Source organism: Stackebrandtia sp., from assembly GCF_035643755.1.
GTDB lineage: Bacteria > Actinomycetota > Actinomycetes > Mycobacteriales > Micromonosporaceae > Stackebrandtia.
Genome location: NZ_DASQPW010000053.1, coordinates 1 through 44,044, shown reverse-complemented (window position 1 = coordinate 44,044; position 44,044 = coordinate 1). Strand labels below are relative to the sequence as shown.

Genomic DNA, 44,044 nt, shown 5'->3' with positions numbered 1-44,044 from the left:
GTCGGGATCGGGTCGGATGTCGGAGTCGGGTCGGACGCCGGGATCGGGTCGCTGACCGGGGTTCCGGGGTGCGACGGGGACGTGGGGCTCGGGTTCGTCGCGGTGCCGGGGTGCGACGGGGTCCGGGGCTCCAGGGGGGTCGAGGGCGTGGAACGCGGCGTGCCGTACTGATGCGTCCAGTCGTCGCCGCCGGCGTCCGCGGGGTCCTTCTTGCGCATCCCCTTGTAGAACTGCGGCTCCGCCAGGCCGTTCGCGGTATCCAGGTAGGTGGTCGCCGCGTCGCTCATGATGCGCCGCGCCTCGGTGTCCTTCGTGGACGTGCTGCCGCTCCCCGTGGTCAGCTTGTCCAGCGCGATGTTGGTGTCCTGCACCTTGGTGGTCAGCTTGTCCAGGGTGTCGCCGTTGGACTTCAGCTTGTCGGGAGCGTCGCTGAAGGTGCCGTACAACCGTCGCAACTCGACGGTCATCATGCCCGCGGAGTGACCCGACCAGTGGCTGTCGGGGGCGGGCGCCTCCTTGGAGGTCAGGATTCCCTTGCCGAACAGGCCCTCGGAGTGGCCGCGCACCTTGTCGACGGCGTCGCGCAGGTCGCCGGCCATGTCGCGCAGCACCCGCGCCTGCTCGGCCATGTCGCCGGAGTGCTCGGCGTCCTTGACCGCCATGACGCGGATCTGTTCGGAGCTCAGGTCGTCATAGTTGGTGTTCACTTCTGCCCCAATCCAAACCAGTCGATGGATTCCGGCGACGCGCCGGGCGCCAGCACCTGGACGCTGAACAGGCCGTCGACCACGTGGTTCAGATCGTCGGCGGACAGGTTGTCCTGGTTTCCCAGTTCGTCGGCCATCTTGGACATCACCGCGCTCATCGCGCGGATGCCCTCCTCGGCGGCCAGATAGGAGTCTCCACAGCTCTTGATCTTGTCGACCAGCACCTCACCCGCGTGCCCCAGGGAGTGAGTGTGGTCGTTCACCCCCACGGTGACCATGATGTTGTCCTTGGTCTTCTCGATCGGACGCTCGCCGGCGCCATTGGCCAGGCGGGTCAACAGATTCTTGCGCTTGTCGTGCAGATCGTCGGCGGTGCGGCGCAACGCGTCGGCGGCTCGACGCACCGCGTGGATGTCGATATTGGTGTTGTGGGACATGTACTGTCTCACTCCGTCCTTGGTGGACGTCACCGGCGAGTCGGGGTTGGCGAAACCGGGACGTCCGTTTGTTTTTGTTTGTGCCCGAACCTTCGTGGCTTCTCGGCTGATTTAAGCCCAAAATCCGAGCTTTGGCAAGGGTTTGGCGCAAATAAGTCTAAGGATTCTTTGCTTCAGCGCCAACGCTTCTCATGGCCTCCTAGGAAAGGTCCTGGTCACGTACTTTCCATTGCTACATCGATATCTCTTATTGACTTCGATGTCAAACGGGCGTACTTTCGTCCAAAACAAAACGAAACGGTGGTGAAACCACATCATGTACGCCGAGGAACGCCAGCAGGAGATAGTACGCCTGGCCCGTACCGAGGGACGCGTGGAGGTCACACAGCTGGCCGAGACGCTCAACGTCACCGCCGAGACCGTGCGCCGCGACCTCACCACGTTGGAGCGCGCCGGCGTGATCCGCCGGGTCCACGGCGGCGCCATACCCATCGAGCGGATCGGCTTCGAGCGCGCCGTCACCGACCGCGACACCGTTCTCACCGAGGAGAAGGAGCGCATCGCCAAGTCGGCGCTGGCCGAGATCCCCGAGGACGGCGCGGTCATCCTGGACGCCGGCACCACCACCGCCCGCATGGCCCAGCTGATGCCCACCGACCGCGAACTCACCGTCGTGGTCAACTCCCCCGTCCTGGCCACCGTGTTGAGCGTCAAGGAGAACCTCACCGTGCTGCTGCTGGGCGGCAGGGTGCGCGGCAAGACACTGGCCACCGTGGACGAATGGGCGCTGCGCTGCCTGTCCGAGCTGTACGTGGACGTGGCGTTCATGGGCACCAACGGCATCACCGTCGAGCACGGGCTCACCACCCCGCACCAGGCCGAGGCCACGGTGAAGCGGGCCATGATCCGCTCCGCCCGCCGGGTGGTGCTGTTGGCCGACCACACCAAGGTGGGCCACGACCACATGGCGCGCTTCGGCGAACTGTCCGATGTCGACCTCATGATCACCGACGCCGAGGTCGACGCCGACCTGGCCGCCGAGCTCGAGGTCGCCGGGGTCAGGTTGTCGCGCGCATGATCCTCACCGTCACCCTCAACCCGAGCCTGGACCGCGCTTTGGACATCGGCACGCTGCGCCACGGCAAGGTGAACCGCGCCGGGCAGGCCCGCCTCGACCCGGGTGGCAAGGGCGTCAACGTGTCCCGGGCCCTGGTCGCGCACGGCATCGCCACCCGCGCGGTGCTGCCGTACGGCGGGCACTCCGGTGCCCAACTGGTGGAGATGCTGGACGCCGAGGGAGTCGGCGTGGTCGCGGTGCCCATCGGCGGGCGCACCCGCTCCAACCTCACCCTGGTCGAGCCCAGCGGCCTGGTCACCAAGATCAACGAGCCCGGACCCGAGCTGACCGCCGAGGAGTTCGAGGCGGTGTGCGCGGCGATCACCCGGGCCGCCGAGGGCGCCGAATGGGTGGTGCTCAGCGGCGCCGCCCCGCCCGGGGTGTCCATCGACGAGTTCACCGCGCTGTGCCGCCGCCTGGCCGGCACCGCCCGGCTGGCCGTCGACGCCGGCGGCCCGTGGCTGCTGGCCGCGGCCCGAGCGGGCGCCCACCTGGTCAAGCCCAACCGCCGCGAGCTGTCCGAGACCACCCGGACCGCACTGGAGTCCACCGAGGACGTCGCCCGCGCCGCGATCGCCCTGCGCGCCAAGGGTGTCGGCGCCGTGCTGGCCAGCCTGGCCGCCGACGGCGCGGTCCTGGTGGACGACGACGGCGTGCTGGTGGGAACCTCCCCGCAGGTGGAGGCCCGCAGCAACGTCGGCGCCGGCGACGCCATGCTCGCCGGATTCCTCGCCGCCGGCGCCCACGGCGACGACGCCCTCATCGAGGCGCTGTCGTGGGGCGCCGCCGCGGTGTCCCTGCCCGGCAGCCGGATGCCCGCGCCCGGCGACGTCAACCGCACCGGGGTGCGGATCCGCCCCGTTCCCACCCCACAATTGTCTACTCTGGAGTAAACCCATGTCGGAATACACCCCTCCGGTCACCGGGACCGGCGTCAAGGCAGGCATTCAACGCGTCGGCGGCTACCTGGCCGCCATGGTGATGCCCAACATCGGCGCGTTCATCGCCTGGGGCCTCATCACCGCGCTGTTCATCCCCACCGGATGGATCCCCAACAAGCACCTGGCCGAGCTGGTCGACCCCACCGTCACGTTCCTGCTGCCCGTCCTGATCGGTTACACCGGCGGACGCCTGGTGCACGGACAGCGCGGCGCCGTGGTCGGCGCCGTGGCCACCATGGGCATCGTGGTGGGCGCCGACATCCCGATGTTCCTGGGCGCCATGGCGATCGGGCCGCTGGCGGCGTGGGTCATCAAGCTCGTCGACAAGATCTTCGAGGACCGGGTGAAGCCCGGCTTCGAGATGCTCGTGGACAACATGACAGCCGGGATCATCGGCGCGGGCATGGCCCTGGTGGGGATGTGGGTGATCGGGCCGGTCGTCCACGTCATCACGAGCGGCGCCGGCGAGGGGGTGCACTGGCTGATCGCCCACGACCTGCTGCCCGCCGCGTCGCTGCTGGTGGAGCCCGCCAAGGTGCTGTTCCTCAACAATGCCGTCAACCACGGAGTGCTGGGCCCGCTGGGAATCGCCGAGGCCAAGGAAACCGGCAAGTCCATCCTGTTCATGGTGGAGTCCAACCCCGGGCCCGGATTTGGGCTTCTGTTGGCTTATCTGTGTTTCGGCCCGAGGCGGCTGCGGCCGTCGGTCCCCGCCGCGATGGTCATCCAGTTCCTGGGCGGCATCCACGAGATCTACTTCCCGTACGTCCTGATGAAGCCGCGCCTCATCCTGGCCACCATGGCCGGCGGCGCCGCCGGGGTCGGGACCTTCATGATCACCGGCGCCGGACTGGCCGCCACGCCCTCGCCGGGCAGCATCTTCGCCTACGTCGCGGTGATGCCCCCCGGCAGCTGGTTCGGGGTGCTGGCCGGGATCACCATCGCCGCGGTCGTGTCCTTCGTGGTGGCGTCGGCCCTTCTGGGTTTCGGGCGCGCCAAGGAGACACCGCCGGAATCGACACCAACCACCGAGGAAGAACCCGAACCCGCTCTGGCCGAGGAGAACTGAGAAACCATGGGAATCAAGGCATCAGACATTCACAAGGTCGTCGTGGCCTGTGACGCCGGGATGGGCTCCAGCGTCATGCTGGCCAGCCAACTGAAGCGCCAACTGTCCAAACACAACGTCACTGTCGAGCACGCCCCCGTCAACACGATCCCCGACGACGCCGACGTCATCGTGTGCCACGTGGGATTGGCGGCGCGGGCGCGCGGCAGCGCCCCGGGCAAGCCGATCGTGTCGGTGGAGGTGTTCATCGGGGACGTCGCCGTGACCAACCTGGTGAAGACGATCAAGAGCGGCGGGGAGCTCGATGTCTGACCTGTTGACGGCCGAGGCGATCCGGCTGGAGGAGTCGGCCGCCGACCGCGACGCCGCCATCGACCGCTGCGGCGAGGTGCTCGTCGAGATCGGCGCTGTGGAGCCCGGATACGTCGACGCCATGCGGCAACGCGAACGGTCCATTTCGACCTATGTCGGCGAGGGCGTGGCGATCCCGCACGGCACCGCGAACTCCAAGGCCCTGGTGCGCTCCGACGCGCTGGCCGTGCTGCGCTTTCCGTCCGGAGTGGACTGGGGCGGCGAGGAGGTGTCGGTGTGCGTCGCGATCGCCGCGGCCGGCGACGGACACGTGGCTCTGCTGGCGCAGCTGGCCGAGATCCTGCTCGACCCCGACGCGGCCCGCGCCCTGCGCGAGGCCACCGACACCGACACGATGCTCCAACTGTTGGCACCGATAAGAAAGGACACCGTCTCATGAAGGTGGTGCGATTCCACGCCCCCGGCGACGTGCGCATCGAGGACGCCGCCCAACCCGGCCCCGGACCCGGCGAGGTGCTGCTGCGGGTTCGGGCCTGCTCCACGTGCGGCACGGACGTGAAGATCTCCCGCTTCGGGCACCACCACATCGTGCCGCCGCGGGTGATGGGCCACGAGATCGCCGGCGAGATCACCGAGGTGGGAGGGGAGGTCTCCGGTTGGGACGTCGGAGACCGAGTCCAGGTGATCGCCGCCGTTCCCTGTGGACAGTGCGACGAGTGTCGGCGCGGGCGCATGACCGTGTGCCCGAACCAGACGTCCATGGGCTACCACTACGACGGCGGGTTCGCCAGCCACGTCGTGGTTCCCGCACAGGTGCTGGCCGTGGACGGCCTGCACGCCATCCCCGACGGCATCGGGTTCGCCGAGGCGTCGGTGGCCGAGCCGCTGGCGTGTGTCCTCAACGGACAGGAGCTGGCCGGGGTCGGCGAGGGCGACGACGTCCTGGTGATCGGCGCGGGCCCGATCGGGTGCCTGCATGTGCGGCTGGCCCGCTCGCGCGGGGCGGCGCGGGTGTTCCTGGCCGAGCTGAGCGCGCGGCGCCTGGAGATGGCCGCGAACCTGGTCAAGCCCGACGCGGCGATCTGCAGCGGCGACGCCGACCTCGTCGACGAGATCTCCAAGCTCACCAACGGGCGCGGCACCGACGTGACCATCGTGGCCGCCGCCTCGGGCGCGGCCCAGGAGCAGGCGCTGCGGCTGGCGGCGCGCGGCGGTCGCATCAGCATGTTCGGGGGGCTCCCCAAGGACGACCCGACCATCACCTGCGACTCGAACCTGGTCCACTACCGCGAGCTGACCATCGTGGGCGCCAATGGATCCAGCCCCGCCCACAACGCCGAGGCGCTGCGGCTCATCGCCTCGGGCGCGGTCGAGGTCGCCGACCTCATCACCCACCGCCTGCCGCTGGAGCGCGCCCTCGACGCCTTCGGGATCGTGGCGCGCGGCGAGGCCATCAAGGTCACCATCGAACCCTGAGGAGTAGTCATGGCCACCAAGACCGTCGTGATCGGGTCGGCCAGCGGGCTGCACGCCCGCCCCGCCAAGCTGTTCGTCCAGGCCGCCACCGCGGCCGACGCCGAGGTGCGGGTGTCGACGGGCGGCAAGCCGTTCGTGCCCGCCCGCAGCCTGCTGGCGGTGATGGCGCTGGGCGCCAAGCAGGGCGCGGAGGTGACGCTGGAGGCCGACGGACCACACGCCGCGGAGGTCCTGGAGTCCTTGGGGGCGTTGCTGGAGCGGGATTTGGACGCGGAGGAAGCCGATGCCTGAGCGGTTGCGCGGCATCGGGGTGAGCCCCGGCGTCGCGGCGGGCCCGCTGATCAAGCTGGCGCCCGTGCCGCCGCTGCCCGCGCCGCGGGCGGTCGGCGACGTCGAGGCCGAGGGGCGGCGGGCACGCGAGGCGCTGGAAAACGTTGCGGCGCAGGTGAACGCGCGCGCTGCGGCGGCCACGGGTCCCGCGGTGGAGGTGCTGGAGGCCCAGGCCATGATGGCCACCGACCCGATGCTCGTCGACGCGGTCGCCGAGCACGTCGGGTCGGGAATGGACGCCGCTCACGCGATCCACGCGGCCTTCGCCGCGCACCGCGAGGCGTTCGCCGCCGCGGGCGGCCTGCTGGCCGAGCGGGTCACCGACCTGGACGACCTGCGCGACCGCGCCACCGCGGTGTGCCTGGATCGCCCCGCCCCCGGGGTTCCCGATCCCGGGCGCCCCTTCGTGTTGGCGGCCGAGGACCTGGCGCCCGCCGACACCGCGACCCTGAACCTGGATCAGGTGCTCGCCCTCGTGGTGTCCTCGGGCGGGCCCACCAGCCACACCGCGATCCTGGCACGCGCGGTCGGGCTGCCCGCCATCGTCGGGTGCAAGGGCATCACGGCGGTCGACGACGAGACCCTGGTGAGTGTGGACGGAGCCACGGGCGATGTCGCCGTGGGGGTCGACGCCGCGGAGGTCGACCGCCTGGCCGCACAGGCGGCGGCGTCGCGCGACTCCCTCGGCCGCGGCCGGACGGGGGCGGAAGCGTCGACGCGCCTGGACGACCAGGGCACGATGTCATCGCGCCCGGGCCAGACGGCCGACGGGCATCGGGTGGCGCTGCTGAGCAACATCGGCGGCGCGTCCGAGATCCCCGACGACTGCGAGGGGGTGGGGCTGTTTCGCACCGAGCTGCTGTATCTGAACCGCACCACCGCGCCCACCGTGGCCGAACAGACCCGCGCGTACCGCGAGGTGTTCGCCGCGGCGGGCGACCGCCCCGTCGTGGTGCGCACCCTGGACGCGGGCGCCGACAAGCCGCTGCCGTTCGCCAACCTCACCGACGAGCCCAACCCCGCGCTCGGGGTGCGGGGGCTGCGCCTGGTGCGGCGCGACGCCACGTTGATGGACACCCAGCTGGCGGCGATCGCCGCCGCGGCGTCCGACACCGACGCCGAGGTGCGGGTCATGGCGCCCATGGTGTCGACCGTGACGGAGGCGGCCGACTTCGCCGAGCGCGCCCGCGCCGCGGGGATATCCACGGTGGGCGTCATGGTGGAGGTTCCCGCCGCGGCGCTGGCCGCCATCGAGCTGGTCAAGGTGGTGGACTTCCTCAGCATCGGCACCAACGACTTGAGCCAGTACCTGTTCGCCGCCGACCGCCAATCCAGCGACCTGGCCGACCTGCTGGACCCGTGGCAACCCGCGCTGCTGTCGCTCATCGCCTGCTGCGCCGACGCGGGCGCCGCGGCGGGCGTGTCGGTCGGGGTGTGCGGGGAGGCGGCGTCCGACCCCGCGCTGGCCGTGGTGCTGGCGGGGCTCGGGGTGACCAGCCTGTCCATGTCCGCCCGCGCCCTGCCGCGGGTGCGCCGCTCCCTGTCCGAACACACCATGGACGACTGCCGCCGCGCCGCCGACCAGGCGACGCGGGGCTGAGGGGGCCCGATCACCGCTCCACCTGCTCGTCGTCGGCGCCACCGACGAGAAGCGCGAGCACGCGCTCGGCGTCGCGACGACGGCGTGTCTTGCGGGAGAAGAGGATCACCAGGACAAGCACGAACACGGTGGCGCGCGGAATCCGCGATCCACCGCTGAGCATCCGAAGAAGCGACACGGTCCCTCCAGCACATGTCCGCACGGGCCCTCGGTAATCAGCCATCGTGGACACGACGGCCTAGAGGGTGTGCGGGCAGTTATGTCGTGCTAAGAGAAGGTGCCTCGGGATTGGTGACCGCACATTCGACGGGCCGCGCGGCGCGTCGCCGCTCGGGAGGCGAATCGCCCCCCTGCCCGTCCGTGGTGTGTGCTGATAGTCACGTTGACCATTGTGCCCCACGGTTTCCGCCGATACAAGTCATCGGGCGGAGTCGATCGAGCTGGCGGGCCATGAGCGACGGCTTTTCGACTAGCATCCTTACCGACGAGTAACGACGAGTCGGGCTTGGAGACGCTATGGCGCGGTCGGACGGCCCCCGGGGCCTGGACCTCGATCGATTGCGGTCGCACGTGGATGCCGAGCTGCCCGGGCTGTTCGCTGGACCGCTTGAGGCCCAACTGATCCCGGGCGGGAAGTCCAACCTCACGTACTCCGTCACCGACGGGGACAACGCGTGGGTGGTGCGGCGGCCGCCGCTGGGGCACGTGCTGGCCACCGCGCACGACATGGGGCGGGAGTACCGGGTGATGGCGGCGCTGGCCGACACTCCCGTGCCCGTGCCGAGGGTGCGGCTGCTGTGCGACGACGCCGAGGTGCTCGGGGCGCCGTTCTACGTGATGGACTATGTGGACGGCACGGTGTATCGCTCGGCGGCGCAGACCAGCGGTTTGGGTGAGCAGCGCGCGGAAAGGCTGTCGCACCACCTCGTCGAGGTGCTGGCCGCGCTGCACACCGTGGACTTCGACGCCGTGGGCCTGGGCGATTTCGGGCGGCCGCAAGGGTTCTTGGAGCGGCAGGTGCGGCGTTGGCATCGGCAGGCGGAATCCTCCCGCAGCCGCGAGCTGCCCGATCTGGACTCGCTGCACGACGCGCTGGCCGAGGGGGTGCCCGAGTCCGCGCGGCACTCCATTGTGCACGGCGACTATCGGCTCGACAACGCGATCGCCGCGGGCGACGACACGATCGCGGCCGTGCTGGACTGGGAGATGGCCACCCTCGGCGACCCGCTCACCGATCTGGGACTGCTGCGGATGTACTGGGACGGATTCGACGATCTGCCGCGCGATCTGATCGCCGACGCCGTGAACCCCGCCGCGGGCTTCCCCGCCTCGGCCGAGCTCATCGAGATGTACACGGCGTCCAGCGGGATCGACGTCGGGCAACTCGCCTGGTACGAGGGGTTCGCGTGTTACAAGCTGGCGGTGATCCTCGAGGGGATCCACTATCGACACATACACGGGCAGACCCTCGGCGAGGGCTTCGCGTCGATCGGGAACCTGGTGGCGCCGATCGCGGCGGCGGGCCTGGAACGGCTGGGAAGGCGGTGATGGGGTTCGCCACCGAGGAACCGCGCGGCCCCGACACGGGAGACATGGATCTGTTGGCCGAGCACGGTTCCGACACGCGGCGGGACGCGTGGCCGCGCTCGTGCCGTCCGTCCGAAACGAATCGAGGAGCATAGATGAGCAGAACGGCGATCATCACGGGCGCCAGTCGGGGCATCGGCCTCGGCATCGCCCAGGCCCTGGTGGCCGCGGGCGATCGGGTGTGCCTCACCGCCCGCGGCGCCGACACCCTGGCCGAGGCGGTGGAGTCGCTGGGCGGGCCCGAACACGCCATCGCGGTGGCGGGCAAGGCCCACGACCCCGGCCACCAGGACGAGGCGATCGCCCGAACCATCGAGACCTTCGGGCCCATCGATGTTCTGGTGAACAACACGGGCACCAACCCCGTGTTCGGCCCCGTCATCGACCTCGACCCCGCCGTGGCCCGCAAGATGCTCGACATCAACTTCATGACGGCCCTGGAGTGGACCCAGAAGGTGCACAAGGCGTCCATGGCCGAGCGCGGCGGCGCGATCGTCAACGTGTCCTCCGTGGCGGGCCTGCGCCCCGCCCCCGGCCTGGGCTTCTACGGCGCCACCAAGGCCGCCATGATCCACCTGACCGCGCAGCTGGCCGCCGAGCTCGCCCCCGACATCCGCGTCAACGCGGTGGCGCCCGCCATCGTCAAGACCCGCTTCGCCTCGGCCCTGTACGCCGACAACGAACGTCAGGTCGCCGAGACCTATCCCCTGGGTCGCCTCGGCGAGGTCACCGACGTCGCCTCCGCCGTGCGGTTCCTGTTGTCGGACGAGGCCTCGTGGATCACGGGACAGACCATTGTGCTCGACGGCGGCATGACCCTGTTGGGAGGCTTGACATGACGGAACTTCGCGACGCGGGCGTGGTCATCACGGGCGCGGGCCACGGGATCGGCGCGGCGATGGCGCGGCGCTTCGCCGACGGCGGCGCCCGCGTGGTGGTCAACGACCTGGATCAACCCGCCGCCGCAACGGTCGCCGCCGAGATCGGCGGGACGGCGATCGCGGGCGACGCCGCGGCGCCCGAGGACCTGATCGCCACGGCCCGCGCCGAACTCGGCGCCATCGACATCTACTGCGCCAACGCGGGAGTGCCGACGGGCGGAAGCGAGCAGGCGACCGACGCGGACTGGGACCTGGCGTGGCAGGTCAACGTGATGGCCCACGTGCGCGCCAGTCGCGCCCTCACGGGCGACTGGCTGGAGCGAGGGAGGGGCCACTTCCTGTCGACGGTCTCGGCGGCGGGCCTGCTCACCATGCTGGGCGCCGCCCCGTACGCGGTCACCAAGCACGCGGTCCTGGCATTCGCCGAGTGGATGCGCATCACCTACGGCCACAAGGGAATCACGGTCCAGGCCCTGTGCCCGCTGGGCGTGCGCACCAACATGATCGCCGACATCGGCGCCTACGGCAAGGCCCTGCTGGAACCCGACGCGATCGCGCCCGAGCGGGTCGCCGACGCGGTGGCCGACTCCCTTGCGGACGGTCCCTTCCTGATCCTGCCCCACCCGCAGGTCGCCAAGATGTACGCCAATCGCGCCGCCGACCCGCGGCGCTGGCAGGAGGCGTTGCGGGCGTTGCAGATTCAGATCGAGTCGGGGCCTCAAGAGTAAAAAGGCCTCTCGCGCACGGTCGAGGCCGTAGACCTCCCCCTCGACGGCGGCGATGACGACGGCGGCAATCCAAGCCCGACGGCGAGAGACGCGGCCATAGACCTCCCCCTCGACGGTGGGGATGGCGACGGCGGCATCCCCCGCACGACGGCGGGAACCGAGACGGCGGCATCCCCGTATGACGGCGGGTCGAGACCGCGACCTCCCCGCCCGACGAGGGCGCTCGCGGGCGGGCGGTGGCGGCGAGCGAACACGCACATGGGGCCGCGCGGGCCCATGGGAGCGGACCCGCGCGGCGGTTGGGGAGGGTTAGTTGAGTCCGTAGGAGCGGACGGTGGAGGTCTCGACCGTCTGTCCCCTGTCGTCCTTTGCGGACAGTTTGATGGACACGAATGTCGTGCCCGAGGGGTGCTTGAGCTTCGCGGTGGCGTGGTCGCCGTGGCGGTCGATCGACACCTTCTTCCAGGTCTTTCCGTCGTCATAGGACACCTGGAAGGCCATGGACGCGCACGTGCGGTCGGCCGCGCCGTGCTGGGTGACGAAGTCGAGGGAGACGTCCTGCGTCTTGCCCGCCTTGGCGTAGCCGTCGGTGACGCCCGAGGCGTTGAACCGCACCGCCGACACGTCCAGCGGGGTGGCCTTGGAGACCTCCGCCGAATCGAAGGTCCACGTCGCGGTGGAGCGGGTGCCGAGCTTCGTCCAGGTGGCGTCGCGGCTGCCGTCGAAGGTCACGGTGTAGCGGCCCGAATCGCCCTTCGGCAGGTCGGCCGACACCGCGCCACCCGTCTTGGTGGAGCCCAGGACCTTGCCGTCCTTGCTGACCTTCGACGTGCCCGTCAGGCCCATGGCGGCGTCGACCTCGCCGTCGGCGACACCCGCGAACATCGCGGGCAGGATCTGCAGTTCGGGCTTGCCCGAGGCGGCGTCATAGGGGACGCGCTCCATCCCGATCCAGCTCGGCACCCGTGAATCGGGCAGTCCGACCGACACGGGCGCCGACAGCCAGGTGTCCTTGCCCCCACCAGGTTTCAACGCACCAAGGTGGCGGAACGCGCCGTCGCCGCGCGAGTCGTCCTGAAAGTCGGCCAGCAGGTTCCAGTCCACATCGGCCGAGGCGGTGTAGTACTCGGTGCGGGTGGACGGAACGGTCACAGGCACCCCTGGCGAGTAGATCGGCGGGGTGATGACCGGGTTGTCGGGCAGGTTCTGGCGGTCCAACGTGGTCTTGACGCCCTGCCCGTCGTAGCGGGCGGTGCGCCGCGACAGCTGATCGTCGTGGACCCTCAGCGTCGGGTCGGCGGGGTTTCCGTTGGTGCGCATGTCGAAGAGGCTGTAGGTATACGGCTTGGACGCGTCCGACGGCCCCGACAGCTCGGCGTCGGCGAGGTATCCCGCCTCGTGGCCCCTGGGCTTGTCGGAGGGGATCGCGTAGGCGCCCGATCCCGCGTCGGCGGTGAACCCCGACACCAGCGCGCTGTCGCCCGCCTTCTGGAAGTAGTTGACGTCCAACGACACGGGCTTCGCGTCCTTCGCGTCCACCTGGTACGCCAGCTTCTTGGCCTTGGTCCCGTCCACCGCGACCGTGGTCGCCTTGTCGGTGACCTTCAGATCGGTGACGTACGAGGCGAAGTCCTGCTCCTTGCCGCGCGCGGCGCGCATGTCGGCGAGGATCCCGTAGTTGCCCGGCTTCAGGTCGATGGCGGCGGTTCCCTTGTCGGCCTGGAAGAAGTTGGACTCGCCGGTGTCCAGGTTGATCCATCCCCCGCCCGCCTCGGGCGGCTGCTTGCCGTCCAGCCAGGTGAAGTTCACCGTGACCGTCGTGGCGTCGGCCCGACGGGTCTCGCCCGTCATGAACCTTTCGCCCAGACGGGACGGCTCGGAGACCTTCCTGGCGTCGCTGTACCCGTTGCGCAGCAACGCGTCCACGTCGTACAGCCGCGCGTCCGCTCTGCCCGAACGCACCTCGGGCAGCTTCGCCACGGGAATGACGACGCGGTCCCCATTGGACAACCGAGTGGAGAACACCTCGTCCGACGGGTCGACCAGCGCGAGCCCACCGTCTGGGGTGGACCGCACCTGCTCGCCCGTGGGCAGGGTGACGGTGTCGGCGATCTTGCCCGGCGTCGGCTCGTCGGACGCCGAGTCGGCCAACGCCAACCCTCCGCCCGCACTGATCAAGACGGCCGCGCCGACAAGGGCCGCGACATGTCGCTTACGCACGTGTTCCTCCTGGGGTCGTTGAGCGCTACCCAACAGACGCGCCGACGCCCCCGCGCTGTTTACTCGCCACGCGACAGACCCAGATGGAAACGGGTATACGTGTCAAAGTCTTCGGTTCGTTTGAAGCCCAAGCGATCAAGCACTCGCCCGCTGCGGACGTTGCCGTGCGTCACGCCCGCCCACACGTCGGTGGCATCGAGTGCGTCGCGGGCGTGGGCGATGAGCGCCTCGGCGGCCAGGGTCGCGTAGCCGTGGCCCCGTGCGTCGGCCCCGAGCCAGAACCCGATGGAGTAGTTCGGCGGGTTCACGGGATTGAGGTCGATGCGACCGATCAGGGCCCCGTCCAGCCGCAGGCCGTAACGCAGGTTGCGATCGGTCGGGTCGGCGAGATGTTCGCGGATGTCGTCCAACGTGGCATTGACTTCGCGGTCGTAGTCGCCGAACTCGGTGAGATGGTCGCGGCTCGCCCGCAGCAGGTCGTGGTAGTCGGCGGCGTCGGCGACGGTCAGTTCCCGCAGCCGAAGCCGCGGCTCGAGCGTGCCAATTTCGTCAAGTCTGTCCGACACGGCCATAGAAGCTAGCACTCGTGGCCATTTCCCGCCCGAGGCATTGCCCGCCCGCCGCCGACGTCGGTAGCGTGTCGCCCTGTCGCACATCGACTCCCGAAAGCGTTGACCTCCATGCCCACGAATGCCCTTGCCCTGAGCCGCAAGCGAATCCTGCTCGCCGCCGCCGTGGTCGCGGTGCTCGCCGCGTCGGTGCTGTGGTGGTGCGGCGGCGCCCATGCCGACGCCGACACCACCGCCGCGGCGCCGGTGTCGCCGCAGAAGGTGATCAAGCGGAACTTCGCCGATCCCGAGGTGAACCACTTCGGCAAGACCTACTACGCGTACGCCACCAACACCGGCGGGCGCAACCTTCCCGTGGCGACCGCCCCGTCGCCGGGCGGCCCGTGGAAGGTGCACGGTAAGGACGCCCTGCCGAGGCTGGGTGCGTGGGCCAAGGGCGGCAAGACCTGGGCGCCCGACGTGTCCCGCCGCGCCGACGGCAAGTACCTGCTCTACTACACGGCGCACAGCAGGCACCCCGACCTCCAATGCATCGGCGCGGCCGTCGCCAAGAGCCCGCTGGGGCCGTTCAAACCGTTGGGCACCAAGGCGTTGGTCTGCCCGCCGTCCGACGGCGGCGCCATCGACGCGTCGTCCTTCGTGGAGGGCAAGCAGCGCTACCTGCTGTACAAGAGCGACCTGAACTCGCGCGGGCTGCGCCCGAAGCTATACCTGCAACGCACCGACGCCAGCGGCGTGAGGTTCCAGCGGTCCCGCGTCACCCTGCTGCGCAACGACCTGAAGTCCGAGCACGGCATCATCGAGGCGCCCGTCATGGTGAAGCACGGCGACTGGTACGTGCTGTTCTACTCGGGCGGCGTCTTCAGCAAGGACAACTACTTCACGGGCGTCGCCCGATCGAGGACCCTCACCGGGCCCTTCAAGCGGATGCGCCCGCTCATCACCACCGCCAGCACCGACGGCGCGGTCAAGGGACCCGGCGGCGCCGACGTGGTGCCGGGCGCGCACGGCGTCGACAGCGTCTTCTTCCACGGCCTGACCGGCGCGGGTCGCAGCATGTTCCGCGCCGACCTGGGCTGGGCGGGCGGGCGGCCCGTGGTGCGCGGGTCCCGCGCCCGCTACGAGGCGGAGAACGGCGCGTTCCACGACTGCCGCGTCCGCGACCACGCCAAGGGGGCCTCGGGCGGCAAGGTCGCCGCCCGCATCGACCATTCCGACAGCCATGTGGACATCAGATTCTTCGCGCCCCGCGCCGGACGGTACTTCGTCGCGGTGGGGTACGCCACCGGATCCCGTCAGGGAGCCACCCACCGCCTGTCGGTCGACGGCGGCGCGGCGCGAACCGTGACGTACCCGCTCACCGGCTGGGACAACTGGAAGCGGGTACACCTCACCGTCAACGCGAAGGCGGGCTGGAACACCCTGCGATTCGCGCACGGTAAGGGCTTCACCGAACTCGACTTCGTCGAGGTCCGTTGAAACCGGCCGCGCCGGGTGCCTTCAATGGGTTGGGGCACCCGGCGCGGCTTTGCTACCGCGCCAGCTCGGCGCGCACCCGCACCGCCGCCGCGGTGAGGTTGCCCAGGGCCTCGCGCACCTCCGGCCAGCCGCGGGTCTTCAGCCCGCAGTCGGGGTTGACCCACAACCGCTCGGCGGGGATCCCCGCCGACAGCGCCGCCCGCAGCGCCTCGGCGATCTCGTCCACCGACGGCACGCGCGGGGAGTGGATGTCGTACACGCCGGGGCCGACCTCGCGGGGGTAGGCGGCCGCCGCCAGCTCCCGCGCCACCGTCATGCCCGAGCGGGCCGCCTCCAGGCTGATGACGTCGGCGTCCAGTTCCTCGATGGCGCCGAGGATCTCGCCGAACTCCGCGTAACACATGTGGGTGTGGATCTGGGTGGCCGCGTCGACGCCCGCCGTCGCGAGCCGAAACGCCTCGGTCGCCCATTCCAGGTAGGACGCACGCCGCGCGGCGCGCAGCGGCAGGGTCTCGCGCAGCGCGGGCTCGTCGACCTGGATCACCCCGCAGCCCGACGCCTCCAGCTCCGCGACCTCGTCGCGCAGCGCCAGGGCCACCTGGCGGGCGGTGTCGGCGCGCGGCTGGTCGTCGCGCACGAACGACCACGCCAGCATGGTCACGGGGCCCGTGAGCATCGCCTTCAGCGGACGGTCGGTGTGGGTTCGCGCGAAGTCGGTCCACCGCACCGTCATCGGGGCGGGTCGGCTGACGTCGCCGGCCAGGATCGGCGGTCGGGCGTAGCGGGTGCCGTAGGACTGGACCCAGCCGTGGCGGGTGGCGAGGAATCCGTTGAGCCGCTCGGCGAAGTACTGCACCATGTCGTTGCGTTCGGCCTCGCCGTGCACGAGCACGTCCAGCCCGGCCTTCTCCTGAAACGCCACCACCTCGCGGATCTCCGCGGCGATGCGGTCCTCATAGGACGCATGGTCCAGTCGTCCCGCCCGCAGGTCGGCGCGCGCGGCGCGCAGCTCCCCGGTCTGCGGGAACGAGCCGATGGTGGTCGTCGGCAGCGGCGGGAGTTCGAGGCGTTCGCGTTGCCGCACAACCCTTTCGGCGTACGGCTCCGATCGCCGCGCGTCGCGCGGCTCCACGGCCCCGCACCGCGACCGCACCGTCGCGTCCCGGGTGACGGCCGAGGCCGCCCGCGCGTCCAGGGCCGCGCGGTTCACCGCGAGCTCCCCCGCCACGGCCGCCGTTCCCGCGGTCAGGCCACGGTGGACGGTCACGGTCTCGTCGACCTTCTGGCGCGCGAACGCCAGCCACCGCCGCACCTGCGGGTCCATGTCGCGCTCGGCCGCCAGGTCCAGCGGCACGTGCAGCAGCGAACACGACGGCGCCACGTCCACCCGGTGCGCCAGCCCCAGCAGCGTCGCCACCGTCGACAGCGACTCGGAGAGGTCGTTGATCCACACGTTGCGCCCGTTGACGACCCCGGCGATCAACCGCTTGCTGGCCAGGCCGCCCAGCGCCGCCAGGTCGGCGAGGTTGTCGCGCGCGGGACCGGTGAAGTCCAGGCCGAGGCCCTCGATCGGAGCGTCCCGCAGCACGGCGAGGGCCTCGCCGAGCCGGTCGAAATAGCTGGCCACCAACAGCTTCGGGCGATTGACGCGCTCGCCCAGCGCGCGGTACACCCGCGCCACCGCGTCGAGCACGCGCGCGGGCTGGTCGAGCACGAGGCACGGCTCGTCGAGCTGCACCCAGCCGACGCCCGCGTCTCGCAGGCGCGCCAACACCTCGGCGTAGACCGGGACCAGGCGGTCGATGAGGTCCAGGGGCGCGAAGTCGGCGGCCGCTGAGGGTTCGGGCTTGGCCAGCAGCAGGTAGCTGGCGGGCCCCAGCAGGACCGCGCGCGGCCGGTGCCCCAGCTTCAGCGCCTCGTCGACCTCGCCGAGGATCTTGGCGGGGTCGGCCCCGAAGCGGGTGTCGGGGCCGAGCTCGGGCACCAGGTAGTGGTAGTTGGTGTCGAACCACTTGGTCATCTCCAGTGGAGCGACGTCGCGGGTGCCTCGGGCCATCGCGAAGTACCCGTCCAGGGCGTCGGCGTCCATCGCCTCGCGGTGGCGCGGCGGTATCGCCCCGACCATGACGGAGGCGTCCAGCACGTGGTCGTACAGCGAGAAGTCCCCCACGGGGACCTCGCCGATTCCCGCCCGCGCCAGGGCGTCCCAGTTGTCGCGCCGCAGCCCCGCGGCGACGTCCCGCAGCTCCTCGGCGCTCACCCGCGAGGCCCAGTAGCCCTCCACGGCGCTCTTCAGTTCCCGTTTCGGCCCCTGCCGGGGGTATCCGTGCACGGTGGCGATCGATGTTGTTGACACGAAACTCTCCTTCGCGAGTCTGTGACGAAGACTCCGCGCACGCTCGCGCGCGGGCAGCGGCAGGTATTCGGACTCACGGGCGTTCGCGTCCTCAGTGGACGCGTCTCCTATTGGCCATCGCTTCCCAGGCTGGCGCCCAGTGCGTGTAGATGGCGGTCGTTCCCGCTCACCGCTGCGGGGCAGTCCCGGATTCCCACCGGGTTCCCTCTTGCGTCGCCCGCGTCTGCCGACGCGGGCGAACCAGCTGCGGCTCCACCCTAGCGGGAGCGTTTGACGGCGACCAACTGTCCGGTCGCGCCGGACTCACAGATGTAGTAGTCGTCGGTGATATCGACGAGCTCGCCCGCCAGGCGCCAGCGACGTTTTCCGCTATCCAGGTCGTACGCGGTCACGCCGCGACCGGAGCTGAGGTAGGTGTCCCCAGCGACAGCGTCGTTGCCGATGAGTGGGCCGACATCGTCAATTTTCCACAGTGTCTTGCCCTCTTCGATGTCGGTTGCCGTGAGGGTGGTGCTGAAGTCCTTGTGATCTATGCCGCTGAGCACGATGCGGCCGTGAATGCCCACCGGCTGGCCGGGCCGCGTCGCGGTCCATCGGGGCTTGCCGTCGCGCAGGTCGACGACTTGGGGGCGTCCCGTCCTGGCCTGGCCGAGCAGCGAGTTCTGGTACAGCGGGAACGCGTTTCCCCCGTCGCACTTGACGGCGGCGCCGTCCTTGACCTGATAGCCCAGGTTCACGGTTTCCGACACGACCGTGTCGTCCGACGGGTCGGCGATGTCGATCTTCAGGTCCGAGCAGTGATGGTGGTCGTCCTCGGCCATCGACAGTATCCGCCCATGATCGATGGTCCGAAGCGTCGCGTGGGACATCCGGCCGAGGGGGTCGCGCAGCTTCCAGCGGGTCTTTCCCGTGGAGATGTCGATCGCGAGCGTCTCCTTGGGCACATCGGCGTCGACGTTCTCGTTGACGTACACCACGTCGGTGTCGGTCATGGTCGAAAACGTCTTGTGGTCGTCCTTGAACGGCTGGTCGTTGTCGCGGACCGAGGCGGGCGTCGCCAGATCGAGATCAAGGTCATCCCCGCTGATGGTGCGATGCCACTTCCGCTTGCCGGTGTCGAGCGCGGTGCCGATCAGCTCGTATTGCTCGTCGCGGCTGTGGCTTCCCTTGTCGTAGGCCATCACGAGCGTGTCGGAGGTGAAGGTGCCGACCACGTCGTCCTTTTGCTCGTCCGTCAGGTGGGGAAGCCGCTTCCACAGGCGTTTTCCGTCGCGAATGTCGTAGGCCGCGAGTTCCCCGTTGCCGTATTCGGGGAACGTCACGATGGCCTTGTCGCCCACCCAGTAACGGCCGTCCCCTGTGGAGCGTTGCCATGCCTGCTTGCCCGTCTCGGCGTTGATGACGCGCACCGTGTCGGCGTGTTCGTATACGAACCAGTTCCCGACACTCGCCGAGTCGTCGTATCGCGACACGTCCTGCGACAGCTTCCAGGCGATCGGGGCGTCGGAAGACGCGGACTCCCCCGGCCCGAAACCCGGCGTACAGGCCGAAACCCCGCTTGCCATCGCGACGAACAGACAAACCATCCCCGCGATTTCGCGTTTTCGCATCCCACCAGTGTGCCCAGAGGTGACGCCACCGTCCAATCACGAAAACGGCACGGGCTCGGGCACCGTCGACAGCAGTCGCCGCGTGGTGTCCATTCCCCACTCGTCCAGATCCTTGATGCGGTCGGACGAGGCGCGCAGCCCGCCGTAACGTTCCACCGTGGATGCCCAGTCCTCGCGGCGCTCGATCGCGGGGCGGGCCACGATGCAGTCGGGGTCGTTGACCCAGAAGCGGCCGTGCTGCCAGGCGCGGGACACCGTGTTCAGGGTGGCGCCGAACTGGGAGGGTTCGCAGGCGTCGCCGCCGGGCGGCGCGTAGTGGGCCGCGATGTCGGGGCTGACGCGCATCGCGTCGCACAGGCCGACACTGGGCAGGATCGGGGCGCCGCAGCCCAGGATGTAGGAGTCGGTGCCCACGACGTCGCGGATGTAGCCCAGGCCCCGGCGGTAGTCGGCGATGCTGCGCATCGCGCCGGCGTACAGGAAGTCCAGCTTGAAGTAGTCGAACCCGGCCTCGCGCAGCATCGCGAACACCTGGCGCAGATAGGGTCGGGCGGCGATCGGGTCCACCGCGCGGGTGTCGGCGTCCCAGTTGTGGCCGGCGCGGCCGGGCAGCAGCCACTCGGGGTGTTCGCGGGCCAGGTCGCTGTCGGGCAGCGCCAGGAACGGCGCGATCCAGATGCCGGCGCGGCGGCCGGAGGCGTTGATGCGGGAGACGATGCGGCGCAGCGAGGTGAAGCGGTCGGACAGGTGCAGCCAGTCGCCGACGTGGCGCTGCCAGCCGTCGTCGATCTGGATGACGTCGACGGGAAGCTCGGACTCGCCGATGGCGTCGAGGTTCTCGTCGATGTCGGCCTCGGTGACCGCGGTGAAGTAGTGGTACCAGGAGCACCACACCGTTGGGGCGGGGCGGATCGCGCGCACGCCGGAGACCTTGGCGAAGCGCCGTCCGAAGTCGGCCAGGGCGGTGTCCATATCGGGGGCCGTTGTGGTGTCCACCGGCCCCGTGGAAGCCACCAGCACCCGGTCGCCCTCGGCCCAGGCCATGATGGACGGCACCTCTTCCGGTGTGGCGGCGGCGAAGCAGGTGACCTTTCCGCGCCCGTCGTCCACCAGCAGCAGTCCCTCGCCGAGGTAACGGCCGCGCGGTTTGGCGCTGCCGGGCCGGTAGTGCTGCACGCCGCTGAAGTCGCTGAGGGGACGGTGGGACGGCGTGTCCAGCGCATAGGTGGTCGTCGGGCTCCAGCTTTGCCATCCGTGTTCGTACACCCGCGCCTGGCCGGTGTCCACAGACAACCGAGCCACCTCGTCAAAAATCATCGAGGCAGTTTCCCATACCCGCCAACGGGTCCACGGTCTAGCCGGGTGCGGATAGATCCGCCTCGATGGCCGAGATCAGCGCGGGGTCCTCCGGCGTGGTCTGGGGACGGAAGCGCACGACCGTCTTGCCGTCGGCCGACACCAGAAACTTCTCGAAGTTCCACTGGATGTCGCCGGCCTCCCCGTCGGCGTCGGCGGTGGTGACCAGTTCGGCGTAGACCTGGTGGCGGTCGGGGCCGTTGACGTCCACCTTGTCGAACATCGGGAAGGTCACGCCGTAGGTGGCCGAGCAGAAATCGGCGATTTCGGCGTTGGTGCCCGGTTCCTGGCCGCCGAATTGATTGCACGGGAAGCCCACCACCGAGAATCCGCGCTCGGCATAGCGCTCGTGGAGTTTCTCCAGTCCCTCGTATTGCGGAGTCAATCCGCAACGCGAGGCCACGTTGACCACCAACAGGGTCTTTCCGGTCAACTCCCCCAAAGAACCGTCCGCGCCCGAAAGCGTACGCAGCGGCACGTCGAAAATGCTCATGGGCCCCAACCTATCTCCCTTGACGCGGGGCCTCGGGGAATTCACCAAGCTGGTATGTGTAGAAGTATTGATATGCGTGAGGCATCCCACTAGGGTGTTGAATTCATCTCCATTAATTTCACTTATCGTTGCGCGACAGGAGTCCCATGAGGCCCGGCACTCTTCTTGGGGATCGGTATCGCCTTGACGCGTCTTTGGGTACAGGAAATGTAGGACAGACGTGGAAGGCCTACGACACCACGAGTGAGAAAGTGGTCGTCGTCAAAATCGTCCATGAACATCTCGGCGCGGACGAGGAATTCCGCCGACACTTCAAACGCCAGTCCCTGGCCGCGGCGGCGGTCGAGCATGAATCCATTGTGGGCGTCATTGAATACAATGAGGATCAACTCGACGACGGACGGGTGCATCGCTATGTCGTCACCGAGTACGTCGAGGCGCGACCGCTGGCGGACGTGCTGGAGGAGCGCTGGCGGATGGACAGCGCCGACGGCGCCCGCCTGCTGCGCGACCTCGCCGCCGGGCTGGACGCGGCCCATTCGGCGGGGCTGGTGCACGGGCGCCTCCACACCCGCAACGTGCTCGTCGACTCCGACGGGCGCGCCCACATCACCGACTTCGGCACCGACATCGGCGGCAGCGACCCGCTGGCGCTGATTCCGCGCGGTGCCTCGGCCGGGGTGTCGCCCGAGCAGCTCGCCGGGGACGAGGTGACCGCCTCCAGCGACATCTACACGGTGGGCGCCATCGGTTTCGAGGCGCTGGCCGGTGTGGCGCTCTTCGCCTCCGCCGAGCCCAGCGACGTCCGCGAGGGGCACCTGCGCGACGCCCCTCCGCCGCTTCCGGAGACCGTGGACGACACGGTGGCCAAGGCGGTGAAGCGTTGTCTGGCCAAGCAACCCGCGCAGCGTTTCCGCGGCGCCGCGGCGCTGGCCGAGGTGGTTTCCAAGGCCCTGTATGACATCGAGAACCCGCGCGCCCTGCTCCCGGTGTCCGGCGCGGTGCGCTCGGTGGTGTGGCAGAAGGCCCGCCCGACGCCGCGCGGCCGCACCGGCCCGTCCACCGTGGTGGAGGGGCGGCTGGTGCCGCGCGAGCCCGAGCCCGTACCCCGCAAGCGAAAGCGCCTGTGGCTGTTGGGCGCCGCGGCGCTGGCCGCGGCGATCGTGGCGGCGGCGATCTTCGTGTTGCCCGGCGTGATCACCCCGCCCGAGGGCGGCGACGCGATCGCGGGCAACGCGGCCAACAAGATGGACGAGGAGTCGAACGACGGCTCGGACCCCGACGGTCCCGGCTCGGCGGACGGTTCGCACTCGGGCGACTCGTCGTCCGACGGGAAGTCCAAATCGGACTCCGACTCCTCATCGAGCGGCTCGCACAATCCCTCGCACCACTCCAGCTCCCACTCGTCCTCGCACTCCTCGCCCCCGACCGAGGTGAAGGTGCCGAGCGTGCTCGGGCTGACCCGCGAAACGGCGGAGAGCACGCTGCGCGACAAGGGTTTCGACGTGTCCGTCTCGTACGACGGTCGCGGCCACACCGAGTGCAAGGTGACCGACCAGAACCCGGACGCCGACGAGATGGCGAAGAAGGGGTCGACGGTGACGATCACCGTCCAAAAGGCCAACAAGCCCGAGGACTGCGACGGCCACCACGCCAGCGCCAGCCCTTAGCCGAGTCCGTCCAGGTAGGGGCGGTGGCTGTTGGCGAACTCCCAGTTGTAGTAGTGGTCCCAGTTGATCGACCAGGTCATGAGGCCCCGCAGGGCCGGTGAGGCGCCGCCGCGCAGCGTGTAGCCGCCGCAGTCCTGCTCCTTGACCAGGCAGTTGAGCGCGGTGTGGACGTCGTCGGGTGAGGTGTAGCCGTTGCCGGCGCTGGTGGCGGCGGGCAGGCCCACGGCGATCTGGTCGTCGCGCAGCCCGGCGAAGGTGTGCCCGGTGTCGGCCACGGGGAAGCCCGCCTTCAGCATGTCGGTCATGGCGATGTGGAAGTCGGCGTTGCCCATGTTGTGGTATTGGCCGTCCAGTCCCATGACGGGGCCCGAGTTGTAGTCCTGTACATGAAGGACGGTCAGGGCGTCGCGCAGCGCGTCGATCACGGGAAGGAATGCGCCGGTGCGGTTGTCGGCGCCGCCGCCCCCGCCGTAGTACTGGTATCCCACCTGGACGAAGAAGGTCTCGGGCGCCATGGACAGCACGAAGGAGTCGCCGTACCTGGATTTCAGGGTCTTCAACGCGTCGATCAGGTTGACGATCACCGGCGTGGTGGGGTGCTGGAGGTCGGTGTCGCCGGAGTCCAGATACAGCGAGTGGCCCTCGAAGTCGACGTCGAGACCGTCGAGCCCGTACTTGTCGATGATGCCGCTCACCGAGTCCACAAAGGCGTCGCGCGCGGCGGTTGTGGTGAGCTGAACCTGGCCGTTGGCGCCCCCGATCGACAGCAGCACCTTCTTTCCCGCCTGCTGCTTGGCCTTGATCGCGGCGGCGAACTCGTCGTCGCTTTCGACGTCGGGGCATTCGCTTTGCGGGCAACGGTTGAACTGGATCTCCCCGGAGGTGGCGGAGGTGGGCTCGCCGAAGGCCAGGTCGATGACGTCCCAGTCATCGGGCACATCGGACATTCGCATGTAGCCCGAGCCGTTGGCGAAGCTGGCGTGGAGGTAACCCACCAGGGCGTGTCTCGGGAGATCGGCGCGGGCGTCGGCGTGGGCGCTGGACGGGATCGCCCAGGCCACGGCGGCCGAGGCGATCAGGGCCAGACCGGCCGCGGCGGTGAAGAGTCTGCTTCGACGCATGTGGGGCTCCAGTTGTGGTGAGGGGCGTCACCTCACACCCAACCAGCCACCACATATTAATGTCAAGGAATATTGACAATTAAAGATTAAGTTTCCTTGCCGACCCCGGAAGCGCCCCAACGCCGATCCGTCGAACGGCGCGCGGCGGGCCGTCATCGCGGCGACCACCTCGGCACACGCCGCCTCTCCGCGCTCGATCCACTCGGCCGACAGCCCGCCGTCGGCGATCACCTCGCGCCATTCGTCGCCGTCCAACACCTCGGCGTTCTCGTTGGCCCACACCACGTCCAGGTACAGATCCACAAAGGATACTCCGTCGGCGTCGCGCTCGGCGGGACACGAGATGTCAACGTACGTCGCGACATCCGTCGCGGTCGTCCACGTCGAACCGTCGGGCTCGCGCACCACGACCGACAGGTCCGGGCCCCAGAAGTGCGCCACCCACCACGACCCGCGCGGATAGCAGTACATCTGGTCGGTGGCGTATTCGATTGCGGCGCCCCGCGATGTGTGTACGGGCGAGCCGGCGCGAATCACCGCCCACTCGCCGCAGTCGTCGACGCCGAGCACCTCCTCGCGCCAGGTCATCGACACGGTGCCGTCGGGACGCAGCTTGCGGGCCGGGCGGGTCGTCATCGGGTCTGGCTCACGCGTTTTCCATACTCGCGCAAGGCTCGCAGGAAATCGATATAGCGGAATCCCGGCCAGAAGACGTCGCAGAAGTACAGCTCGGACCTGGTGGTCTGCCACAGCAGAAAGCTCGACAGCCGCCGCTCGCCGCTGGTGCGGATCACCAGATCGGGGTCGGGGAGGTCACCGGTGTACAGGTGGGCGGCGATGTCGTCGCTGGTGAGGCGCTCGGCCAGGTCGTCGACGGAGGTGCCCCGCTCCGCCTCGTCGACCAGCAGATCGCGCACCGCGTCCACGATCTCCTGGTGGCCGTCGTAGCCGATCGCGATGGTGATGTGGAAGGCGTCGCGGCCCCGGGTGGCCGCCTCGGCGTCCTTCAGCGCGTGGGCGGTGGAGTCGGGCAGGTCCTCGAGCCTGCCCGCGATGTGGAGCCGCCACGGATTGGACGGGGCCAGGAGGCGTTGCGAGACAACGGTTTCGATCATGGACATCAGGTGGTTGATCTCGTCGCCGTCGCGCTTGCGGAGGTTGTCCGACGACGCCACGTAGACGGTGACGTGGCGGATGCCAAGGCCCGCACACCAACCCAGCACGGTGTCGACGTGTTCGGCGCCGTGGCGGTGGCCCAGGTTCGGGTTGTCGAGGCCGACCTGCCTGGCCCAGCGGCGATTGCCGTCCATCACCAGGGCGACGTGGTTCGGCAGCCGGCCGGGTTCGAGGCTGCGGCGGAGGCGCCGCGCGTACATCCGATACAACCATTGGCGGGTGTCCATCGAGCCAGCCTAGGCCCTCGCGGCGTACGCCTCGGCCAGCGCGTGGAAGGACTTCTTGGGTTCCCAGGTCATGTCGGGGTAGGCGGTGCCGCGGGCGCCGTCGAGCACCCTCACCACGCCGAAGGACCCCAGGTCCAGGTCGGCGCGCGGCGGGGTGGGGCGGTGCGGCATGTGGTAGTTGGCGAAGGTGAACCAGAAGAAGGACTCCACGCCCGCGGCCTCGGCGATGGGCAGCAGGTCGCGGAGGTAGCGGACCTGCTCGTCCTCGTCGCGGACGTAGTCGCCGTCGAGCATGGGCGGCGAGACGGTGCGGTCGAGGATGGCCCAGCCCATGCCGCCGCGGTCGGCGGCCCCCCGGTAGGTGGCGCAACCCGTCTCGCCGATCGCGACGGGCTTGCCATGCCGGAACACCCCCGCCAGCAGCTCGCGGAAGTTCGCGGCATTGCGGACGTCGCGGTAGGCGTCGACCGTGACGATGTCGAAGGGCGACCAGTCGAGGTCCTCCCAGGGGCCCGCCGCGTAGCTGATCGGGCCGCCGAAGACGGCGCGGGTATCGGCGGCGGCGCGGGTCAGGAAGTCGTTGACGCGGGCGGGAACGTCGGCCAGCGCCGCGAGGTCGGCGGTGGCCAGGTTGGCGATGCGTTCGTGGACGGTGTCGCCCGGCAGGAAACCCGCGGCGAACATGCTGACCTCGCAGCCCGCGACGAACACGACGTCGGCGCCGTCGCGGCGCAGCTCCTCGGCGGAGCGGGCGCAGGTGGCCAGGAACGGGAGCATCTCCTCGGCGGTGAGCTCGGTGGGAAACGGCGAGAACCACACCCGCAGGCCGACGTCGGCGGCGAGGCGCGCGGCGATCGCCAGGCGATGCGGGTCGTCGCCCGTGATGCGCACGGCGTCGCAGTGCAGATCCTCGGCGATGACGCGCAGCTCGCGGGCGGCCGTGTCGGCGTCGAAGCGGGGACGCGACGAGACTCCGCCGGGCCGGAAACCGGTGTCGTAGGTGATTCCCTTGTCTCGCATGGGTTTGGCGCTCCTCATGTCGTGGTGTGACGGCGGCTGCCGTCCTCGATCAGGTCGAAGGCCAGCGCGATCTCGGCGGCCAGGCGGTCGTGCGCGTCGGCCATGGGCGTGCCGTCGGCGAGGGCGCGGAAGAAGCGCGCCTTCACCGTGGCGATGGCGGCGCAGATCTCGGCGGCCAGCAGGTCGGCGAGCAGGTCGGGCTCGGCGCCGTCGGCGAGGGTGGCGGCCAGCGCGCGGCGTTGTTCCTCGGCGTGATGGTGGAGGCCGGCGGCCAGGCCAGGAGCCTCGGCGATCACGGCGACGCGGGCCATCAGCTCGCCCGCGTCGGCGTCGATCGGGGCCGCGGCGAGGTCGAGGTAGAAGCGGCGCAGCGCGTCGATCGGCGTCCGGCCGCCCGCGCGTTCGGCGACGATGCGGGCGGGGTCGTCGTCGGTCTCGGTGTCGACGATCAGGGATCGCTTGGACGGAAAGTAGGTGAACAGGGTGGCGCGGGAGATCTCGGCGGCGGCGGCGATCTCGGTCATGGTGACGGCGTCGTACCCGCGCTCGGCGAACAGCCGCAGCGCGGCGCGGGTGATCGCGGCACGGGTGCGTTGGCGCTTGCGTTCACGCAGACCTTCGGGGGGAGGCATGGCGACCAGGTTAGCAGAAAACTGTACCGAGTCCGAAATCAGATCGAGTCTGGATACGTCGCATCCATTGTGTACGTCACAGCGGCCGAGGCGTCCGCCGAGTCATGGACGGGCGTAGTCTCGGCGGGCCGGAAAATCCACCTCACACCTGGGAACGGAGCCGCCGATGTCGTGGGTCATGCTCGCGGGAGCCATCGTCGCCGAGGTGCTCGGCACCGTCTCGCTCAAGATCTCGGACGGATTCTCCCGGGTCATTCCGTCCATTTTGGTGGTCATCGGCTACGCCGCGGCGTTCGTCCTGCTGTCCATGGCGCTGAAGCGCGGCATCCCCCTGGGCATCGCCTACGGCGTGTGGGCCGCCGTCGGCGTGGCCCTGGTCGCCCTGATCGGCGCCGTCGTGTTCAAGGAGGGCCTCACCTGGACGCAGGTCGGCGGCCTGGTCCTGGTGGCGGCGGGCGTCGCCGCCCTGGAGATGGGCGCGGCGCACTAGGCGGCCTGTGTCATCCTCGATGACGTGACCGAAACGCTCAAGCTGGGGAGATTCCCCGTCGACCCGCCCGTGGTGCTGGCGCCCATGGCGGGCATCACCAATCGCGCGTTTCGGCGGCTGTGCCGCGAGCAGGGCGCGGGAGTTCGGCGAAGCGGGCGGGCCGAACCCCATGGCATCTTCACGTGCGAGATGGTGATGACCCGCGCGCTCATCGAGCGCAACCCCAAGACCCACCGCATGGCCAGCTTCGACGCCGACGAGTCGCCCCGCAGCCTCCAGCTGTACGGAGTGGATCCCGTCAACGTCCGCAAGGCCGTGGAGATGATCGTCGACGAGGACCTCGCCGACCACGTGGACATGAACTTCGGCTGCCCCGTGCCGCGCGTCACCCGCAAGGGCGGCGGGGCGGCGCTGCCGTGGAAGCGCAGGCTGTTCGGCCAGATCGTGGCGGCGGCGGTGGAGGCCGCGCGGCCCGCGGGCATCCCCGTCACCGTGAAGATGCGCATCGGCATCGACGCCGACCATCGGACCTTTGTGGACGCGGGACGCGCCGCCCAGGACCACGGCGCCGCCTGGGTGGCGCTGCACGCCCGCACCGCCGCCCAGCGCTACTCGGGCACGGCGTCGTGGGACGCCATCGGGGAACTCAAGGCGGCCCTTGACATCCCCGTGCTGGGCAACGGCGACATCTGGGAGGCCGACGACGCGCTGCGCATGATGTCCCACACGGGTTGCGACGGTGTGGTGGTGGGGCGCGGCTGCCTGGGGCGGCCGTGGCTTTTCGCCGACCTGGCGGCGGCGTTCCGGGAGCTCGCGACCGGAACTGGCAAGCACAGCGAGGGACGCGCCGAGCGGGTGATGCCCAACCTCGGCGAGGTCGCCGCGATCATGCGCCGCCACGCCGCGTTGCTGGTCGACTGGTACGCCGACGCCACCGAGAACGACGACGGCGGCTTCAGGCCCGAGAAGCGCCGCAAGATCACCGCCGAGGAACACGGCGTCACCGACTTCCGCAAGCACGTCGCCTGGTATCTCAAGGGCTTCCCCGTGGGCGGCAAGCTGCGGCGCGACCTGGCGATGTCCTCGTCACTGTCCGAGCTGGACGATCTGCTCGGCGAGCTGGACTCGAGCCTGCCGTTCCCCGCCGTGGCCCTCGGCCAGCCGCGCGGGCGGGTCAACTCCCCCGGCACGGTGGCGCTGCCCGAGGGCTGGCTGGACGACCCCGACGACACCACCGTCCCCCTCGACGCGGAGATCGAGGGCTCGGGCGGCTGACGCGCCCGTCAGAGGCGGGCCGCGGCTCTTAAAGGGACGGACCACCCGTGCATCGGGAAGCCCTGGGGCGACAGGCGGAGCGCGCAGATGCCCAGCCCCGGCTCGGCGAGCCACTCCTCCAGCTGGCTGCTCAGCCACTCGGCAAGGGTCTCGGCCGACAGCGGGGCGTCGGTGCTCCAGGTCTGGGCGAGTTCGCGGCCGTCGCACGCGGTGGCGGTGACGGTCATGCCCCGGCACGCCATGCCGTGGGCGGCCAGCAGCAGCCTGACCTGCATGGCCAGGGCGCGGGCGGTGAATGCGGCGACGTCGGCGCGCCGCAGCGGGGGGTCGCAGTCGACGGCGACGGTGAGGTCCGTGGTGGACGGTTCGGATTCGTCTGAGCGGCGCACGACGATCGAGTACCTGCCTTCAAATTGGCCTTTGTAGATAGATAAATCCCCAGCGGGCGTGAATTCGGGGCAGGGCCGTGATTTTTATGGCAGGAAATACGGCCCTGCCCCGCATTGGGTTTGCCCCGCGGGCCATTGCGGGCCTACAAGGCCCACGGGACAAACCCTGGTGCGCCGACCCGAGCGCCCGATCAAAAGTGGAGTGCCAGCGACGTTCGCTCGGGTCGGCGGGATTCTCAGCGAAGGCCGAGAAGCTCGGTCACTACATGTACAAAGTGGTCGGCGTCGCGCAGGAGGTCGTCGGCCTCGCGGGCGGAGACCACCTGCGCGACGCCCGCCTGCGCCATCGTGCGCTTGCGAGCGGTAGCGGCGAAGAACTCCGCCCACTCGCGCAGTTCGGGCGCCACCTGGACCAGCAACGTCCACACGTTGGCCACCTGAGCGCGCTGCCGCACCACCGGACGCGCCCGGATCGCCAGCACCGCCGCGGCGGCACGCAGGGCGGCCAGGTGCGCGGTGGCGTAGCGGGGACCGTCGTGTGGTTCGTCCGCCGCCTCGGCCAACCCCTGTCTGGCCAGGATCAACAGCTCCAGCGGCGAACGGTTCGGCATGTGTTGCGCCGCGATGCCGGGCATCGCGTCGCCCGACGGCGCGCGACGCGGCTGCGGCACCGCCGTCTCCGTGGTCAAGGTCGCCAGCATTATCTTCCCCTTAAGTGGCGATGTGGTTGTTGACCGGTCGGAGCCCCGCCCATCCGGGGTCGGTGGGAGGACGGGCGGGAACTCGTTCCAGGTATTCGAACACTTGCTCTTACGAACCTTTGTTCGAACACTTGGATAGTAAACCCCGCTGACGACAACTTCGCAAGGGGATCTCGAATTTTTGTTCGAAAGATTCCCCGAACGGGTTCTAGCGCTTCAGCGCGGCCGACATGACCACCAGGAGCTGCACAAACCCCAAGATCCCCAGCAACAGCCACGCCGTGGCGGAGATGGTCACGATGCCGGTGGCCAGCCCCGCGCTGAGCTTCGACGAGGTGAGCGCCACCGCCCCCGCGGTGCCGTAGCCCGCCAGCGCGACCAGTCCCCGAATCGTCCGTTCCCCCAGGGTAGACAGTCCAATGTCGCGCAATCCCGCGATCATCCCCCTGGCGCGGACGTACTCGTGCGTGAACGAGATCGCCCCCGCCGCGATCACCACTCCCGCGGGCGTTCCGAGCTTCCAGAACCCGTACAGCCACGCCGCTTCGGTGATCCGCGCCGCCAGCGGAACGAACACCAGGGCCCGCCGCGACGCGGTGCCGCGCAGCATGGTGGTGGCGGGATAGGCGCGATCACATAGGACGGTGACGGCGACCAGCACCGCCCCGGTGAAGATCCACACCCCGCCCTGTTTGGCGACGAAGGGGGCGGCGACACCCGTCGCCAACCCGATCGAGGTCACCACGGCCGGAGTCAGCCGCAGGGTGGACAGCGCACGGTCGGTCCATCCTGCGCCATGCGCCTGGGAATTCACATCGAATATTTAACAGATCCCTTTCGGCGCTTGGGGGCCAGGTGCGCAAGGTTCCCTCAATCGCGTTTGAAGACGCCCGCGATACCCGCCGCGGCGACCAGCCCGAGGAACCAGCCGACGGACGTGAAACCCGGCTGCCACCACGTATAAGCGCCGTGGGCGGTGAACTCGTCGCGGCTGCCCAGCTGCATCACCGGGAGGATCGTGTCCAGGGCGTACAGCGCGGGATGGAACACGTCGTGCCCGTTGTCGGAGGTGAAGGAGCCGCGCGGGGCGGAGGCGAAGGTGGCCCAGGCGACGACGTACAGCGCGCCCATCCACGGGATCGCCCGCCAGGGCGCGTAACCGAAGCCGATGGTCCAGCGCAGCACCGCGCCCCACGCCCGGCTGCCCGCGCGGTACCAGCGGCTGGTGTGGGCGGAGCGGCGGGCGATCTCGCGGGCGATGATCGCCTCGCGCATGCCCGCGCTGCTGCCGATGCCCTGGTACGCCGACACCAGCTGGGTGTACGGCTGCGGGGTGTATCCGGGTTCCAGGCGGCGCAGCCACCTGATGCGGGTGGAGGGCCAGCCCCGCTCGTCCTCGGGCAGCCGCCGATATGTCATCCCGGAGATGTGGGAGTCGTCGGGCCAGCAGTCGGGGTCGTCGTCGAGGATGTCGACGTCGAGGTCGACGGCGAGCATCCGCGTCACCTTGGCCTGGGTGAAGTGGAAGCGGTTGGCGATGGACGAATTGGTGAGGTTGACGGTTCCGTCCAGCAGTGACCCGCGCCCGATCCACAGCGACTGCCCGATGGTGCACTGTGGAGCCAGCACCGCGTCGCCGCCGGGGTTGAGCACGGTGGTCTGGTTGATGGACGCCTGGCCGTGGATCTGGGAACCGCCGAGGTTCAGGGTGCCCTCGGCGGCCATGCGGTTGAACAGCGCCGACTGGCCGATGTCGACGCGGGAGGCGTCCAGCGCGGTGCCGCCGGGGTTGGACAGCCAGCTGCCGTCCACTTCGAGCCGCCCCTCGATGCACGACAGGAAGAAGTTCACCTCGCCGATCGCGGAGAACCCGTCGTCGAGCAATACGTTGTGCCCCACCTCGATCATGGTGGCGTCCACGGCGATGCCGCCGGGGTGCGCCACGGCCATTCCGGACAGTTCGAGGTTGTCGCCGATGGCGGCCTTGGCGATCCGCACCTGCCCGTTGGCCCGCACCCCGCGCAGCTTGACGTCCTGTTCCACCTCGAGGTTGGCGGCGGTGAGGCTGGCGTCGCCGGGGTTCTCCAGCCAGGCACCGTCCATGATCAACTGTCCGCCGATCTTGGCGCCGTACAGCACGGTGCCGCCGTGTACCTCGAAACCCCTGCGGCAGTAAAGCTCCTGTGCGATCTCGGCGCCGCGCAGCTGCACCGCGGCGTGCTGCGAGCCGTGCGCCTTGGCGCCGTCCAGGAACACGATCTCGGCGCGCAGCCGCTTGAGGTACAGCCGCGCCGCGAAGCGGCAGTCGGTGAGGTTGAGCGCACCGTCCACTCGCAACCCGCGCCCGGAGATGCCATGCGGGAACACCGATCCCCGCATCGACAGCTCGGGGAACGAGGTCTTGGCGAGGTGGACCTTGCCGGTGAAGGCGCAGTCGCGCAGGTCCACGGGCATGCCGACCTGGCGGCCGCCCAGGTTGAGGTGCCCGACGACGCGCGCGCCGCGCAGCCGCAGCCCAACCGATCCCGGCGGGGCGTCGAGGATCAGCCCCGCCAGCACCGCGGCGCGCACCTCGCGCCCGGGGTGGGGCGTTCCCGGATCGGCGGGGGCGCCGTTGTCGCGCAGGTCCACCACGCGTCCCGTGGCCACGGCGTCGCGGACGCGCTGTTCGATGTCGGTCAGATCGTTGGCGGGCAACGGAGTCCTTCACGGTCGAGGGGATCGGGAGTCCACTGTACGAGACACCTGGGACGGCGCCGCACGTCCCGATCAATCGCGATATTTGCACATTTACCCCTGTTGACGGCACTATTCCTTGTAGTAGCTTGGGTTCTCACGGCCGGTCACCCGGCCCCACACCCCCAAATGCCCGAAAACGGTTACCCCCAAGGAGACCCCTCCGATGCGCCGTACCCGAAAGATTGTGGTGGCCGCGGCGGCCAGTGTCGCCGTCGTCGCCGCCGGTCTGGTGGCTGCCACCGGCTACGCCGATGCCCACGGCTCCGCCGACTCCGTGCCCGCCCCGCTCGATCACGATCACGATTCCGACACCGTCAAGGCCGACCCCGACGCCAAGGGCAGCAAGCCCGAGGCCAGCACCGTGAAGGGGCACCGCGTCAAGCTCGACGCGCGCACCCTGCACGGCAAGGCCCACAAGCGTTCCAGCGAGCGCGAGAAGGAGGAGGAAGAGGAGTCGGCGAGCTCGCCGAAGGACTCCGGCGCCGACCAGAAGTCCTCCCACGTCCAGCGCGATGACGGGGCCACGCCCGCGCCCGACCCCCTGGTCAACGTCAAGGGGCTCGACTTCAACACCTGGGGCGCGGGGCACCCGCCGGACACCAACGGCACCGTCGGCCCCGACTACTTCGTCCAGACGGTGAACACCTCGGTGGGCATCTACGCCAAGGCGGACGGCAAGCAGGTCGCCGCGTTCACCTACGACGACTTCTTCGACAAGTCCGGCTCCGACGCCTGCGATTCCCACAACGGCGGCGACATCACCGTCGTGTACGACCAGCCCAGCGGCAAGTGGGTGATCGCGGACTTCGCCTGGGTCGACGAGAACGCCGGCCCGTTCTATGAGTGCGTGGCGGTGTCGTCCGGCAAGGACCCGGTGACGTCGACGTGGACGTTCTACTCGGTGCCCGCCGGCGACGGAGACTTCCCCGACTACCCGAAGTTCGGCTCCGGGCCCGACGGCGTCTACTTCACCACCAACAACTTCGGCACCAGCGACTACACCGGCGCCGGCGTCTACGCGCTGCAGCGCGAAAGCCTCGGCTCGACCACGCTCAACGTGCAGCACGCCACCACCGACTCCAGCTTCTTCAGCCTGATGCCCGCCAACTCCGCGTCCCCGGCCCCGGGATCGGGCGAGCCCATCGCGTCGATCTGGGGCGGGAACATCAGCCTGTGGACGTTCAATGTGGACTGGTCGGACGCGTCCAAGTCGAAGTTCGCCAACACCGCGAACCTGCCGGTGAAGTACACCGACTTCGGCAAGATCGCCACGCCCGGCGAACAGGTCGACAGCCTGAGCCCGCGCGTGATGAATCAGGTCCAGCTCGTCGACGGTTCGCTGTGGCTCAGCCACACCGTGAAGACGGGCGCCACCGCCGGCGTCGCCTGGTACGAGGTCTCCGGAACCGGCCCGACGGCGTCGATCCACCAGCAGGGCGTCTACGCCCCGAACGACGGGGTGTCGCGCTTCATGCCGTCGCTGGCGGTCGACAAGCAGGGCGACATGGCCGTCGGCTACAGCGCCGCGTCCAAATCCCTGAATCCTTCGGTCCGCTACGCGGGACGCCTGGCCGACGACCCGACGGGTCAGCTCGGCCAGGGAGAGACGTCCCTCGTGGAGGGAAAGGGGGCGCCGGGTGACGGCAACTACGGCCGCTGGGGCGACTACTCGGAGATGAGCGTCGACCCCGCCGACGGCTGCACCTTCTGGTACACCACCGAGTACTACGAGCAGAACGGCGCCGACTGGCAGACCCGGATCGGTTCGTTCAAGTACCCGAGCTGCGAATAACCGAGTGAATCCGATGTGGGTCGCGCCGATGCCTTGGCGCGGCCCACATCTCGCGTCAGCGGGTGGTCGCCATCCGCGGGTTGAGGTCGCCGAAGCGGGGGTCGTGATGCAGCAGCGGGGGCTCCCCCGATCCCATGTGGGCGCTGTCCACCACGCCGACGACCATGCTGTGGTCGCCGCCGTCCCGCACGGCGTGGGTGGTGCAGGACAGCCGGGCCGCGGCGTCCTCCAGGCCGGGCAGGCCGTGCTCGCAGGGGGTCATGTCGCCCGCGCAGAACCTGTCCACATTCGATTGGGCGAAGCGCCCGGCCACGTCGTCCTGGTGGTGCGACAACACGTTGACCATGAATCGCTTCGACGTCACGAAGGCCGAGTGGGTGCTGGCGGCCTTGTCGACGGCCACCATCACCAACGGTGGCCGCACCGACAGGGAGAACAGGGCGCTGCCGGTGAAACCCCAGCGTCGTCCCGTGCGGTCGATGGTGGTCATGACGGTCACCGGTGACGGTGACATGGCTTGCCTGATCGCGTCCGCCGCGACGGTCACTTCTGTTGCTCCCTATGCGATGTGTGGGTCGTCGTCCCCGACATCATGACAGCAGGGGCCGTCCGTGATTTCGGCGTCCCGGGCAAAGGCGACGCCCGCCACGCCACCGTGGGCGAGGGCGCCGCCACGTCAGCCGGGATCAGCCCGCCTGGGCCGCGTAGCGCCAGACGTCCCGCATCATCTCCGTGGGCGCGGCTCCCATCGAGCACCGCTGGGTCAGCAGGATCACGACGTCCCTTGTGGAGGGGGTCAGGTGGGCGGTGACTCCGGTGCCGCCGACCCATCCGTACCGCCCCGGGACCGTCCACGGGTCGCGGTCGTCGACATCGACCGTGCCGCCGAAGCCCCAGCCCTGGCCCTCGGTGAAGACCTCGATCTCGGCTCGCTGGCCCGCGGTGAGGTGGTTGGTCGTCATGTCGCGCACCGATTCCCGCGACAGGATGCGCTTGCCGTCGAGCGTGCCTTCGCCCAGCATCATCCGCGCGAACGCCCACCAGTCGTCGACGGTGGACACCAGACCGCCCGCGCCGGAATGGAACCGGGGATCGGCGCTCCACTGGCCGTCGGGGGCGTCCACGAGATCCAGCCCACCATCCTCATTGGGCGTATAAAGGCTGGTGAATTGATCGCGCTTGTCCCGCGGCACAAAAAATCCCGTGTCCTTCATGCCGAGCGGCGCGAAGATCCGCTCCGACATGAAGTCCCCCAGCCGCTGCCCCGTGGCGCGGGCGACCAGCACTCCCTGCAGGACGGAACCGGTGCCGTACAGCCACGCGCGGCCGGGCTGGTACAGCAGCGGAATCCGCGACAGCTCCTCCACCCAGGTGTCCACGGGTTCGGCCTTCAACGGCTGCAGGACATGGCGTGCCAACGCGAAGACCCCCGCGGCCGCGGGAAAGCCGGGGCCGCTCGGAAAGCCCCAGCCCGCCCGGAACGTCAACAGGTCGAACACGGTGATGGGGCGATCAGCGGGTTCCACGTCGTCGATCGGCCCCGTGGGGTCGCGCACCACCATCGGGTTGGCGAGCTCGGGGATCCACTTGGCGATCGGATCGTCCCATGCGATCTTGCCGTCGTCGACCAGCGCCATGACCGCCGCGGCGGTGATCGGTTTGGTGACCGACGTGAGACGGAAGATGGAGTCCCGCCGCATCGGGGCGGTGCCCTCGACATCGACGGTGCCCACCGCCTCCACCTCGACGCGGTCGCCCCGCGCGACCAGGGCGACGGCGCCGGGGGCGGTGCCGCGATCGGTGTGGGACGTCAAAACCTCGCGCAGGTTGCTCACTGGAATGCCTCTCTCATGGGTTCACAGGGGCAGACTACGCACGGGGCCGACATTCATCGCCGTCAAACTGTGATGCGGCCCACAGCGTCGGCGTAGTAGGTGGAGCCCAGGTGAAAGGCCAGCTGACGGAAGGACCAGCCCTCTCCGGGCGATTCGTCGAGCTGACGGGGGTCCAAGGCGCCCAACCGGACCCGCCAGACCTGTCCCAGGCGCGTCAGACGGCTGCGGGCCTCGTCGAGATCGTCGTCGGTGAACGGCGCCAGGTCCGCCGCCGTCGTGATCATCGAGGCGTGCCAGGCGTCGGGGATCGGGGCGTGCCCCGCCAGACGGGCCTCCATCTCCGCCAGATGGTCGACCAGGTGGTCGGCGATGCGGCGGATCGCCTTGTGCGGCGTGTAGACGCGGTCCTCCACGGGCAGTGGCGTGCCGTCCCAGGCGGTCCAGGTGGCCGCCAGGCCCAGGGCGTGCCCGATCGCGGCGTCGATGACGTCGGCGGGGTCGCGGTCGTCGGTGAGCGGTGCGGTGTCGTTCATGCTCAGGACGCTAACGCCGCGACACTTCGGCGTGTGGCGAAGTATCGGCGTGCTATGGCGCGGTGGCGATGTCCAGGGCCGCGACCCGTTCGGGGTCGGCGATCACGTCGATGGCGGTGATGGCGCCGTCGACGATGGTGAAGCCCAGCGCCACCCGCACCCGACCCAGCGGCGCCATGATCAGCCCGTAGGCACCGTCCACCAGGGCGACGCCGGTGAAGTGGGCGCGCCCCGTGGCGGCCATCGCGCCCTTGGCCACGGCGTGGGCGCCGCCCACGGTCACCGGCCGCGGGGTCGGGATGGCGGCGGCGTCGGCGTGCAGCACCACGTCGGGGTGCAGCAGCGACACCAGGGCGTCGAAGTCTCCGCCGCGCACGGCGGCCAGGAAGGCGTCGACAGTGGAGCGACGTCGGCTCAGGTCGGCGTGCGGGGCGGGATCGGTGCCCCTGACGCGCCGGCGGGCGCGGCTGGCCAGCTTGCGGGTCGCCTCGGGGGAACGCTCGACCAGCGGGGCGATGGCGTCGAACGGGACGGAGAACATGTCGTGCAGCACGAACGCCAGCCGCTCGTCGGGGACGAGGGCGTCCAGCACGACCAGCAGGGCGAGCCCCACCGAGTCGGCCATCACCGCGTCGGCCTCGGGGCCGTCGGTGGCCGGTGGGGGCGCCGCGTCCAGCGGTTCCTCGCCTCGGGCCCTGCGGGCGCGCAACATGTTCAGACACACCCGACCCACCACCGTGGTCAACCAGGCGGCGAGGTTGTCCACGCCCGCGGTGTCGGCGCGGTGGTAACGCAGCCAGGTCTCCTGGACCGCGTCGTCGGCCTCGCTGAGCGACCCGAGCATGCGGTAGGCCACCGCCCGCAGGTGATCGCGGTGGGACTCGAACCCGGCGTCGGTGTTCATCAGGTCACATACCCTCTCGATCGGTCACATCGTCGGCGCCCGGCGGGTCGGTCCGGTAGAACGCACAAACTACCGATGGGAACCAACGATGAACACGTCCATTCTGATCACCGGCGGCACCGGCACGCTCGGGCGGCTCGTCACCCCGCTGCTGCGCGACAGCGGCGCGCGGGTGCGGGTGCTCAGCCGCCACGCCCACGCCACGACCGACGGCGTGCAGTACGTCGCCCGCGACCTGATGTCGGGCGAGGGGATCGAGGCCGCGATCGGCGACGCCGACACCGTGCTTCACCTGGCCGGCGGGCAAAAGCGCGACGACGTCGCCACCGCGAACCTGGTGCGGGCGGCGCGAAACACCGGGGTGAAGCACCTGGTGTACATCTCCGTGATCGGCGCGGGCCGGGTGCCCCTGGGATGGCTCGACATGAAGCACACCGCCGAGCAAGTGGTGACCGCATCGGGGCTCGACTACACGATCCTGCGCGCCGCCCAGGTCAACGACCTGGTGCTGACCATGTGGGAGAAGATGGCCAAGCTCCCCGTCGTCCCGATGCCGGGCCACATCAGGATGCAGCCCGTCGACTCCCGCGACGTGGCCGCCCGCCTCGCCGAGCTCGCCCTCGGCCCGCCCGCCGGTCTGGTGCCCGAACTGGCGGGCCCGCGCGAGTACGGAATGGACGAGCTGATGCGCGGATACCTCGCGGCGCGCGGAAAGCGACGGCTGCTGATGCCCGTGCGGATGCCGGGCAAGGCGGGCCGCGCCTACCGCGCGGGCGAGAACATCACGGTGGACGGCGTCGACAGGGGACGCCGCAGCTGGGAGGACTTCCTCGCCGAGCGGGTCGCGTGAATGCCCACCCGCCAACGGTTCGCGGGGTCAACGGCGCCTGTCGAGGCGTTTCGACAGGGCCGTCGCCTCGGGGTGGTCGGGCCTCCAGTTCAGGGCGTGATTGACGACGCGCCTGGCCTCGGCGATCCGGCCCGCGCGGTGGAGTTCCCTGCCCTGCAGGTAATGGCGCTCCGCCAACAGCTCGCGCACCCGGGGATTGGCGGGGTCGTTGTGCAGGGCGCAGTTCAGCCAGGTGATGTCGGTCCTGAAGCTGGCCGGCGTCGGGTCGGCCATGGCGGCGCGGCAATGCAGGTCGATCATCTCCTCGAACACCGTGGGGTTGTCGCCCCGGCCCCAGGCCGCGTGGGTGGCGCCGACGGCCTCGGCGTAGCGGCCCGCGCGGAAGTGCTCGCGGGCGGTGGCCAACTCGACGGAGAAACGGGCGGTGGAGTCCCGCGCCGCCGAGGGCGCCAAGCGCCTCACCGCGATGTCGTCCAACAGCCGCCGCGCCTCGGATACCAGGCCGCGCAACGTCTCCTCGGCCTCGTCGAGCCTGCCCTCCCCGATCATGCGGCGGGAGGTGTCGACGGGCGAGGCGGCGGCGTCCTCGGCGGCGACCCGCGGGGAGTCCAGCAGAGCCGAGGTGAACAGCCGGGTGTCCATCGTGGGCTCGGTGGCGCGGCCCTCGGTCAGCGCGGCCAGGTCGTCGGACACGACGGCCGATCGCTGGGCGGCGTGGTGCGCGCAACGCAGCGCGCCGAGACTCAGGTGGGCGTGGGTGGTGGGTATGACGGGCGATCCCAGGCCCGAGGCCAGTTCCACGACCGCGGGCATCCGGGTCGCCCCGCCCACCAGCAACACCGCGGCCAGCTCGTCGTCGTGCTGCTCGACCTGGCGCAGCAGCGCGGTGGCCCGCTCCACGGTGCGCGACAACAGGACCCGCACGTAGCGCTGGAAGGACGGGCGGTCCCCGGTGCTGGACGTCCGGCCCCCGGGCCCCGGGATGTCATACGGCTGCAACAGATTCCGGTCCGACAGCAGCTCCTCCTTGAGCCGCTCGGCCCGGTCGCGCAGCGACCACCACCGCGATTCCCGCCGCGGACGGTCTTGCGCGTATGCGCCCGCGCGGCGCTCGGTCTCGTGCCAGGCGCGCAGGATCAACGCGTCCAGGCTGCCGCCGCCCGGGGAGGTGGCGCCCTCGTAGCCCATCGCCCGAAACGTGGCGCCCTCCGCGCGCACCAGACCGAGCTCGAAGCCGCCGTATCCCATGCCGTACACCAAAAGCGTGCCCGGGCCGCCGTCGCCCATGTGCTGGACGGCCGCCACCACCGAGTCGGTCACCAGACCGATGTCGCCCAGCCCCGCGGCGGCCGCCGCGGCCACCAGGGCCCGGCGCTGCCGGGTGTAGTAGCGCGCGGGCACGCTGATCACGGTGTGTCCGATGTGGTCGGACGAGTCGGCCAGCGCCCGGGCCCGCAGCGCCGACAACGCGCGCGTCACCTCCGCGGCGGGGTCGAGGCTCTCGCCGAGCAGATTGGCCGTGCGCGCCAACCCGAGTCGGCTCTTCAGGCTGGGAAATGTCACGGGCAGCTGGCCCCGCGGGGTGCTTTCGCACAGCAGCCACGGCCAGGTCAGGCCGCTGAGCTCAACGGTGGTCGGGGGTTCGCCGGGGGCGCCGAACGCGGCGCGCAGGGCCGTGCCACCGAAGTCCACGCCCAGATTGATCGCAGCCATGGTGGACGCCTCCTCATCCTCGGGCACCCGTGGCGGCGGCTCCACACGACGTTACGAGTCCACCAACGCGAGCCCCCGGGACTGGCCGATACGGACACTGCCGCAAGGGTAACGCAGATCCGCTTACCGTGTGTGATCGCGATCCCTTGTGTCCGAAAGGATGAAACGCGGTGAGACCGTTCGGCCACCCGGGCGATTCACAGCCGCACCGCGAAACGCGCGCCCTTGTGGACCGACGTCGACACCTCGATCGTCCCGCCGTGGGCGCGCACCACGTCGCGCACGATCGCCAGCCCGAGGCCCGCGCCACCGGCGTCGCGATCGCGGGCGGAGTCGAGGCGCACGAAGCGATCGAACACCCGGTCGCGGTCGGCGGCGGGGATGCCGGCGCCGTCGTCGCTCACCTCCAACAGCGCCCGCCCGTCCTTGGCGCGCAGGGAGACCGCCACCCGCTCGCGGGCGTGGCGCTGGGCGTTGTCGAGCAGATTGGACAGCACGCGCTCCAGTTGGCCCTTGACGCCGCTGACCGTGACGTCCTCGTCCACACTCAACTCCACGGTGATCGGATCGCCGGCGGCGCGCCGCGCCACGGTCTCGCGCACCAGCTCGGTGAGGTCGACGTCGGCGAAGCCGGGGCGCTGTCCGGCGTCGAGTCGGGCCAGCAGCAACAGGTCGGTGGCCAGCCCCTGGAGCCGCACCACGTCCTCCAGTGTCTCGTCCACATTGAGCAGTTCGGGGTGGGCGGAGGCGACCTCGAGCCGGGCCCGCAGGATCGCCAGCGGGCTGCGCAGCTCGTGCGAGGCGTCGGCAATGAAGCGGCGCTGCTGGGTCACCGCCGCGTCCAGGGCGGCCAGGGTGGTGTTGGTGGTGCGGGCCAGGGCGTGGATCTCGTCGCGGGAGGCAGGCTCGGGAACCCGCCGCGACAAGTCGCCCGCGGTGATCTCGGCCAGCTCGGCGCGGATGGCGTTCACCGGGCGCAGAGCGCGCCGGGTCACCGCCCAGGTCACGACCGCCACCACCGCCAGCAGCAGCGGAAGCGCCCACAGCATCGCCCGGGTCGCGTCGGTCACCACCTGGTCCTGCGTGGCCAGCGAAACTCCCGAGTAGACGGACAGCGCCTCGCCGTCGGGGGTGATCGCCGTGATGGCGAAGAAGGCGTAGCGCCCGTCCTCGTCGGGGACGTCGAGGGTGCGATTCGGCGAGTCGCCGAGGAGCTCCCGGGACGAGTGATCACCGTCGGCGGCGTCGTCATCATCGCTGTCGTCATCGTCCCGGTCGGACGCCTCGGGTCGGGGGGCGTAGGAGGCCACCGGGACGGAGTCGCTGAGGTCGTCGCTGGCGGCCACGACGGTGCCCGCCGCGTCGACGATCTGCACCACCCGGTCGTCGTCGGGCAGCTCGAGGCTCTTCGGGGAGGTGCCGGACACGAGCTGGTCGGCGACGGAGCGCCCGGTGAACTCGGCCTTCAGCTCGGCGGTGCCAATCAGGTTGTCGCGCAACAGGATCACCACCAACAGTCCGACGGAGACCATGGCCGCCGCGACCACGACGGTGGCGGCGATCGTGGTGCGCGATCGGACCGACGCCGGCCACCAGCGTCGCCTAGCCACCGTCGGCCGCCAGCTTGTATCCGGCGCCGCGCTGGGTGGTGATGGCGCCGCGGCCGAACGGCGCGTCGATCTTGCGCCGCAGGTTGGACACGTACACCTCGACGATGTTGACGTCGCCGTCATAGGCGAAGTCCCACACGTGTTCCAGGATCTCGGTCTTGGACACCACCTCCCCGTTGCGGCTGGCCAGATACTCGAGGACGGCGAACTCCCGCGCCGTCATCGCGATCGGGACGTCGCCGCGTTGGCAGGTGCGGGCGGCCGGATCGATGACGAGGTCGCCCAGCCGCCACACCGTCGGGGCGAGGCCGGAGCCGCGGCGCCGCATCACCGCGCGCAGCCGCGCCTGCAGCACCACGAAGGAGAAGGGCTTGGTCAGGTAGTCGTCGGCCCCGGTGTCCAGGCCCTCGGCCTCGTCGTATTCGCCGTCCTTGGCGGTCAGCATGATGACCGGCGTCTGGTCGTCCTCGGCGCGAAGCCGTTGGCACACCTGGTATCCGTTGATGCCCGGCAGCATGATGTCGAGCAGGATCGCGTCGTAGCGGGTGTTGCGGGCCATGGTCAGCCCGGTGTCGCCGTCGTGGGCGACGTCGACGCCGTAGCCCTCGGCGATCAGGCCCGCCGACACCACCTCGGCCAGGCGTTTCTCGTCCTCGACGATCAGCACTCGCATGCCGACCACCATGACACACGACCCCTCGCAAACAGCTGAAGAAATCTTCAGCCTCCTTAAGCGTGGCTTCAGCTTTCGGCGCGCATCGTCGACGGCGTAATCAATTCCGAGGCGCAACAGACAAGGGAGCCCCCGATGAAGAAGCTCAGCTCGACGGCACGACGCGGACTGGTGATCGGCGCGGCCGCCGCCGGTCTGCTGGTGGTGGGCGGCGGTGTCGCCGCCACCGCGGCCTTCGCCGACGGCGACGACGACACCGCGAGCACCCACGCCGATCACGACTCCGACGACCGCGACGAGGCGGACGAGGCGACCCCGCCGCTCGACACCAAGGTGGGCCTCGCCGAGGCCGCCGACACCGCCGCCGGGGAGGTCAGCGGCGGCACCGTCACCTCCGTGGAGTTGTCGGGCACCAAGGACAAGCCGGTGTGGGAGGTCGACATCGTCACCTCCAAGGGAACGGAGCGCGACGTGACGGTCGACGCCACCAGCGGCAAGGTCGTCGACAACACCGCCGACAGGGACGACCACGACGACAGCCACGACCACCACCACGACGACGACTGATCGCCGTCGGCGGGGCCGCCGCCCGGGACCTACGTGGTGCCGCCGATCAGCGCCTCGCCCAGCGGGGTGCGGCGGTAGCGGATCTCGTGGCGGCGGCGTTCGCCGACCGCCAGCCCGGCGTCGCGCAGGATCGCCAGGTGCCCCGACACGGTCCCCGGCGACAGCGCGAAGCGGTGCGCCAGCCAGGTGGTGGACGCCGGTTCGGCCAGGCCCGCCAGCAGCTGGGCGCGGGTGCGTCCCAGCAGCCGGGTCAGCGCCTCGCCGGTGCGGCCCGCGTCGGATTGCCACAGCGCGCCGAGGCCGCGGGCGGGGTACACCACCGTGGGCTGCCACGGCGCGTCGACGATCACGACGACCTGGTCCCATTTGAACGCGCTGGGCATCAGCACCAGGCCCTCGCCGCGCAGCTCGCGGTGCTCGTCGTCGCCGCGGCGACGGGTCAACACGTTGTCCTTCCAGGACAGCGCGGGGTGCAGCTCGGCGAACAGCCGGTCCAGTCCGCCGGCGGCCAGATGCCGGGATTGGAAGGCCACGTCGGCATCCAGCAGCGCCCGCACGCGGGGCCACACCGGCGCCACCAGGCCGTCCCAGGCGACGCGGATCAACTCGACCAGGCCGTCGCGCACCCGCTCGGGGTCGCCGCGCAGCCAGCGGGCGGTGGCGGTGCCGCCGGCGGCGGGCGCGTCGGCCAGGGCGCGGTCGATCTCCTCGCGCACTTGGTGCGGCGGGGTGGCGGCGACGCGGTCGAGTTCGGCGTCGATGGTGGTGTCCGGGCCCTCGGGCGGGGGCGCCAGGAAGTCCGGGGTGTACCCGTAGCGGGGTTGCAGCAGCGTGATGGGCCGCAGGTCCAAGCCGGCGG

Annotated in this window: 42 protein-coding genes, 2 pseudogenes and 1 riboswitch; of the genes and pseudogenes, 18 read left to right on the top strand and 26 right to left on the bottom strand. The window is 70.1% G+C overall.

The genetic code is table 11. The features are described from left to right. Both VE172_RS04085 and VE172_RS04080 read right to left on the bottom strand, forming a co-directional pair. Positions 1-707: pseudogene (locus tag VE172_RS04085) on the bottom strand (hypothetical protein); the annotation flags it as partial. Next, positions 704-1,156 carry a hypothetical protein gene (locus VE172_RS04080; RefSeq protein WP_324797553.1) on the bottom strand — a complete coding sequence of 151 codons (453 nt, stop codon included), beginning with the start codon at positions 1,154-1,156 and terminating at the stop codon, positions 704-706. The gene VE172_RS04080 and the pseudogene VE172_RS04085, both read right to left, overlap by 4 nt. 304 nt (positions 1,157-1,460) lie before the next feature. Between VE172_RS04080 and VE172_RS04075 the strand changes: the two genes are divergently transcribed. The 8 genes from VE172_RS04075 to ptsP are packed head-to-tail and all read left to right on the top strand — an operon-like array spanning position 1,461 to position 7,989. Continuing rightward, a complete protein-coding gene (locus VE172_RS04075; RefSeq protein ID WP_324797550.1) occupies positions 1,461-2,222 on the top strand; it encodes a DeoR/GlpR family DNA-binding transcription regulator in 762 nt (253 codons plus the stop codon). Continuing rightward, the gene (locus tag VE172_RS04070; protein ID WP_324797547.1) at positions 2,219-3,154 is read left to right on the top strand and encodes a 1-phosphofructokinase family hexose kinase; all 936 of its coding nucleotides are present in this window, start codon (positions 2,219-2,221) and stop codon (positions 3,152-3,154) included. Before VE172_RS04075 ends, VE172_RS04070 begins: the two co-directional genes overlap by 4 nt. A 4-nt stretch (positions 3,155-3,158) precedes the next feature. Then, entirely contained in the window at positions 3,159-4,271 is a 1,113-nt protein-coding gene (locus VE172_RS04065; RefSeq protein ID WP_324797544.1) for a PTS mannitol transporter subunit IICB, read from the top strand. A 6-nt stretch (positions 4,272-4,277) separates the two neighbouring features. After that, complete coding sequence (locus VE172_RS04060) at positions 4,278-4,583, top strand: PTS sugar transporter subunit IIBC family protein (RefSeq protein WP_324797541.1); 306 nt, start codon at positions 4,278-4,280, stop codon at positions 4,581-4,583. Next, positions 4,576-5,022, top strand: coding sequence for a PTS mannitol transporter subunit IIA (locus tag VE172_RS04055; RefSeq protein ID WP_324797538.1), 447 nt, complete (start codon positions 4,576-4,578; stop codon positions 5,020-5,022). The genes VE172_RS04060 and VE172_RS04055 overlap by 8 nt, the downstream gene beginning before the upstream one ends. Beyond that, the gene (locus VE172_RS04050; RefSeq protein ID WP_324797534.1) at positions 5,019-6,059 is read left to right on the top strand and encodes a zinc-dependent dehydrogenase; all 1,041 of its coding nucleotides are present in this window, start codon (positions 5,019-5,021) and stop codon (positions 6,057-6,059) included. Before VE172_RS04055 ends, VE172_RS04050 begins: the two co-directional genes overlap by 4 nt. A gap of 9 nt (positions 6,060-6,068) precedes the next feature. Further along, complete coding sequence (locus tag VE172_RS04045) at positions 6,069-6,350, top strand: HPr family phosphocarrier protein (RefSeq protein ID WP_324797530.1); 282 nt, start codon at positions 6,069-6,071, stop codon at positions 6,348-6,350. Beyond that, entirely contained in the window at positions 6,343-7,989 is a 1,647-nt protein-coding gene (gene ptsP / locus VE172_RS04040; RefSeq protein ID WP_324797528.1) for a phosphoenolpyruvate--protein phosphotransferase, read from the top strand. Before VE172_RS04045 ends, ptsP begins: the two co-directional genes overlap by 8 nt. 10 nt (positions 7,990-7,999) lie before the next feature. On the opposite strand, the gene VE172_RS04035 is transcribed toward ptsP, so the two are convergent. Beyond that, positions 8,000-8,167, bottom strand: coding sequence for a hypothetical protein (locus tag VE172_RS04035; protein ID WP_324797525.1), 168 nt, complete (start codon positions 8,165-8,167; stop codon positions 8,000-8,002). A gap of 338 nt (positions 8,168-8,505) precedes the next feature. On the opposite strand from VE172_RS04035, the gene VE172_RS04030 reads away from it, so the two are divergent. The 3 genes from VE172_RS04030 to VE172_RS04020 all read left to right on the top strand — a co-directional run bounded on the left by VE172_RS04030 (position 8,506) and on the right by VE172_RS04020 (position 11,185). Next, the gene (locus tag VE172_RS04030; protein ID WP_324797523.1) at positions 8,506-9,537 is read left to right on the top strand and encodes a phosphotransferase family protein; all 1,032 of its coding nucleotides are present in this window, start codon (positions 8,506-8,508) and stop codon (positions 9,535-9,537) included. 134 nt (positions 9,538-9,671) lie between these two features. After that, the gene (locus tag VE172_RS04025; RefSeq protein ID WP_324797519.1) at positions 9,672-10,415 is read left to right on the top strand and encodes an SDR family oxidoreductase; all 744 of its coding nucleotides are present in this window, start codon (positions 9,672-9,674) and stop codon (positions 10,413-10,415) included. After that, entirely contained in the window at positions 10,412-11,185 is a 774-nt protein-coding gene (locus VE172_RS04020; RefSeq protein WP_324797516.1) for an SDR family oxidoreductase, read from the top strand. The genes VE172_RS04025 and VE172_RS04020 overlap by 4 nt, the downstream gene beginning before the upstream one ends. 309 nt (positions 11,186-11,494) lie before the next feature. On the opposite strand, the gene VE172_RS04015 is transcribed toward VE172_RS04020, so the two are convergent. Beyond that, positions 11,495-13,405, bottom strand: coding sequence for a hypothetical protein (locus VE172_RS04015; RefSeq protein WP_324797513.1), 1,911 nt, complete (start codon positions 13,403-13,405; stop codon positions 11,495-11,497). Positions 13,406-13,464: 59 nt separating this feature from the next. Then, positions 13,465-13,977, bottom strand: coding sequence for a GNAT family N-acetyltransferase (locus VE172_RS04010; RefSeq protein WP_414715060.1), 513 nt, complete (start codon positions 13,975-13,977; stop codon positions 13,465-13,467). A 108-nt stretch (positions 13,978-14,085) separates the two neighbouring features. On the opposite strand from VE172_RS04010, the gene VE172_RS04005 reads away from it, so the two are divergent. Beyond that, complete coding sequence (locus VE172_RS04005; protein WP_324797506.1) at positions 14,086-15,453, top strand: family 43 glycosylhydrolase; 1,368 nt, start codon at positions 14,086-14,088, stop codon at positions 15,451-15,453. 52 nt (positions 15,454-15,505) lie between these two features. Here VE172_RS04005 and metE read toward each other — a convergent pair whose 3' ends face one another. The 4 genes from metE to VE172_RS03985 all read right to left on the bottom strand — a co-directional run bounded on the left by metE (position 15,506) and on the right by VE172_RS03985 (position 21,268). Beyond that, on the bottom strand, positions 15,506-17,809 hold the full coding sequence (metE, locus tag VE172_RS04000) for a 5-methyltetrahydropteroyltriglutamate--homocysteine S-methyltransferase (protein WP_324797504.1): 2,304 nt from the start codon (positions 17,807-17,809) through the stop codon (positions 15,506-15,508). Between the two features lie 57 nt (positions 17,810-17,866). Continuing rightward, positions 17,867-18,052: riboswitch (cobalamin riboswitch) on the bottom strand. A gap of 14 nt (positions 18,053-18,066) precedes the next feature. Continuing rightward, the gene (locus VE172_RS03995; protein WP_324797501.1) at positions 18,067-19,419 is read right to left on the bottom strand and encodes an outer membrane protein assembly factor BamB family protein; all 1,353 of its coding nucleotides are present in this window, start codon (positions 19,417-19,419) and stop codon (positions 18,067-18,069) included. Positions 19,420-19,455: 36 nt separating this feature from the next. After that, a complete protein-coding gene (locus tag VE172_RS03990; RefSeq protein ID WP_324797496.1) occupies positions 19,456-20,736 on the bottom strand; it encodes a glycoside hydrolase family 36 protein in 1,281 nt (426 codons plus the stop codon). A 37-nt stretch (positions 20,737-20,773) separates the two neighbouring features. After that, entirely contained in the window at positions 20,774-21,268 is a 495-nt protein-coding gene (locus VE172_RS03985) for a glutathione peroxidase (RefSeq protein WP_324797494.1), read from the bottom strand. Positions 21,269-21,414: 146 nt separating this feature from the next. Between VE172_RS03985 and VE172_RS03980 the strand changes: the two genes are divergently transcribed. Continuing rightward, entirely contained in the window at positions 21,415-22,938 is a 1,524-nt protein-coding gene (locus tag VE172_RS03980; protein ID WP_324797491.1) for a serine/threonine-protein kinase, read from the top strand. Here the strand turns inward: VE172_RS03980 and VE172_RS03975 are convergent. The 5 genes and pseudogenes from VE172_RS03975 to VE172_RS03955 form a co-directional block, all read right to left on the bottom strand. Then, a pseudogene (locus tag VE172_RS03975) lies at positions 22,935-23,951 on the bottom strand (chitinase); the annotation flags it as partial. The gene VE172_RS03980 and the pseudogene VE172_RS03975 sit on opposite strands and share 4 nt — an antisense overlap. Positions 23,952-24,086: 135 nt before the next feature. Beyond that, the gene (locus VE172_RS03970; RefSeq protein ID WP_324797484.1) at positions 24,087-24,695 is read right to left on the bottom strand and encodes a DUF402 domain-containing protein; all 609 of its coding nucleotides are present in this window, start codon (positions 24,693-24,695) and stop codon (positions 24,087-24,089) included. Further along, positions 24,692-25,462 (bottom strand): polyprenyl diphosphate synthase, encoded by a 771-nt coding sequence (gene uppS, locus VE172_RS03965; protein WP_324797481.1) that lies wholly within the window; start codon positions 25,460-25,462, stop codon positions 24,692-24,694. Before uppS ends, VE172_RS03970 begins: the two co-directional genes overlap by 4 nt. A 9-nt stretch (positions 25,463-25,471) precedes the next feature. Next, entirely contained in the window at positions 25,472-26,482 is a 1,011-nt protein-coding gene (locus tag VE172_RS03960) for a hypothetical protein (protein WP_324797478.1), read from the bottom strand. 14 nt (positions 26,483-26,496) lie between these two features. Beyond that, a complete protein-coding gene (locus tag VE172_RS03955) occupies positions 26,497-27,114 on the bottom strand; it encodes a TetR/AcrR family transcriptional regulator (protein ID WP_324797475.1) in 618 nt (205 codons plus the stop codon). Positions 27,115-27,280: 166 nt separating this feature from the next. On the opposite strand from VE172_RS03955, the gene VE172_RS03950 reads away from it, so the two are divergent. Continuing rightward, positions 27,281-27,604 carry a DMT family transporter gene (locus VE172_RS03950; protein WP_324797472.1) on the top strand — a complete coding sequence of 108 codons (324 nt, stop codon included), beginning with the start codon at positions 27,281-27,283 and terminating at the stop codon, positions 27,602-27,604. Between the two features lie 84 nt (positions 27,605-27,688). After that, entirely contained in the window at positions 27,689-28,879 is a 1,191-nt protein-coding gene (locus VE172_RS03945; protein WP_414715061.1) for a tRNA dihydrouridine synthase, read from the top strand. An 8-nt stretch (positions 28,880-28,887) separates the two neighbouring features. On the opposite strand, the gene VE172_RS03940 is transcribed toward VE172_RS03945, so the two are convergent. The 4 genes from VE172_RS03940 to VE172_RS03925 all read right to left on the bottom strand — a co-directional run bounded on the left by VE172_RS03940 (position 28,888) and on the right by VE172_RS03925 (position 32,666). Further along, on the bottom strand, positions 28,888-29,268 hold the full coding sequence (locus tag VE172_RS03940; protein WP_324797467.1) for a hypothetical protein: 381 nt from the start codon (positions 29,266-29,268) through the stop codon (positions 28,888-28,890). Between the two features lie 236 nt (positions 29,269-29,504). Next, positions 29,505-29,903 (bottom strand): SAV_6107 family HEPN domain-containing protein, encoded by a 399-nt coding sequence (locus VE172_RS03935; RefSeq protein WP_349258245.1) that lies wholly within the window; start codon positions 29,901-29,903, stop codon positions 29,505-29,507. Between the two features lie 274 nt (positions 29,904-30,177). Beyond that, a complete protein-coding gene (locus tag VE172_RS03930; RefSeq protein ID WP_324797461.1) occupies positions 30,178-30,783 on the bottom strand; it encodes a hypothetical protein in 606 nt (201 codons plus the stop codon). 56 nt (positions 30,784-30,839) lie between these two features. Next, the gene (locus VE172_RS03925; protein WP_324797458.1) at positions 30,840-32,666 is read right to left on the bottom strand and encodes a hypothetical protein; all 1,827 of its coding nucleotides are present in this window, start codon (positions 32,664-32,666) and stop codon (positions 30,840-30,842) included. 205 nt (positions 32,667-32,871) lie between these two features. On the opposite strand from VE172_RS03925, the gene VE172_RS03920 reads away from it, so the two are divergent. After that, positions 32,872-34,500: a hypothetical protein gene (locus VE172_RS03920; protein ID WP_324797455.1), complete on the top strand. Its 1,629-nt coding sequence runs from the start codon at positions 32,872-32,874 to the stop codon at positions 34,498-34,500. A gap of 55 nt (positions 34,501-34,555) precedes the next feature. Here VE172_RS03920 and VE172_RS03915 read toward each other — a convergent pair whose 3' ends face one another. The 4 genes from VE172_RS03915 to VE172_RS03900 form a co-directional block, all read right to left on the bottom strand. Continuing rightward, positions 34,556-35,014, bottom strand: coding sequence for a flavin reductase family protein (locus VE172_RS03915; protein ID WP_324797452.1), 459 nt, complete (start codon positions 35,012-35,014; stop codon positions 34,556-34,558). 172 nt (positions 35,015-35,186) lie between these two features. After that, the gene (locus VE172_RS03910) at positions 35,187-36,335 is read right to left on the bottom strand and encodes a serine hydrolase domain-containing protein (RefSeq protein WP_324797449.1); all 1,149 of its coding nucleotides are present in this window, start codon (positions 36,333-36,335) and stop codon (positions 35,187-35,189) included. Positions 36,336-36,397: 62 nt separating this feature from the next. Then, positions 36,398-36,868 (bottom strand): hypothetical protein, encoded by a 471-nt coding sequence (locus tag VE172_RS03905; RefSeq protein ID WP_324797446.1) that lies wholly within the window; start codon positions 36,866-36,868, stop codon positions 36,398-36,400. A 52-nt stretch (positions 36,869-36,920) separates the two neighbouring features. Continuing rightward, entirely contained in the window at positions 36,921-37,772 is an 852-nt protein-coding gene (locus tag VE172_RS03900) for a sigma-70 family RNA polymerase sigma factor (RefSeq protein WP_324797443.1), read from the bottom strand. An 88-nt stretch (positions 37,773-37,860) separates the two neighbouring features. Between VE172_RS03900 and VE172_RS03895 the strand changes: the two genes are divergently transcribed. Beyond that, the gene (locus tag VE172_RS03895; RefSeq protein ID WP_324797440.1) at positions 37,861-38,622 is read left to right on the top strand and encodes an SDR family oxidoreductase; all 762 of its coding nucleotides are present in this window, start codon (positions 37,861-37,863) and stop codon (positions 38,620-38,622) included. Positions 38,623-38,649: 27 nt separating this feature from the next. On the opposite strand, the gene VE172_RS03890 is transcribed toward VE172_RS03895, so the two are convergent. From VE172_RS03890 to VE172_RS03880, 3 genes are all read right to left on the bottom strand, one after another. Further along, the gene (locus VE172_RS03890) at positions 38,650-40,335 is read right to left on the bottom strand and encodes an Hsp70 family protein (RefSeq protein ID WP_324797438.1); all 1,686 of its coding nucleotides are present in this window, start codon (positions 40,333-40,335) and stop codon (positions 38,650-38,652) included. A gap of 197 nt (positions 40,336-40,532) precedes the next feature. Next, positions 40,533-41,867, bottom strand: a complete 1,335-nt coding sequence (locus VE172_RS03885) for a sensor histidine kinase (protein ID WP_349258244.1) — start codon at positions 41,865-41,867, stop codon at positions 40,533-40,535. A gap of 70 nt (positions 41,868-41,937) precedes the next feature. Further along, positions 41,938-42,618 carry a response regulator transcription factor gene (locus VE172_RS03880; RefSeq protein ID WP_324797432.1) on the bottom strand — a complete coding sequence of 227 codons (681 nt, stop codon included), beginning with the start codon at positions 42,616-42,618 and terminating at the stop codon, positions 41,938-41,940. Positions 42,619-42,753: 135 nt separating this feature from the next. On the opposite strand from VE172_RS03880, the gene VE172_RS03875 reads away from it, so the two are divergent. After that, entirely contained in the window at positions 42,754-43,185 is a 432-nt protein-coding gene (locus tag VE172_RS03875) for a PepSY domain-containing protein (RefSeq protein ID WP_324797429.1), read from the top strand. Positions 43,186-43,214: 29 nt separating this feature from the next. On the opposite strand, the gene VE172_RS03870 is transcribed toward VE172_RS03875, so the two are convergent. Next, on the bottom strand, positions 43,215-44,044 hold an 830-nt coding region (locus tag VE172_RS03870; protein WP_324797426.1), incomplete at its 5' end, for an ArsR/SmtB family transcription factor.

Excerpts from the sequence above, each read along its gene's own strand:
- VE172_RS04075 (WP_324797550.1), top strand. The coding sequence starts at position 1,461 with ATGTACGCCGAGGAACGCCAGCAGGAGATAGTACGCCTGGCCCGTACC.
- VE172_RS04070 (WP_324797547.1), top strand. The coding sequence starts at position 2,219 with ATGATCCTCACCGTCACCCTCAACCCGAGCCTGGACCGCGCTTTGGAC.
- VE172_RS04065 (WP_324797544.1), top strand. The coding sequence starts at position 3,159 with ATGTCGGAATACACCCCTCCGGTCACCGGGACCGGCGTCAAGGCAGGC.
- VE172_RS04060 (WP_324797541.1), top strand. The coding sequence starts at position 4,278 with ATGGGAATCAAGGCATCAGACATTCACAAGGTCGTCGTGGCCTGTGAC.
- VE172_RS04055 (WP_324797538.1), top strand. The coding sequence starts at position 4,576 with ATGTCTGACCTGTTGACGGCCGAGGCGATCCGGCTGGAGGAGTCGGCC.
- VE172_RS04050 (WP_324797534.1), top strand. The coding sequence starts at position 5,019 with ATGAAGGTGGTGCGATTCCACGCCCCCGGCGACGTGCGCATCGAGGAC.
- VE172_RS04045 (WP_324797530.1), top strand. The coding sequence starts at position 6,069 with ATGGCCACCAAGACCGTCGTGATCGGGTCGGCCAGCGGGCTGCACGCC.
- ptsP (WP_324797528.1), top strand. The coding sequence starts at position 6,343 with ATGCCTGAGCGGTTGCGCGGCATCGGGGTGAGCCCCGGCGTCGCGGCG.
- VE172_RS04030 (WP_324797523.1), top strand. The coding sequence starts at position 8,506 with ATGGCGCGGTCGGACGGCCCCCGGGGCCTGGACCTCGATCGATTGCGG.
- VE172_RS04025 (WP_324797519.1), top strand. The coding sequence starts at position 9,672 with ATGAGCAGAACGGCGATCATCACGGGCGCCAGTCGGGGCATCGGCCTC.
- VE172_RS04020 (WP_324797516.1), top strand. The coding sequence starts at position 10,412 with ATGACGGAACTTCGCGACGCGGGCGTGGTCATCACGGGCGCGGGCCAC.
- VE172_RS04010 (WP_414715060.1), bottom strand. The coding sequence starts at position 13,977 with ATGGCCGTGTCGGACAGACTTGACGAAATTGGCACGCTCGAGCCGCGG.
- VE172_RS04005 (WP_324797506.1), top strand. The coding sequence starts at position 14,086 with ATGCCCACGAATGCCCTTGCCCTGAGCCGCAAGCGAATCCTGCTCGCC.
- VE172_RS03995 (WP_324797501.1), bottom strand. The coding sequence starts at position 19,419 with ATGCGAAAACGCGAAATCGCGGGGATGGTTTGTCTGTTCGTCGCGATG.
- VE172_RS03990 (WP_324797496.1), bottom strand. The coding sequence starts at position 20,736 with ATGATTTTTGACGAGGTGGCTCGGTTGTCTGTGGACACCGGCCAGGCG.
- VE172_RS03985 (WP_324797494.1), bottom strand. The coding sequence starts at position 21,268 with ATGAGCATTTTCGACGTGCCGCTGCGTACGCTTTCGGGCGCGGACGGT.
- VE172_RS03980 (WP_324797491.1), top strand. The coding sequence starts at position 21,415 with ATGAGGCCCGGCACTCTTCTTGGGGATCGGTATCGCCTTGACGCGTCT.
- VE172_RS03970 (WP_324797484.1), bottom strand. The coding sequence starts at position 24,695 with ATGACGACCCGCCCGGCCCGCAAGCTGCGTCCCGACGGCACCGTGTCG.
- uppS (WP_324797481.1), bottom strand. The coding sequence starts at position 25,462 with ATGGACACCCGCCAATGGTTGTATCGGATGTACGCGCGGCGCCTCCGC.
- VE172_RS03960 (WP_324797478.1), bottom strand. The coding sequence starts at position 26,482 with ATGCGAGACAAGGGAATCACCTACGACACCGGTTTCCGGCCCGGCGGA.
- VE172_RS03955 (WP_324797475.1), bottom strand. The coding sequence starts at position 27,114 with ATGCCTCCCCCCGAAGGTCTGCGTGAACGCAAGCGCCAACGCACCCGT.
- VE172_RS03950 (WP_324797472.1), top strand. The coding sequence starts at position 27,281 with ATGTCGTGGGTCATGCTCGCGGGAGCCATCGTCGCCGAGGTGCTCGGC.
- VE172_RS03945 (WP_414715061.1), top strand. The coding sequence starts at position 27,689 with ATGGCGGGCATCACCAATCGCGCGTTTCGGCGGCTGTGCCGCGAGCAG.
- VE172_RS03935 (WP_349258245.1), bottom strand. The coding sequence starts at position 29,903 with ATGCCCGGCATCGCGGCGCAACACATGCCGAACCGTTCGCCGCTGGAG.
- VE172_RS03920 (WP_324797455.1), top strand. The coding sequence starts at position 32,872 with ATGCGCCGTACCCGAAAGATTGTGGTGGCCGCGGCGGCCAGTGTCGCC.
- VE172_RS03915 (WP_324797452.1), bottom strand. The coding sequence starts at position 35,014 with ATGTCACCGTCACCGGTGACCGTCATGACCACCATCGACCGCACGGGA.
- VE172_RS03905 (WP_324797446.1), bottom strand. The coding sequence starts at position 36,868 with ATGAACGACACCGCACCGCTCACCGACGACCGCGACCCCGCCGACGTC.
- VE172_RS03900 (WP_324797443.1), bottom strand. The coding sequence starts at position 37,772 with ATGAACACCGACGCCGGGTTCGAGTCCCACCGCGATCACCTGCGGGCG.
- VE172_RS03895 (WP_324797440.1), top strand. The coding sequence starts at position 37,861 with ATGAACACGTCCATTCTGATCACCGGCGGCACCGGCACGCTCGGGCGG.
- VE172_RS03890 (WP_324797438.1), bottom strand. The coding sequence starts at position 40,335 with ATGGCTGCGATCAATCTGGGCGTGGACTTCGGTGGCACGGCCCTGCGC.
- VE172_RS03885 (WP_349258244.1), bottom strand. The coding sequence starts at position 41,867 with ATGGTCTCCGTCGGACTGTTGGTGGTGATCCTGTTGCGCGACAACCTG.
- VE172_RS03880 (WP_324797432.1), bottom strand. The coding sequence starts at position 42,618 with ATGCGAGTGCTGATCGTCGAGGACGAGAAACGCCTGGCCGAGGTGGTG.
- VE172_RS03875 (WP_324797429.1), top strand. The coding sequence starts at position 42,754 with ATGAAGAAGCTCAGCTCGACGGCACGACGCGGACTGGTGATCGGCGCG.